47 protein-coding genes and 1 pseudogene are annotated in these 51,721 nt (G+C 45.0%); 36 read left to right on the top strand and 12 right to left on the bottom strand.

What is annotated here, in order from left to right; translation table 11 throughout:
* The 4 genes and pseudogenes from R8O70_RS22710 to R8O70_RS22695 form a co-directional block, all read left to right on the top strand.
* Positions 1-71, top strand: a pseudogene (locus tag R8O70_RS22710) (elongation factor Tu); the annotation flags it as partial.
* Between the two features lie 331 nt (positions 72-402).
* Positions 403-591 carry a (2Fe-2S)-binding protein gene (locus R8O70_RS22705; RefSeq protein WP_005381360.1) on the top strand — a complete coding sequence of 63 codons (189 nt, stop codon included), beginning with the start codon at positions 403-405 and terminating at the stop codon, positions 589-591.
* Between the two features lie 93 nt (positions 592-684).
* Positions 685-1,161: a bacterioferritin gene (bfr, locus tag R8O70_RS22700; protein ID WP_005381359.1), complete on the top strand. Its 477-nt coding sequence runs from the start codon at positions 685-687 to the stop codon at positions 1,159-1,161.
* Between the two features lie 206 nt (positions 1,162-1,367).
* Positions 1,368-2,645, top strand: coding sequence for a malic enzyme-like NAD(P)-binding protein (locus R8O70_RS22695; RefSeq protein WP_005381358.1), 1,278 nt, complete (start codon positions 1,368-1,370; stop codon positions 2,643-2,645).
* Positions 2,646-2,757: 112 nt separating this feature from the next.
* Here R8O70_RS22695 and metJ read toward each other — a convergent pair whose 3' ends face one another.
* Positions 2,758-3,078 carry a met regulon transcriptional regulator MetJ gene (gene metJ / locus R8O70_RS22690; protein ID WP_005381353.1) on the bottom strand — a complete coding sequence of 107 codons (321 nt, stop codon included), beginning with the start codon at positions 3,076-3,078 and terminating at the stop codon, positions 2,758-2,760.
* 225 nt (positions 3,079-3,303) lie between these two features.
* On the opposite strand from metJ, the gene R8O70_RS22685 reads away from it, so the two are divergent.
* The 3 genes from R8O70_RS22685 (at position 3,304) to metF (ending at position 8,053) form a co-directional block, all read left to right on the top strand.
* Positions 3,304-4,464, top strand: a complete 1,161-nt coding sequence (locus tag R8O70_RS22685) for an O-succinylhomoserine (thiol)-lyase (RefSeq protein WP_258624162.1) — start codon at positions 3,304-3,306, stop codon at positions 4,462-4,464.
* A 15-nt stretch (positions 4,465-4,479) separates the two neighbouring features.
* Positions 4,480-6,888 (top strand): bifunctional aspartate kinase/homoserine dehydrogenase II, encoded by a 2,409-nt coding sequence (locus R8O70_RS22680; protein ID WP_053304153.1) that lies wholly within the window; start codon positions 4,480-4,482, stop codon positions 6,886-6,888.
* A gap of 262 nt (positions 6,889-7,150) precedes the next feature.
* Positions 7,151-8,053, top strand: a complete 903-nt coding sequence (metF, locus tag R8O70_RS22675; protein ID WP_005381345.1) for a methylenetetrahydrofolate reductase — start codon at positions 7,151-7,153, stop codon at positions 8,051-8,053.
* Positions 8,054-8,123: 70 nt separating this feature from the next.
* Here metF and R8O70_RS22670 read toward each other — a convergent pair whose 3' ends face one another.
* The 3 genes from R8O70_RS22670 to argE all read right to left on the bottom strand — a co-directional run bounded on the left by R8O70_RS22670 (position 8,124) and on the right by argE (position 13,131).
* On the bottom strand, positions 8,124-8,663 hold the full coding sequence (locus R8O70_RS22670; protein ID WP_005382791.1) for a PadR family transcriptional regulator: 540 nt from the start codon (positions 8,661-8,663) through the stop codon (positions 8,124-8,126).
* A gap of 425 nt (positions 8,664-9,088) precedes the next feature.
* Positions 9,089-11,722 carry a phosphoenolpyruvate carboxylase gene (gene ppc / locus R8O70_RS22665; RefSeq protein WP_086047071.1) on the bottom strand — a complete coding sequence of 878 codons (2,634 nt, stop codon included), beginning with the start codon at positions 11,720-11,722 and terminating at the stop codon, positions 9,089-9,091.
* 272 nt (positions 11,723-11,994) lie between these two features.
* Complete coding sequence (argE, locus tag R8O70_RS22660; RefSeq protein WP_005381335.1) at positions 11,995-13,131, bottom strand: acetylornithine deacetylase; 1,137 nt, start codon at positions 13,129-13,131, stop codon at positions 11,995-11,997.
* A 144-nt stretch (positions 13,132-13,275) separates the two neighbouring features.
* Here argE and argC point away from each other — a divergent pair, with 144 nt between their 5' ends.
* From argC to argH, 4 genes are all read left to right on the top strand, one after another.
* Positions 13,276-14,280 (top strand): N-acetyl-gamma-glutamyl-phosphate reductase, encoded by a 1,005-nt coding sequence (gene argC, locus R8O70_RS22655; RefSeq protein WP_005381334.1) that lies wholly within the window; start codon positions 13,276-13,278, stop codon positions 14,278-14,280.
* A gap of 21 nt (positions 14,281-14,301) precedes the next feature.
* Positions 14,302-15,093, top strand: coding sequence for an acetylglutamate kinase (argB, locus tag R8O70_RS22650; protein ID WP_005381333.1), 792 nt, complete (start codon positions 14,302-14,304; stop codon positions 15,091-15,093).
* A gap of 84 nt (positions 15,094-15,177) precedes the next feature.
* Entirely contained in the window at positions 15,178-16,392 is a 1,215-nt protein-coding gene (locus R8O70_RS22645; protein ID WP_005381332.1) for an argininosuccinate synthase, read from the top strand.
* 242 nt (positions 16,393-16,634) lie between these two features.
* On the top strand, positions 16,635-18,509 hold the full coding sequence (gene argH / locus R8O70_RS22640) for an argininosuccinate lyase (protein WP_258645758.1): 1,875 nt from the start codon (positions 16,635-16,637) through the stop codon (positions 18,507-18,509).
* 194 nt (positions 18,510-18,703) lie between these two features.
* Here the strand turns inward: argH and R8O70_RS22635 are convergent, their stop codons facing one another.
* The 3 genes from R8O70_RS22635 to R8O70_RS22625 form a co-directional block, all read right to left on the bottom strand.
* A complete protein-coding gene (locus R8O70_RS22635; RefSeq protein WP_017633527.1) occupies positions 18,704-18,985 on the bottom strand; it encodes a DUF3624 domain-containing protein in 282 nt (93 codons plus the stop codon).
* A gap of 372 nt (positions 18,986-19,357) precedes the next feature.
* On the bottom strand, positions 19,358-20,830 hold the full coding sequence (locus R8O70_RS22630; protein ID WP_047104141.1) for a dihydrolipoyl dehydrogenase: 1,473 nt from the start codon (positions 20,828-20,830) through the stop codon (positions 19,358-19,360).
* Positions 20,831-21,020: 190 nt separating this feature from the next.
* Positions 21,021-21,749 carry a redoxin family protein gene (locus R8O70_RS22625; protein ID WP_005382781.1) on the bottom strand — a complete coding sequence of 243 codons (729 nt, stop codon included), beginning with the start codon at positions 21,747-21,749 and terminating at the stop codon, positions 21,021-21,023.
* A gap of 169 nt (positions 21,750-21,918) precedes the next feature.
* On the opposite strand from R8O70_RS22625, the gene oxyR reads away from it, so the two are divergent.
* Positions 21,919-22,830 (top strand): DNA-binding transcriptional regulator OxyR, encoded by a 912-nt coding sequence (oxyR, locus tag R8O70_RS22620; protein WP_005381326.1) that lies wholly within the window; start codon positions 21,919-21,921, stop codon positions 22,828-22,830.
* Between the two features lie 53 nt (positions 22,831-22,883).
* On the opposite strand, the gene R8O70_RS22615 is transcribed toward oxyR, so the two are convergent.
* Entirely contained in the window at positions 22,884-25,445 is a 2,562-nt protein-coding gene (locus R8O70_RS22615) for a penicillin-binding protein 1A (RefSeq protein WP_206225431.1), read from the bottom strand.
* A 144-nt stretch (positions 25,446-25,589) separates the two neighbouring features.
* On the opposite strand from R8O70_RS22615, the gene pilM reads away from it, so the two are divergent.
* The 14 genes from pilM to rplI all read left to right on the top strand — a co-directional run bounded on the left by pilM (position 25,590) and on the right by rplI (position 36,778).
* On the top strand, positions 25,590-26,606 hold the full coding sequence (pilM, locus tag R8O70_RS22610) for a type IV pilus biogenesis protein PilM (RefSeq protein ID WP_017821733.1): 1,017 nt from the start codon (positions 25,590-25,592) through the stop codon (positions 26,604-26,606).
* A complete protein-coding gene (locus R8O70_RS22605) occupies positions 26,590-27,165 on the top strand; it encodes a PilN domain-containing protein (RefSeq protein WP_017821732.1) in 576 nt (191 codons plus the stop codon). The genes pilM and R8O70_RS22605 overlap by 17 nt, the downstream gene beginning before the upstream one ends.
* Positions 27,158-27,751, top strand: a complete 594-nt coding sequence (locus R8O70_RS22600; RefSeq protein WP_017633532.1) for a type 4a pilus biogenesis protein PilO — start codon at positions 27,158-27,160, stop codon at positions 27,749-27,751. The genes R8O70_RS22605 and R8O70_RS22600 overlap by 8 nt, the downstream gene beginning before the upstream one ends.
* The gene (locus R8O70_RS22595; protein ID WP_005382766.1) at positions 27,741-28,256 is read left to right on the top strand and encodes a pilus assembly protein PilP; all 516 of its coding nucleotides are present in this window, start codon (positions 27,741-27,743) and stop codon (positions 28,254-28,256) included. Before R8O70_RS22600 ends, R8O70_RS22595 begins: the two co-directional genes overlap by 11 nt.
* A 25-nt stretch (positions 28,257-28,281) precedes the next feature.
* Positions 28,282-30,027: a type IV pilus secretin PilQ gene (locus tag R8O70_RS22590; protein ID WP_053307551.1), complete on the top strand. Its 1,746-nt coding sequence runs from the start codon at positions 28,282-28,284 to the stop codon at positions 30,025-30,027.
* A gap of 187 nt (positions 30,028-30,214) precedes the next feature.
* Complete coding sequence (aroK, locus tag R8O70_RS22585; RefSeq protein ID WP_005381319.1) at positions 30,215-30,733, top strand: shikimate kinase AroK; 519 nt, start codon at positions 30,215-30,217, stop codon at positions 30,731-30,733.
* A gap of 32 nt (positions 30,734-30,765) precedes the next feature.
* Positions 30,766-31,866 carry a 3-dehydroquinate synthase gene (gene aroB, locus R8O70_RS22580; protein ID WP_005381318.1) on the top strand — a complete coding sequence of 367 codons (1,101 nt, stop codon included), beginning with the start codon at positions 30,766-30,768 and terminating at the stop codon, positions 31,864-31,866.
* A gap of 52 nt (positions 31,867-31,918) precedes the next feature.
* The gene (locus R8O70_RS22575; protein ID WP_258624169.1) at positions 31,919-33,430 is read left to right on the top strand and encodes an SPOR domain-containing protein; all 1,512 of its coding nucleotides are present in this window, start codon (positions 31,919-31,921) and stop codon (positions 33,428-33,430) included.
* A 69-nt stretch (positions 33,431-33,499) separates the two neighbouring features.
* On the top strand, positions 33,500-34,339 hold the full coding sequence (locus R8O70_RS22570) for a Dam family site-specific DNA-(adenine-N6)-methyltransferase (RefSeq protein WP_005382762.1): 840 nt from the start codon (positions 33,500-33,502) through the stop codon (positions 34,337-34,339).
* Between the two features lie 92 nt (positions 34,340-34,431).
* On the top strand, positions 34,432-35,103 hold the full coding sequence (gene rpe, locus R8O70_RS22565; RefSeq protein ID WP_005381300.1) for a ribulose-phosphate 3-epimerase: 672 nt from the start codon (positions 34,432-34,434) through the stop codon (positions 35,101-35,103).
* A gap of 244 nt (positions 35,104-35,347) precedes the next feature.
* Positions 35,348-35,737 (top strand): 30S ribosomal protein S6, encoded by a 390-nt coding sequence (rpsF, locus tag R8O70_RS22560; RefSeq protein ID WP_005381299.1) that lies wholly within the window; start codon positions 35,348-35,350, stop codon positions 35,735-35,737.
* Between the two features lie 8 nt (positions 35,738-35,745).
* Positions 35,746-36,048, top strand: a complete 303-nt coding sequence (gene priB, locus R8O70_RS22555) for a primosomal replication protein N (RefSeq protein ID WP_005381298.1) — start codon at positions 35,746-35,748, stop codon at positions 36,046-36,048.
* A gap of 16 nt (positions 36,049-36,064) precedes the next feature.
* Positions 36,065-36,292, top strand: a complete 228-nt coding sequence (gene rpsR / locus R8O70_RS22550; protein WP_000090472.1) for a 30S ribosomal protein S18 — start codon at positions 36,065-36,067, stop codon at positions 36,290-36,292.
* Positions 36,293-36,325: 33 nt separating this feature from the next.
* A complete protein-coding gene (gene rplI, locus R8O70_RS22545) occupies positions 36,326-36,778 on the top strand; it encodes a 50S ribosomal protein L9 (protein WP_005382760.1) in 453 nt (150 codons plus the stop codon).
* Positions 36,779-36,855: 77 nt separating this feature from the next.
* Here rplI and R8O70_RS22540 read toward each other — a convergent pair whose 3' ends face one another.
* Positions 36,856-37,620 (bottom strand): DUF481 domain-containing protein, encoded by a 765-nt coding sequence (locus tag R8O70_RS22540; protein ID WP_005381276.1) that lies wholly within the window; start codon positions 37,618-37,620, stop codon positions 36,856-36,858.
* Between the two features lie 221 nt (positions 37,621-37,841).
* Here R8O70_RS22540 and R8O70_RS22535 point away from each other — a divergent pair, with 221 nt between their 5' ends.
* Complete coding sequence (locus R8O70_RS22535) at positions 37,842-39,242, top strand: replicative DNA helicase (RefSeq protein WP_005382759.1); 1,401 nt, start codon at positions 37,842-37,844, stop codon at positions 39,240-39,242.
* 13 nt (positions 39,243-39,255) lie between these two features.
* Positions 39,256-40,332: an alanine racemase gene (alr, locus tag R8O70_RS22530; protein WP_005381272.1), complete on the top strand. Its 1,077-nt coding sequence runs from the start codon at positions 39,256-39,258 to the stop codon at positions 40,330-40,332.
* 38 nt (positions 40,333-40,370) lie between these two features.
* On the opposite strand, the gene R8O70_RS22525 is transcribed toward alr, so the two are convergent.
* On the bottom strand, positions 40,371-40,790 hold the full coding sequence (locus tag R8O70_RS22525; protein WP_258624170.1) for a secondary thiamine-phosphate synthase enzyme YjbQ: 420 nt from the start codon (positions 40,788-40,790) through the stop codon (positions 40,371-40,373).
* A gap of 305 nt (positions 40,791-41,095) precedes the next feature.
* On the opposite strand from R8O70_RS22525, the gene pgi reads away from it, so the two are divergent.
* The gene (gene pgi / locus R8O70_RS22520; protein ID WP_005381270.1) at positions 41,096-42,748 is read left to right on the top strand and encodes a glucose-6-phosphate isomerase; all 1,653 of its coding nucleotides are present in this window, start codon (positions 41,096-41,098) and stop codon (positions 42,746-42,748) included.
* Between the two features lie 99 nt (positions 42,749-42,847).
* On the opposite strand, the gene R8O70_RS22515 is transcribed toward pgi, so the two are convergent.
* Both R8O70_RS22515 and zur read right to left on the bottom strand, forming a co-directional pair.
* Complete coding sequence (locus R8O70_RS22515; RefSeq protein ID WP_005381269.1) at positions 42,848-43,309, bottom strand: chemotaxis protein CheX; 462 nt, start codon at positions 43,307-43,309, stop codon at positions 42,848-42,850.
* Between the two features lie 9 nt (positions 43,310-43,318).
* Positions 43,319-43,783, bottom strand: coding sequence for a zinc uptake transcriptional repressor Zur (zur, locus tag R8O70_RS22510; protein WP_005381268.1), 465 nt, complete (start codon positions 43,781-43,783; stop codon positions 43,319-43,321).
* Positions 43,784-44,104: 321 nt separating this feature from the next.
* On the opposite strand from zur, the gene dusA reads away from it, so the two are divergent.
* The 7 genes from dusA (at position 44,105) to R8O70_RS22475 (ending at position 51,108) form a co-directional block, all read left to right on the top strand.
* Positions 44,105-45,085: a tRNA dihydrouridine(20/20a) synthase DusA gene (gene dusA, locus R8O70_RS22505; RefSeq protein ID WP_017821727.1), complete on the top strand. Its 981-nt coding sequence runs from the start codon at positions 44,105-44,107 to the stop codon at positions 45,083-45,085.
* 164 nt (positions 45,086-45,249) lie between these two features.
* On the top strand, positions 45,250-45,465 hold the full coding sequence (gene pspG / locus R8O70_RS22500) for an envelope stress response protein PspG (protein WP_005381266.1): 216 nt from the start codon (positions 45,250-45,252) through the stop codon (positions 45,463-45,465).
* Positions 45,466-45,563: 98 nt separating this feature from the next.
* Positions 45,564-46,223 (top strand): TIGR04219 family outer membrane beta-barrel protein, encoded by a 660-nt coding sequence (locus tag R8O70_RS22495; protein WP_258624174.1) that lies wholly within the window; start codon positions 45,564-45,566, stop codon positions 46,221-46,223.
* Between the two features lie 157 nt (positions 46,224-46,380).
* Positions 46,381-46,611, top strand: coding sequence for a hypothetical protein (locus tag R8O70_RS22490; protein ID WP_005381264.1), 231 nt, complete (start codon positions 46,381-46,383; stop codon positions 46,609-46,611).
* A gap of 117 nt (positions 46,612-46,728) precedes the next feature.
* Entirely contained in the window at positions 46,729-48,600 is a 1,872-nt protein-coding gene (locus R8O70_RS22485) for an assimilatory sulfite reductase (NADPH) flavoprotein subunit (RefSeq protein WP_017821725.1), read from the top strand.
* On the top strand, positions 48,600-50,336 hold the full coding sequence (gene cysI, locus R8O70_RS22480) for an assimilatory sulfite reductase (NADPH) hemoprotein subunit (RefSeq protein WP_033907310.1): 1,737 nt from the start codon (positions 48,600-48,602) through the stop codon (positions 50,334-50,336). The genes R8O70_RS22485 and cysI overlap by 1 nt, the downstream gene beginning before the upstream one ends.
* Positions 50,329-51,108, top strand: coding sequence for a phosphoadenylyl-sulfate reductase (locus R8O70_RS22475; protein WP_054729680.1), 780 nt, complete (start codon positions 50,329-50,331; stop codon positions 51,106-51,108). The genes cysI and R8O70_RS22475 overlap by 8 nt, the downstream gene beginning before the upstream one ends.
* Positions 51,109-51,721 lie beyond the last annotated feature (613 nt).

The raw sequence follows: 51,721 nt of genomic DNA, 5'->3' as shown, positions 1-51,721 counted from the left end.
GTCTACGTTTCGCGATCCGTGAAGGTGGCCGTACAGTAGGTGCTGGTGTTGTTGCTAAGATCTTCGACTAATTCATAACGAATTAAACGAAATCTTGCACTGTTCTTCTTTTTGAAGAAAGCGCATCGAAAAGGGAAGCTTAGGCTTCCCTTTTTCATTTCTAGATTACATTTAGTTATAAGTGTTGAAATAAAAGACGTCACTTTTTCGATTTAAAAACAGAGTTTTACCGGCTTTGTTTCTTAACGCTTTTACTCACCCCTCTTAACCCTTTGATCTTTTCCTGCAGCGGTAAAATCGTTATAACCAAATATTCTGAGCGGACACCATAATGCGACTGGTAACAAGAACTATTCTTGTTTATATTGTTTGTCACAGATTAGTTTTATAGGTTTTTTGAGTATGTACGTTTGTCTTTGCCATGGTGTCTCCGACAAAAAAATTAGGAAGTTGGCGATAGATGAAGGCGTAACAGATATTAAAGGAATCAAAAAGTGCACGGCATTGGGCAGCCAATGTGGTAAGTGCATCAGACAGGCCAAGGAAATTTTAGCGGAAACTAGTTACACGGAATTTAAACAAGCCAGCTAATTGCTGTAAGTATGCAGTAATTATTTGCCTTACATTTTGACACCTTCTCATTTGCTTCTACATTTAAATGAAGCCAAAGAGGAGGGTTTTGTCATGAAAGGCGATCCAATCATCATTCAACATCTCAATAAAGTGCTCGGTAACGAGCTCGTCGCTATTAATCAATATTTTCTTCACGCCCGAATGTATAAAGACTGGGGCTTAAAGCACCTAGCAGACAAGGAATATCACGAATCTATCGATGAGATGAAGCATGCCGATCATCTAATTGAGCGTATTTTGTTCCTTGAAGGCCTACCGAACCTACAAGATTTAGGTAAGTTGATGATTGGTGAAGATACCAAGGAAATGCTCGAGTGTGACTTAAAGCTTGAAATGGCGGCTATTCCAGATTTAAAAGATGCGATTGCCTACGCTGAAGACATTCGAGATTATGTGTCTCGAGATCTCTTCCAAGATATTCTTGAAGATGAAGAAGAACATGTTGATTGGCTAGAGACGCAACTTGGCTTGATTGAAATGTCTGGTATTGAGAATTATCTCCAAGCGCAATACGTGGACGAAGAGTAACGATACTTTCTAAGTTTGCATACTCCAATAATAGTAAGAAGAAAGAGCACCTGACTCGAAAATCGGGTGCTTAACCCCGTTATCTGGTCTAATCTCTTTTATTATCGGCTTTTTAAGGATATTGCTCGCAATCTTGCCTATGAAGTTTGATTTCTATCCGATAGAATTTATGCCCCCTTACCTAAAAATAAAAAAGAGAAACGTCCATGTCTGAAGACAACCACCAAGCAGCCACTCCAGAAGAAGAACATCGCCAAAAAGCATTGGATTACCATGCTTATCCAACTCCAGGAAAGATTGCTGTCGAACTGACAAAGCCTGCGGAAACGGCGGGTGATCTTGCCCTTGCATATAGCCCTGGTGTTGCAGAGCCAGTGCGTGAAATCGCACAAAACCCGGATAACGTGTACAAGTACACTGCAAAAGGGAACATGGTTGCTGTTATTTCTAACGGTACCGCTATTCTAGGTCTAGGTAACCTAGGTCCACTTGCATCTAAGCCAGTGATGGAAGGTAAAGCGTTACTGTTTAAGCGTTTTGCAGGTCTTGACTCTATTGATATTGAAGTTAAGCACCGCACGATCGATGAATTTGTTGATACTGTTGCGAGCATTGCAGACACTTTTGGCGGTATCAACCTTGAAGATATTAAAGCACCAGACTGTTTTGAGATTGAAAAGCGTCTGATTGAACGTTGTGATGTACCAGTATTCCACGATGATCAACATGGTACTGCTATTGTAACGGCAGCGGGTATGCTGAATGCAATCGAACTTCAAGGTAAGAAACTTGAAGATTCAACAATTGTTTGTCTTGGCGCTGGCGCTGCCGCTGTAGCGTGTATGGAGCTTCTGATCAAATGCGGCGCAATGCGCGAAAAAATCTACATGCTAGATCGCAAAGGTGTGATTCACACTCGTCGTGATGATCTTAATGAATATAAGCAGCTATTTGCGAACAATACAGATAAGCGCACACTAGAAGACGTGATTGAAGGTGCAGATCTGTTCCTAGGTGTATCTGGTCCAAACCTATTGCCAGCGGAAGCGTTGAAGTTGATGGCAGATAAGCCAATCGTATTCGCATGTTCTAACCCGGATCCTGAAATCAAGCCGGAACTTGCTCACGCAGTTCGTGATGACTTGATCATGGGTACTGGCCGTAGTGATTATCCTAACCAAGTTAACAACGTATTGTGTTTCCCATTCATTTTCCGCGGTGCTCTTGATGTGCGTGCAAGTGAAATCAATGATGAAATGAAACTTGCAGCCGTTGAGGCGATTCGTGAGCTAGCAAAAGAGCCTGTACCTGAAGCCGTATTGAAGGCTGCAGGTGTTGATAAGCTAGAGTTTGGTGCGGACTATATTATTCCAAAACCAATGGATTCACGTTTGCTACCACGTGTTGCAAAAGCGGTTGCTCAGGCGGCGGTTAATTCAGGTGTAGCTCGTATCGAGATGCCTGAAAACTACATGGCAGAGTAATATATCTTTCAGATGTGATACACAAAAATGGGACGCTATTGCGTCCCATTTTTTATGTCATTCATTTGGCTCGAGGCAAGAGTTATTACCTGAAACCTCTTATCAGGCTTTTTTATTCTTCGTCGAATGACTCAAATTCGATGCCCATTTCCGTCATCAGCGCTTTTACTTCTGTTGGAATATCATCAGGACGGTCTTTACGAAGGTCTTCATCTGTCGGAAGTGGCTGACCTGTGTACGCGTGCAAAAATGCCTCGCATAGCAATTCACTATTGGTTGCATGGCGTAAGTTATTGATCTGACGGCGAGTACGCTCATCAGTTAGCACCTTTAAAACTTTTAGCGGGATAGAGACGGTAATTTTTTTTACTTGTTCGCTTTTTTTGCCGTGCTCTGCATATGGGCTAATGTATTCGCCATTCCAGTCAGCCATTGCACACCTTCATTTATGTAATCGGTTAAAAATAATTTAGGTGCTGATTTTAGCTGCATTTACCGCCATAAGCAAAGACATATAGACGTCTAGAAGTGTTGACGTCTCATTTTTTGACGAGTAAAGTGAACATAACAGCAAAGGAAGCGTGTTGATCACTTTATGTTACTCACTAGATATAGCGCATTCCTATTTAGAAGTCATTACCCGTGAAAGGATACACCCATGAGCACTCGCAAACCTGCGACCATTGCAGTACGCACTGGTATTGAATCAGACAGCCAATATCATGCTGTCGTTCCACCTATTTATCTTTCCACTAACTATGGTTTTCCTGCTTTTGGTGAAGTGCCCAAGTATGATTACACACGATCTGGTAATCCAAACCGCGGACTGTTGGAAAGTGTGCTATCTGAACTTGAGTCTGGAAAAGGAGCGGTTGTTACTAACTGCGGTACGTCGGCATTAAATTTATGGGTTTCCGCTTTTCTCGGCCCAGATGATCTCATTATTGCTCCTCACGATTGTTATGGTGGTACCTATCGTCTTTTTAATACCCGAGCTAACAAAGGCGATTTTAAGGTTCAGTTTGTCGATCAATCAGACGAACAGGCTTTAGATGCTGCATTGGCACAAAAACCAAAACTCATTTTGCTAGAAACTCCGTCAAACCCTCTGGTTCGCGTAGTGGATATTGCAGCTACTTGTGAAAAAGCGAAACAAGTCGGCGCGTTAGTTGCGGTGGACAATACCTTTTTGACACCCGTGTACCAAAAACCTTTAGAGCTAGGTGCGGATTTTGTTATCCACTCCACAACAAAGTACATCAACGGTCATTCGGACGTAATTGGTGGGGTAATCATCACCAACACAGAAGCGCATGCAGAAGAGCTTGCATGGTGGGGCAATTGTATTGGTGCAACGGGCACACCTTTCGATAGTTATATGACGCTGCGAGGTATTCGTACGCTTGGTGCTCGTATGAAAGTACATGAAGAGAGCTCACAGCAGGTACTGGCTTACCTACAGAAACAAGCGTTAGTTAAAACTATCTATCATCCAAGCCTGCCGGAACATCCAGGTCATGACATCGCTAAAAAGCAGCAAACGGGCTTTGGCTCTATGTTGAGTTTTGAGTTTGCTGGTTCGTTTGAACAGTTAAAGGTGTTTGTGAAAGAGCTCCAACTGTTTTCATTAGCAGAGTCATTAGGTGGTGTAGAAAGTTTGATTTGCCACCCAGCATCCATGACGCACCGTGCAATGGGTGAGGAGGCGCTGGCGGAGGCTGGGGTCTCTCATCAACTATTGCGTTTGTCTGTCGGTTTGGAAGATGCACAAGACCTCATCACAGATTTAGAACAAGCGTTCGCTAAAGCTACCCAGTAATAGGAGACGATAACAATGACTGTACAACGTCAGCTGCATAAGTTTGGTGGCAGTAGCTTAGCAAACCCAGAATGCTACTTACGCGTTGTGGGTATTCTCAAGGAGTATTCGACAGAAAATGATCTGGTGGTCGTCTCTGCTGCAGGAAAAACCACTAACCGCTTGATTGAGTTTTTGGAAGGGTTAAATAAAGATGGCCGAATTGCGCATGAAGCGCTTCAAAGCTTAAGACAGTTTCAAACTGAGCTAATAGAAAGCTTGTTGGAGAGTGAAGCAAAAGAAGAGCTGTTAGCTTTATTACATGATGAGTTCAGTACTCTCTCGGAGCTGACTGCACCACTCACTAATGCGCAAAAATCTGCGGTACTGGGACACGGAGAAGTATGGTCTGCTCGCCTATTGGCCGCGTTATTATCTCAACGTTCTATCCCTGCGGTTGCACAAGATGCACGAGCGTTTTTACGTGCAGAAGCGGGAACTCAACCAGAGGTTGATCGCGCTCGTTCATACCCTTTAATTAAAGAGATCCTCGCGCAGCATAACCATAAACGTGTGGTAATTACTGGATTTATGGCTCAGAACGAGGCAGGAGAAACCATTCTACTTGGTCGTAACGGCTCTGACTATTCTGCAACGGTCATAGGCGCGCTTGCTGAAGTCAGTACTGTCACGATTTGGAGTGATGTTGCTGGTGTCTATAGTGCCGATCCACGTTTGGTGTCTGACGCTTGTTTATTACCGTTACTTCGATTGGATGAAGCCAGTGAACTTGCTCGCTTAGCTGCCCCAGTGCTACACAGTCGTACGCTTCAGCCTGTGGCGCAAAGTACCATGGACCTTAATCTCAAGTGTAGCTATCTGCCAGAGTCGGGTTCTACTCGTATTGAGCGTGTATTGGCATCTGGTCGTGGCGCTAAAATTATTACTTCACTGGATGATGTTTTATTGGTGCAATTGTCTTTCATGCATGGGCACGACTTCGAAAAAACACAGAGTGATGTATTACAAGCGTTGCAGCGCGCGCAATTAGAGCCACTGGCATTTGAAGCTCAATCCGATCAGCACACGCTACGCTTGGCTTACACCGCAGAAATCGCCGGTGGTGCATTGAAACACTTGCAAGAGCTTGCGGTAGAGGCAGAAATTAAGCTAAAAGAAGGTTACTCGCTCTTAGCTGCGGTAGGTGCAGGCGTTACGAAAAACGCCAATCATTGCTTTGGCTTTTATCAGAAGCTAAAGCACTCTCCGGTAGAATTTATCTCTGAAACAGACTCAGGACTGAGCCTAGTCGCTGTTTTGCGCCGTACTGATACCGAGACGTTGGTTCAAACGATTCATAGCCAGTTGTTCCAAGCGCAAAAACGCGTGGCAGTGGCTTTATGTGGCAAGGGTAATATTGGTTCTAGTTGGTTAAATTTATTTGCGACGCAAAAAAGTGAGCTCGAAAAACGTCATGGTATGAGCTTTGATCTTGTCGCGGTTGTGGATAGCCAAACCTATTGGTTCGATGAGCAAGGTATTGAGGCGGCGAGTGTTGCTGAACGATTTGATGATGAAAGCATAGCCAACAATGGGGATTGGCTGGCACGTTTGGGAGCGCTTAAAAGCTATGATGAAGCCGTCGTGCTTGATGTTACCGCGAGTAAAGAGTTAGCTCAGCGCTACGTAGAAATCGCACAGCAAGGCATTCATTTGATTTCCGCTAACAAAGTGGCCGGTTCCGCAGATAGTCAGTACTACCATCAGGTTCAAGATGCATTCGCTAAAATTGGTCGTCATTGGCTATACAACGCAACGGTTGGTGCTGGGTTACCGATAAACCATACCGTGCGAGATCTTCGTGAAAGTGGGGATGAAATCGTCGCTCTATCGGGTATTTTCTCGGGGACGCTATCATGGCTGTTCCAACAGTTTGATGGTTCTGTGCCATTTAATGATTTAGTCGATCTTGCTTGGCAGCAAGGTTTAACCGAACCTGATCCTCGTTCTGATTTAGATGGCTCCGATGTAATGCGCAAGTTAGTCATCTTGGCTCGAGAGTCGGGCCTAGATATAGAACCAGACAGCGTTAAAGTTGAGTCTTTGGTGCCAGAAGAATTAAGAGAACTGAGCTTAGATGATTTCTTCGATAATGGAGCGTTGTTGAGTGAAATACTTCAAGAGCGTCTGACAAAAGCACAGAGAAACGATCAAGTGCTTCGCTATGTGGCGCGTTTAGAAAAAAATGGTAAAGCAACGGTGGGAGTCGAAGCGTTATCTCGTGAGCACGCGCTCGCCAACTTATTGCCATGCGATAACATTTTTGCCATAGAGAGCAAGTGGTACAAAGATAACCCTCTGGTCATTCGAGGACCAGGCGCAGGCAGAGAAGTGACAGCCGGCGCTATTCAATCCGACCTCAACCGATTGGCTGGTTTATTTTAAAGTTGCGATTGACCTAAAAACCCTGGAATTAATCCAGGGTTTTTTATTCCCCTATCAGTGCCATACTGAAGTCATAACCCGTGCAAAATGGCGAGATGATGCTCAAGTAGAAACTTGAACTATCTTCATTATTAACTTGAGAAAAATTCATAATTACAAGGTTGACATTAAATCGTATTCAATACATTCTGTAGACATATAGACGTCTAAACGTCGATTTTAAGGATTTGTTTTCGTGGCGGAGTGCCGCAGGGAGAGTAAGATGGGATATACGCACGCAGGCCATATCGACGCCTTGAACCAGAATATTGCTGAGTTATCAGATAACATCAATGTATCGTTTGAGTTTTTTCCGCCAAGCAGCGCTAAGATGGAAGAAACACTTTGGAATTCAGTGCACCGTCTTAAAACGCTTCAACCTAAATTTGTTTCTGTGACTTACGGTGCGAACTCCGGCGAGCGTGACAGAACACACTCCATCATTAAAGAAATTAAAGCCACAACCGGATTGGTTGCCGCTCCCCATCTCACTTGTATTGATGCGACTCGTGAAGAGTTGATTAATATTGCCGATGATTATTGGAACAATGGTATTGAAAATATCGTCGCTCTGCGTGGTGATATTCCTCCAGGTGGCGGTGCGCCTGATATGTATGCCTCGGATTTGGTTGAGCTGCTGAAATCACGCCACGATTTCGATATCTCCGTTGCTGCATTCCCTGAGGTTCACCCTGAAGCTAAAAGCGCTCAGTCTGACTTATTGAACCTAAAACGTAAGGTAGATGCAGGTGCAAACCGTGCTATTACTCAGTTCTTTTTTGACGTTGAGTCTTACCTGCGATTCCGTGACCGTTGTGTCGCAGCAGGAATTGACGTAGAAATTGTGCCAGGAATTTTGCCTGTATCGAACTTTAAGCAAGCGTCTCGCTTTGCGGCACAGAACAATGTGAAAGTACCAGGATGGATGAGCAAACAATTCGATGGCTTGGATGATGATCCGGTGACTCGCCAGCTTGTAGGAGCTAGCCAAGCTATTGATATGGTGCGTGTACTGAGTCGTGAAGGGGTTAAGGACTTTCACTTCTACACACTAAACCGTGCAGAGATGACTTACGCGTTATGTCATACGTTGGGTGTTCGTCCTCGCGCAGTAGTCGGTGCGTAAATCTGGTTTCAAAAAGATAAAAGGCTTGCCAAGTGGCAAGCCTTTTTCGTTTTATCAAAGCAAAAGGAGTTTAACCAATCACTTCAAGTTCAGTTAGAACTTCTTCTGCCCAAGTGATCCAAGTTTCACGTAACAGTAGGTTACGGCGAAGCGTTAGACGTTCTAGGCGAGCTTGTTTATCTAAAGTTGACGGCGTTGCGTAGTAAGCCGCTTCAATTTCTTTGTAGTGAGAAACCAGTTTGCGAGACTCTTCAACTAGCTCGGCGAGTTGGTCACGGAATGGAGCCGCTGGTTGAACGGCACATGCCATCAATTTCGCTGAAAACTCATCACGAACTGTTGGGTGTGCAGTTGGTTGATCAAACCACTCTCCTAAAGCGCTGCGACCAGCGTCTGTAATGGAGTAAACCTTGCGGTCTGGTTTGCCTTCTTGGGGTTCTAATACGCAAGTAACCAGTTCTTTCTCAGCCATTTTGTTGAGTTCACGGTACACCTGTTGGTGGCTTGCTTTCCAGAAGTAACCGATGCTAGCAGAGAATTCTTTAGTGATATCGTAACCGGTTGCGTCGCGAGTGCTAAGAACAGTTAAGATTACGTGTGGTAATGACATGTCTTCAATCCAAATGGTCAATAAACTTGTAAACAAGCTACTTATACTTTCAGCTGCGCTCTTACTGGCACTTGAGTTTTTTAATGTATAAGTAGCACCAACAATGTTGGTCCTGTCACCTTAAAGCCGTTTATCACCTAGAGAGATGGGGAGTCCCATCAAGGCTGGAGCAGGTATGATTGGATTTATGAGCTCTCAGCAGGCAAGTAGTATATAAATAATAAGCATGAAGTGGAATAGTAGGACAAAATTACCCTAAAAAACTAACATAATAATCAATAGTGTTAACTTGTGGTTTTTTGTTCTTTTATTTTGGTATTTTTTGGGTCTATTATGGTTTATTTGACTGCTTTTGTTTTGGTGCGATTATCCTGTGATAAAAAAAAGCTGAGCATTTGCCCAGCTTTTTATTAAAAATGAAATGATTAGCCTGTGTTACGCATACCAGCAGCAATACCAGCAATCGTCACCATCAACGCTTCTTCCAAGTTTGCAGAGGCTTCTTCGGTTTGACGCGTGCGGTATAGTAGCTCTGCTTGTAGCATATTCAATGGCTCAACGTAGATATTGCGTAAGCGAATAGACTCGAGTCCCCAAGGGTCATGCTGCATCAAGTTTTCATTGTTCTCTACATTCAGTACCGCTTTGATGTCTTCTTGAAGCTGAGCACGAAGTTTTTCACCGAGTGGACGGAGCGACTCATCCACCAATCGCTCATCGTAGTAGCGAGAGATATCAATATTACACTTCGAGTACACCATTTCCAGCATGCCGAGACGAGTTGAGAAAAATGGCCATTCGCGGCACATCTCTTCGAGCAATGCTTGGTGGCCTTTATCGATCGAGTATTGAATCGCTTCACCTGCGCCTAGCCATGCAGGAAGTACCAAACGGTTTTGACTCCATGAGAAGATCCACGGGATTGCACGTAAGCTTTCTACTCCGCCCTTAGGGTTGCGTTTTGCAGGACGAGAACCAAGTGGCAACTTGCCGAGTTCGAGTTCTGGTGTTGCTTGGCGGAAGTAAGGCACGAAATCTGGCTCGCCACGAACCACATTTCGGTAAGACTCACAGCTTACTTCTGATAGCACTTCCATCAAGTCGCGCCATTCTTGTTTTGGCTCCGGTGGCGGTAACAAGTTGGCTTCCAGAATCGCACTTGCGTATAGGTTAAAGCTGTTTACTGCGACATCTGGGAGACCCAGTTTAAAGCGGATCATCTCGCCTTGCTCTGTTACACGTAAACCGCCTTTCAAGCTTTTTGGTGGTTGCGACAAAAGCGCAGCATGCGCAGGTGCGCCACCGCGACCGACTGTGCCCCCACGACCATGGAATAGAGTTAGCTCAACGCCTTCTTCTTCAGCCACTTTAACTAACGATTCCATCGCATGATACTGAGCCCAACCTGCAGACATAACACCTGCATCTTTCGCTGAGTCAGAGTAACCAATCATGACCATCTGGTGGTTTTGGATAAAACCACGGTAAAGGTCAATCCCCATAAGCTGCTTGATGACCGATTCCGCGTTGTTCAAATCGTCTAGCGTTTCGAACAGAGGACACACATCCATGCGGTAAGGGCAACCAGCTTCTTGTAGCAGTAGATGAACGGCTAGTACGTCAGAGGCGGTACGTGCCATTGAAATAACGTAAGCGCCAAACGCTTCACGCGGTTGTGCTGCAACAATCTTGCAGGTATCCAAAACCTCTTTGACGGGTTCAGACGGTTCCCAATCACGAGGGAGAAGCGGACGTTTAGATGCCAGCTCGTTAGTTAGAAAAGCAATCTTATCTTGCTCATTCCATTGTTCGTAATCACCAATACCTAAGTAGCGAGTTAGTTCAGACAAGACGTCCGAGTGACGCGTGCTCTCTTGGCGGATATCAAGACGTACAAGATGGATACCAAATGCTTTTACGCGGCGTAGTGTATCCAGTAATGAGCCGTTGGCTATTACACCCATGCCACATTCGTTTAGTGACTGGTAGCAGGCATACAACGGTTCCCAAAGTTGCTCGACTTTTTGCAGTGGTGCTTTAACGGCCAGTTTTTGACCGTGGATCTTAGCATCGAGAATATCTTTGGTTTCATTGAGCAGAGTGCGTAATTGCTTCAGGATCGCACGGTATGGTTCGTGCTGATCTTCGCCAGCAAGCTCACGGACTTGATCGTTTGAAACTGTCATAGACAGCTCGCTGATCAACTCGTTGATGTCATTGAGATAAAGATCGGCGGCTTTCCAACGAGACAATAGTAAGACTTCACGCGTAACGTTGTGAGTAACAAACGGGTTACCGTCACGGTCACCGCCCATCCAAGAGGAGAAGTGCACTGGGCGAGCATCAATGGGTAAACCTTCTCCAAGGTAAGATTTTAGACGGTCATTCATCTCACGTAGGAAGTCAGGTACTGCTTCCCATAGCGAGTTTTCAACGACCGCAAAGCCCCACTTTGCTTCATCCAACGGAGTAGGGCGTTGTTGTCGAATCACGTCTGAATGCCAGCCTTGGGCAATCAGTTGCTCTAGGCGGCGTTCGGTTTTTCTGCGCTCTTTAGAAGAAAGATCGCTTAGCTCCAACTTTGATAAGCACTCGTTTATCTTGACCAGTTTGTTGATCATCGTACGGCGCGTAATTTCTGTTGGGTGAGCCGTCAATACCAATTCAATATTTAGATCACGAACCGCTTGGGCAGTGTCCAGTTTGCTCACATCGTTTTGTACCAGTTTAGAAAACAGCGAGTTAATCGCGTCTGGCTCACAAATGTGCTCTTCACAATGGCGTGAAATCGTGTGGTATTGCTCAGCGATATTGGTGAGGTTTAGAAATTGGTTAAACGCGCGAGTAACGGGCGTTAGCTGCTCATCAGGTAGATGTTTGATTTCTTCGATCAAGCTGTCCCTGTCTGCTTGATTCCCTGCTTGAGCTGATTTGGATAATTTACGAATGGTTTCCACTTTCTCGAAGATTTCTTCGCCATGGGCATCGCGAATGGTGTTACCCAATAAGTGGCCTAACATGCGCACATTACTTTTGAGTGCGGCGTATTTCTCGTTCATTGTCGTCCTGCCTCGTAAAAAAACTACATCCATTGTCCTTGTTAAGACTCCAATCTAGCGAAAAGCACCAGTTATAGTCAAATAAAGCAGACTAAGTTTGCAATTATTCCGCTGTCTCCTGATTTAGAGCAAATTTACGGCAGCCATAGAGTAAGAAGTGAAAATTAATTACAAAATAACAAGTTAAATAAGTGTTAAGACTAGCGCTAAATTGTGAAGATAAAAAGATGCAGCTCAATCGAGCTGCACAGACTTTTGAGCTTAAACGCGTATTAACAGCAGTACTTGACCATCGCCTTTGAAAGCACATCAATTGTGGGGTCGATAAAGTCGAAGGATAGAAACTCATCCGGTTGGTGGGCTTGGTCGATTGACCCAGGGCCGAGCACCAAGGTTGGACACAACTGCTGTAGAAATGGTGCTTCAGTACAGTAGTTCACGGTTTCTGAACTGGTTTGGCAGATCTCTTCAACACCACCAATAAATGGGTGGTCATGTTGGCATTCGTAACCTGGAATAGGCTCATGCAATGGAATAATCTCCAGTCTCCCAGGCCATTTCGCTTCGACTTCTTTTAATGCTCCGCGCAACATGTTCTCTAAACCATCAAGACTAATGCCGGGAAGAGGACGCACGTCGTAATGCAGTTCGCAGCAACCACAAATACGGTTAGCGCTGTCACCACCATGAATGTGTCCAAGATTTAGGGTTGGGCTTGGAATGGCAAAACCCGGATGGTGATATTCTTTAATCAATTTGTCACGCAGTTGCATCATGGCGAACATGACTTCATGCATGATCTCAATAGCGTTAACGCCAAGCGCTGGGTCCGATGAGTGACCGGACTTGCCTGTTACGCGAATGGCATTTGCCACATGCCCTTTATGACCTCGAATTGGTACAAGGCTGGTGGGTTCACCAATGATGCAGTAATCCGGCTTAAATGGGGCGTTTGCTGTGAAATGTCGCGCGCCCAACATGGTGGTCTCTTCGTCACAAGTGGCTAATACGTAAAGTGGTTTGCTCTGCTTGCTCCAATCGACTTTCTTCACTGCTTCATAAATAAAGGCGAAAAAGCCTTTCATGTCTGCTGTGCCTAAACCGTAGAAGCGGTTGTCTTTTTCCGTCAGTTTATGCGGATCAAAATTCCATCGCCCTTGATCGAATGGCACGGTATCACTATGGCCAGCAAGTAAAAGGCCACCTTCTCCCTCTCCCATACGTGCGATCATATTGTGCTTGCCTGGCTCGACTTCGATCACTTCAACGCTAAAACCCAGATCTTTAAACCAAGATGCGAGTTTTTCGATGACTTTTGCATTGCCCTGATCCCAGCTCGGATCCGTGGAGCTGATAGAAGAGGTGCTGATGAGTCCTTCATAGACCTCTAGAAAAGTTGGTAATTGCATGGATTCTTCAAATCTCCTGTTGACAGACAGACCACAAAAATGTAAAACACATATTAAATCATATTTAATGAATAAAAAATCAAAATAAAGCAAAAATTAAATATGAATAGTCATTTGAGCCTTTAAGTATATGGATGTCACACAATGCTAAAAACCACGATTATTGGAGCCAGCGGTTACACCGGCGCAGAGTTAGCGTTAATGGTTAATAAACACCCACAACTCACGCTATCAGGTTTATACGTTTCCGCCAACAGTGTTGATGCGGGAAAGAGCATCGCGCAGCTGCACGGTAAGCTAGCGGGCATCATTGATATGCCAGTTTTACCACTAACGGATCCACTGCAAATCGCTCAAGAATCGGACGTGGTGTTTTTGGCAACGGCTCACGAAGTCAGCCATAATTTAGCCCCAACTTTCTTGGAGGCAGGCTGTCAGGTATTCGATTTATCGGGTGCATTCCGTGTGAAAAGTGAAGGCTTTTACGACACTTTTTATGGCTTCGCACATCAACATAACAACTGGCTAGATAAAGCAGCATACGGCTTAGCTGAGTGGAACCAAGAATCAATAAAAACCACTCCTTTGATTGCAGTAGCAGGTTGCTACCCAACCGCTTCACAGCTTGCAATCAAACCTTTATTAGAACATGCGTTGCTCGATACCAACCAATGGCCAGTGATCAACGCAACCAGTGGTGTATCAGGTGCAGGGCGTAAAGCCTCCATGGTTAACAGCTTCTGTGAAGTGAGCTTGCAACCCTATGGTGTATTTAACCATCGTCACCAGCCAGAGATTGCTCAGCACTTGGGTTGCGATGTGATTTTTACTCCGCACCTCGGCAACTTTAAACGCGGCATTCTTGCCACTATCACCATGAAGCTTGCGCAAGGTGTGACAGAAGCACAAGTGGCACAGGCGTTTGAACAAGCTTATCAAGGCAAGCCTGCGGTGCGTCTTAAAGGCGACGGTATTCCACGTATTCAGGATGTCGAAAATACCCCTTTCTGTGATATCGGCTGGAAGGTACAAGGCGAACACATCATTGTGATTTCAGCTATCGACAACCTACTTAAAGGTGCATCGAGTCAAGCGATGCAATGTCTCAATATTCATTACGGTTACCCAGAACTGACAGCGTTGCTGTAGTCGTTGAAAGAGGGAAATGCGATGACGCAAACCAATCAAGCTCCTTTAGTCATTAAGTTAGGTGGTGCAGCTCTATCATGCACTCAAACCTTAAGCCAACTTTTTGGTGCCATTGCGGCTTACCAAAAATCGGCACAGCGACAAATCGCCATCGTTCATGGCGGTGGCTACCTAGTTGATGAGTTGATGGCAAAGCTTCAGCTTGAAACCGTTAAGAAAAACGGTTTACGCGTAACGCCTTACGATCAAATTCCTGTGATTGCAGGCGCGCTTGCAGGCACTGCGAATAAGTTACTTCAAGGTCAAGCGATTGCGGACGGTCTTAACGCTGTGGGCCTTAGCCTTGCGGATGGTGGTTTGTGTCTTGTTGAAGAACTTGACCCAGAACTCGGCGCGGTAGGCAAAGCATCACCGGGTGACTCAGCACTATTACAAGCGGTGCTAAACACAGGTGCACTGCCGATCATCAGTTCAATTGGTTTAACCAAAGATGGCCAGATGATGAATGTGAATGCTGATCAAGCAGCAGTCGCGGTTGCGGGCGCATTAGATGCGGAGTTAGTCCTGTTATCAGACGTGAGTGGTGTATTAGATGGAAAAGGCCATTTGATCAAAACCCTGTCAGAGCAGCAAGCTAACTCGTTGATCGATGGACATGTGATCACCGATGGCATGATCGTCAAAGTTAAAGCTGCTTTGGAGGCCGCCAATGATCTTGGCCGTCCAATTGAAGTCGCGACCTGGCGTTACCCAGAAAAATTAGCACAGTTATTCGCTGGTGAAAGTATTGGTACTCAATTCTTGCCTCAATAAGCATCAGCAAAAGAATTCAATATTAGGAAGTCGTAGTTGGCACTGACCGCCGAGCGCAGCGCCAGTTAAGTTTGGAGAAAAAACATGAGCAAAGTGAACGTAAATAAAGTGGTAGTCGCATACTCAGGCGGTCTAGATACTTCAGTAATCATCCCGTGGCTAAAAGAGAACTACGACTGTGAAGTAGTGGCTTTCGTTGCCGATGTTGGTCAAGGTGCCGAAGAGCTAGAAGGCATTGAAGCGAAAGCAAAAGCCTCTGGTGCTTCTGAGTGTTACATCGCGGACTTGAAAGAAGAAATGGTCGCAGACTACATTTACCCGACACTAAAAACCGGCGCGTACTACGAAGGTAAGTACCTGCTAGGTACATCAATGGCGCGTCCAATCATTGCTAAAGCGCAGGTTGAAGTGGCACGTAAAGTGGGCGCGGACGCACTGTGTCATGGCTGTACAGGTAAAGGTAACGACCAAGTACGTTTTGAAGGCGCATTCGCAGCACTAGCACCGGACTTACAAGTGATTGCACCTTGGCGTGAGTGGGACCTAGTGAGCCGTGAAGAGTGTTTGGATTACCTAGCTGAGCGTAATATTCCTTGCTCTGCGTCTCTTACTAAGATCTATTCACGTGATGCAAACGCATGGCACATTTCGACGGAAGGCGGCGTTTTAGAAGATACGTGGAACGCACCAAACGAAGACTGCTGGGTGTGGACTGTCGACCCAGAGCAAGCGCCAAATGAAGCGGAATACGTCACGCTGAAAGTAGAAAAAGGTGAAGTGGTCGAAGTTGATGGTGAAGTGATGACACCATACAACGCACTGGTTTACCTAAACGAGAAGGGCGCTAAGCACGGTGTTGGCCGTATCGATATCGTGGAAAACCGTCTTGTTGGGATGAAGTCTCGTGGTTGTTATGAAACACCGGGAGGCACCATCATGATGGAAGCGCTGCGTGCTGTAGAGCAGCTTGTGCTAGACAAATCATCATTCGAATTCCGTGAGGAGCTAGGTCTAAAAGCGTCTCACCTTGTATACGATGGCCGTTGGTTTACGCCACTATGTAAATCGATCCTTGCCGCTTCAGAAGAGCTAGCGCAAGACGTTAACGGTGAAGTGGTTGTTAAGCTCTACAAAGGTCAAGCGACAGTGACGCAAAAACGTTCTGACAACAGCTTGTATTCAGAAGAGTTCGCGACTTTTGGTGAAGATGAAGTTTACGACCAAAGCCATGCAGGTGGGTTTATCCGTCTTTACTCGCTATCAAGCCGTATTCGTGCATTGAACAGCCAGAAGAAATAATCCCTTAACATCCATCTCGGATTGAATAAAGACCCGCCATTTATAGGCGGGTCTTTTGGTTTCTAAAAGCGGGTATCTAAAGTTAGTTTGAATATATATGTAAAAATATTGAATTTATACTTTATTTTTTATCGAAATTGCCGTAACGTTGACCCATAAGAAAAAGTGAGCAAATGACCATCAAATTGGTTACTACTCATTCGAGAACGTTAGAGTAAGCAATAGTCATCAGGAGAGACGCAATGGCATTATGGGGCGGAAGATTTACCCAAGCGGCAGACACCAGATTTAAAGAGTTCAATGATTCGTTGCGTTTTGACTACCGATTGGCTGAGCAAGACATCGTAGGTTCAATCGCATGGTCTAAAGCTCTGCTTTCTGTTGATGTGCTATCGGCAGAAGAACAGCAGAAACTGGAACTTGCTTTAAATGAGCTGAAGTTAGAAGTGATGGAAGACCCTCACCAAATTCTTCGCTCTGATGCAGAAGATATCCACTCTTGGGTTGAACAGCAGCTAATCAGTAAAGTGGGAGATTTAGGTAAAAAACTCCACACTGGGCGTTCTCGGAATGACCAAGTCGCCACAGACTTGAAACTTTGGTGTCGTCAGCAAGGTCAGCAATTATTGATTGCTTTAGATCGCCTACAAGCACAAATGGTCCATGTTGCTAAACAGCACCAAGGCACCGTATTGCCAGGCTATACTCATCTTCAGCGTGCTCAACCTGTAACCTTTGCTCACTGGTGCTTGGCTTATGTTGAAATGTTCGAGCGTGACTACTCTCGTCTGAATGATGCCTTACAGCGTCTCGACACTTGTCCACTTGGCTCGGGTGCGTTAGCGGGAACGGCTTATCCGATTGATCGCGAACAATTAGCACATAATCTCGGTTTCCACCGTGCTACGCGTAATTCACTCGATTCGGTTTCAGATCGTGATCATGTGATGGAACTGATGTCGGTGGCGTCGATTTCTATGCTTCACCTTTCTCGTCTTGCAGAAGATATGATCTTCTACAATTCAGGCGAGTCAAACTTCATTGAGTTAGCGGATACGGTGACATCTGGTTCGTCATTAATGCCACAGAAGAAAAACCCAGATGCACTTGAGTTGATCCGTGGTAAGACAGGGCGTGTCTATGGCGCATTATCGAGCATGATGATGACAGTTAAAGCCTTGCCATTGGCGTACAACAAAGACATGCAGGAAGATAAAGAAGGGTTGTTTGACGCTTTAGATACATGGAACGACTGCATGGAAATGGCAGCTCTGTGTTTTGACGGTATTAAAGTGAATGGCGAGCGCACACTAGAAGCGGCGAAACAAGGTTACGCAAACTCGACTGAGTTGGCTGATTACCTAGTGGCGAAAGGCATCCCATTCCGTGAAGCTCACCACATCGTCGGTGTCGCGGTCGTTGGTGCTATTGCTAAAGGCTGCGCGCTGGAAGAATTGTCTCTGCAAGAGCTAAAAGCCTTCTCTGAGGTGATTGAAGATGATGTGTATGACATTCTGACTATCGATTCGTGTTTGGAAAAGCGTTGTGCTTTGGGGGGTGTTTCGCCTCACCAGGTCGCTTACGCGGTAGAACAAGTGGATAAGCGCCTGAGCCAGCGTGACAGCTCGGCGGTGAAAGTGCGTCCTGCACGTTTGACGGACATTGAAACGTTGGAAGGTATGGTTGCTTACTGGGCGAACCTTGGTGAGAATCTTCCGCGCTCTCGTAATGAGCTCGTGAGAGATATTGGCTCTTTCGCGGTGGCTGAGCATCATGGTGAAGTGACGGGTTGCGCTTCTCTATATGTGTATGACTCAGGATTGGCTGAAATACGCTCTCTTGGTATCGAAGCGGGCTGGCAAGGCCAAGGGCAGGGCAGTGCGATTGTGAACTATTTGGTTGAGAAAGCGCGCCAGATGGCGATCAAGAAAGTCTTTGTTCTAACGCGAACGCCTGAGTTCTTTATGAAGCAAAGCTTTTTACCGACATCGAAGTCATTACTGCCGGAGAAAGTTCTGAAAGATTGCGATCAGTGCCCACGTCAACATGCATGTGATGAGGTAGCGCTTGAGATCAATTTAATGGAGCAAGTGATCCAAAAAACGCATGTGGCATGAACTGAAGTTGTGGAGTGATTTTATTAGCATTCAATGACATAGTCATTTTCCTGTTTACTTACATCAGTATTCGCTAAAAAAATCGAAAAAATTTGGAACCTTTGAGAGGAAGCCCGGTCTATTAAAGTACCACTGCTTTTTCTTAGAAGAATCTAAGAGAGCCCCAGAACTGACATTGGTTTTGGGGCTTTTTTCTATCTGTCACTTTTCTCTTTTTTATTCGCCTTTTTTTGTCCCCGTCGACGCTGCCAAGGCAAGATGACAAAACGCATCCATAAGTGTAAAAACAACAAAACGTTGAAAGCGAAGCCGGCAAAGATCAAAGCGATCGACTCGATGCTTTGTGGATCATCTTTGAGCGTAAACCACCATACAATCCAACACAGTACAGAAAGTACCGTCAATTGATCCAAGCATCGTTGGCAACGTCCAAGTTTTTTCCAAAACCAATGTTCTTCGCAGCGGCGACAAGTCATAGTGTTTTCCAAACCATTAGTGTTGCTTCAGATTATATATCTAACTAAATGGTGGAAAGCGTTTCTTACACGGGCTTAGATCGCCATGATACAACCAAAAATGGAAAGTTAGCTTTGTAAAAGCTTTGTGGCACGTAATTGATGTATGGTGCGCTGTCAGTCTTTAACAGGAAATATAATGATGTCGACAGAGTTGAAACTTGCGCTGAGTATCGCTGGTGGGTTCTTTATGATCGGTGTTGTCGCGATTTGTATGGTCAGCCGCTATGCAATGATGGCAGCGTAAGAGAGATTTCATTGCACCGAAGTAGTAAAGCAAAGCCTCGTTGATGACGAGGCTTTGCTTTATATTTAGATAGAAGCCTGAAAGCGTTAGCAGCCAGGGCCGCAGTCAAGACAATGTTTCACCATTTCTGGCCCTAAGTGTAGTTTTGCATTCAAATCACGTAGAGCGGTGCGGACGCCTTCTTCAATCACTGGGTGATAGAAGGGCATATCTAACATCTCAGAAATCGTCATCCTATTTTGGTGCGCCCATGCTAAAAGGTGAGCAAGATGCTCTGCATTCGGGCCCATCATTTCTGCACCTAAAAAACGTCCAGTGCCTTGCTCTCCGTAGACATGCAGAATGCCTTTATTACGAAGCATGACGCGCGAACGTCCTTGATTTTCAAACGAGACTTCACCGGTTGCGAAACATCCACATGTGCCTAGACGTGTTTCTAGTTGTTTATATGTTTCGCCAACCATAGCAATTTGAGGGTCGGAGAACACGGCTGAAATTGGTGAGCGACGCAGACCCGCACGAATATCTGGGAAACGGCCTGCGTTGTCTCCAGCAATACGGCCTTGGTCAGCGGCTTCGTGCAGCAGTGGAATTTGGTTACTTGCATCACCTGCGATGAAGATGCTCTCTACCGAAGTTTGCAATGTGTAGTGATCCGCCGTTGGTACGCCACGTTCATCGAGAGCCACATTGGTGTTCTCGATCGCCAGCTTATCGACGTTTGGACGACGACCCGTTGCGGCCAATACGTAATCGACAACGAAAGTTTCTAATTCACCATCATGGTTGATGAATTGGATTTCGACCTTGTCTTCGCCGTCATTGCCTGACGAAGCAATGCGTTTCATGCTTTCGACTTTTACATCTGCATCAAGGTAGAACTCTTCCTTAAAGGCTTTATCTGCATACGCCATCACCTCTGGGTCTGTCAGTGGGCCCACTTGTCCTCCAAGGCCAAAGAGCTTCACGTTTACTCCTAGGCGGTGTAAAGCCTGACCCAATTCAAGGCCGATGACTCCTGGGCCAAATACTGCCACTGACTCTGGTAAGTCATCCCAGTCAAATACATCATCGTTAATCACTAGGCGATCACCCAGTTCATTCCAAGCTGCCGGATATGCTGGACGAGATCCTGTCGCAATAACAATGCGCTGTGCGGTGACCTGAGTATGATCATCTATGATGAGAGTGTGGTCATCGGCAAACTTCGCGTAGCCCGATAGTTTGTCTTCAGCGGGAATATCATCGACACTTTCAAGCACAAAGCCAACAAAACGATCGCGTTCGCGCTTTACACGATCCATAACTTCTCGTCCGTTAATTCGTACTTCACCTTGCGGGTGTATCCCAAATCCAGGTGCTTTTTCGATTTGATGAACACTTTCTGCTGCCGCAATTAACAGCTTAGACGGCATGCATCCGACACGAGCACAGGTTGTTCCGTAGGGACCGCCCTCAATCATTACCACGCTGTTGGTATGAGCTTTTGCTGCTCGATAAGCACCAAGACCAGCCGTCCCGCCACCAATAATCGCTACGTCGACATTAACTTGTTTCATCGTGAACTCTCGCTTTTGTTCTAAGCCAAGCTAGCTACATTGAGCTTGGAGAGTGAATTGGATAGTTGAATCTGGATAAGTAGTCACCTTATTGGCAGATAACTACTTATCTAGACTAGTAGAAGAAGTGGTTTAGGGTTGGCCTCCGAGCCAAAGGCACCGGAGACCGAGGGTGTAGGCTATGGACAGCTTAGCCTAGATACGCTTCTAGCTCTTCGCTACCGCCGATGTGCTTGCCACCGATAAAGACTTGTGGAACAGTCGTGCGACCAGATATAGCTCGTAGACTAACTGTTGTTGCGTCTTTACCCAGAATCACTTCTTCATATTGAAGACCGTGGTCAATCAGATTTTGTTTCGCTTTCATACAGAAAGGGCAGCCTGGTTTAGTGAACACCGTGATGGATTCTTGCGTTTTGTAGTCAGGCGCTATGTAGTTCAGCATCGTATCTGCGTCTGACACCTTGAATGGGTCGCCTGGTTCGTTTGGCTCAATGAACATTTTTTCCACTACGCCATCTTTTACTAGCATGCTGTAACGCCATGAACGTTTGCCAAAGCCGATGTCGTTTTTATCCACTAACATACCCATGCCATCGGTGAATTCACCATTACCATCCGGGATGAAGGTAATGTTTTCTGCTTCTTGGTCTTGTTTCCATGCATTCATCACGAACGTATCATTGACCGAGACACAAATAATCTCATCAACTCCGTGCTCTTTAAATACAGGGAACAATTCGTTGTAACGAGGTAGATGGCTTGATGAACAGGTTGGAGTAAATGCACCCGGTAAGCTAAATACGATAACGGTCTTACCTTTAAATAGCTCATCGGTCGTTACATTCACCCAAGAGTCACCTTGACGAACTGGAAAAGTAACTTGAGGGACTTGTTGACCTTCTTTAGATACAAACATAATGATTTCCTTTAACTATTTTAAATTATGCGTATAGAGCTTAGCGTTTTTCGTCGCTCTGTTTCGTTTTGTTGAGCCCATTATTGTAAAAATCCTTTGATAGCTCTAATCGTTTGGTGTTATGGTTTTGATAGGTATTAGCTATTATTAAAGAAGCGAAGCGTGAATTATGAATATTCGAGATTTTGAGTACTTAGTTGCACTTGCGGAACATAAGCACTTTCGCAAAGCGGCAGAGGCATGTTTTGTTAGCCAGCCAACATTGAGTGGGCAAATTCGTAAACTAGAGGATGAACTCGGGACCACGCTTTTAGAGCGAAGCAGCCGACGTGTTTTGTTTACCGATTCAGGGTTACAGCTGGTGGAGCAGGCTAAACGCATCTTAAGTGAAGTGAAAACCTTCAGAGATATGGCAAGCGGTCAAAGCGGAGCCATGACTGGACCGATGCATATTGGTTTCATCCCGACGGTTGGGCCTTATCTACTACCCAAAATTCTGCCGCAGATAAAAGAAGCATTTCCTGAGCTGGAGCTATTTCTGCACGAAGCTCAAACACATCAATTAGTGCGTCAATTGGAAGAAGGCAAACTAGATTGCTTAGTTTTAGCTTCGGTTGATGAAACTGCGCCATTTAAAGAGATCGAAGTGTATCAAGAGCCATTAAGTGTCGCAGTGCCATGTGACCATGAGTGGGCCTCTCTCGACCATGTTGATATGTTGGAGCTGAATGGTAAAACCGTTTTAGCGTTGGGAGACGGCCACTGTCTGCGAGATCAAGCGTTAGGTTTTTGTTTTGCCGCTGGAGCAAAAGACGATGAGCGTTTTAAAGCCACCAGCTTGGAGACGTTACGCAACATGGTTGCTGCCGGTGCGGGGATTACGTTATTGCCTCAGCTTTCTATCCCTAATGAGAAGCAAAAAGATGGCGTATGCTACGTACCAGCTGTTAACCCAACCCCCTCGCGTAATATTGTTCTCGTATACCGTCCGGGCTCACCATTACGAGCTAGGTTTGAAGCTTTAGCAGCGAAGATTAAAGAGGTGTTGGCTTCTTATCCATCATTGAATGCTGCAGCATAAAAAGCAGAAATAAAAAAGGGAGAGCTTGATGCTCTCCCTTGTGCTTTTGTGATTTAGAACAGTTCTTCTGCGCCAGAACCTGAAGAATAAATACTATCTTCTAAACGGTCGCCAGCGTATTCGGTAGGCTCCGTGCCTTTTTCAAAGTATTCGAACATTGATGTGCTATCTACCTTGTGCGTTAGCATACCGCTGTTGCGATCAATACGAACTCGAATAATATCCTCTGGAATATTTTTACCTTGCTCCGGCGTCCCTTCTAGCGCAACACGCATGAAGTCAATCCAAGCAGGCTCTGCGGTTTTCGCACCCGACTCGGCACCAGAAACTTGGCCTTGCCCTAGGTTGCTGTTAACAGTGGTGCGGCCAAGTGCACGTGAGTGATCATCAAAGCCAACCCAAGCTATCGCAACGACACCAGGTCCATAGCCATTGTACCAAGCATCCTTGGAATCATTCGTTGTACCCGTTTTACCCCCGATATCACGACGACCAAGTTTTTGCGCGCGCCAGCCTGTACCATTCCAACCTGTGCCTTCACGCCAGTTACCGCCACCCCAAATGTTGCTGTACATCATCTCACGCATTAAGAATGCATTCTGTTCAGAGATAACTTGCGGTGCATATTGAGGTTCATCATTTTCAAGGGCATTGTCTGTTGCTAGGCCATCAATTGCGACGTCTTGTTCGCCAAATTCATCAGCGTAGCGATTTTCTGGCTGCTCGCTCATTTGCGGACAATCCTTATGACAAACGCTCTTTGGATTCGCTTTAAACAGCACTTCACCGAATGCATCTTCCACGCGTTCTACGTAGAACGGTTCGACGTAATAACCTCCGTTCGCAAATACAGAGTAGCCTTGTGCTACTTTCATTGGTGTTAAGCTACCAGCACCGAGCGCGATGGTCTCTGAACGTGGTACTTGGTTAATATCAAAACCGAAACGAGTAAGGTACTGACGTGTCTCCTCGAGGCCAACTTCACGGAGTGTACGCACTGCCATGACGTTTTTTGATTGAGCTAAGCCGAGGCGAAGACGCGTTGGACCACCATAAGTTGGTGGTGAGTTTTTTGGTCGCCAAGCTGAACCCGAACCTGCATCCCACTTGTTAATCGGCGCATCGTTAATCAAAGTGGCTAGAGTCAGCCCTTTGTCAATTGCTGCCGAGTAGATGAAAGGCTTGATACTTGAACCAACCTGACGTACTGACATGGTTGCACGGTTAAACTTGCTGTGAACAAAGTTGAAACCACCAACCAGCGACAATATCGCGCCATTTTCTGGGTTCATCGCAACAAACGCGGTGTTTGCTGTCGGCACTTGGCTCAGTTTCCAGCTCAGTGTTGTGTTGTCATCTTCATCGGTTTCACTTACTTCGCGAACCCAAACTTGTTGACCTGTCGCTAGCACATCATGCGCTGACTTTGGTGTTGAGCCTTGGCGGTTATCAGTAATGTACTTACGTGCCCAGTGCATTCCAGTCCAAGGGATGGTTTGCTCTTCATGGTTCTTAACCCATACTTGCGCCGTCTTATCATCGACTTTCGTCACAACCGCAGGGTAAAGGTCACCATAAGTTGGCTGTTTCTTCAGGTGCTTTTCTATTTGCTCATTGCCCCAGGCTGCTTCCCCTTCTTTCCAAAGCACACTTTCTGCACCACGGTAGCCATGACGTTCATCGTATGACAAGAGGTTATTTACCGCAGACGTATTTGCAGCATCTTGCAGTTTAGAATCCACAGTCATGTAGATATTCAAGCCAGAGGTGTAAGCTTCTTCTTCACCGTACTCTTTTACTGCCCATGCACGAGCCAACTCTGCTACGTAAGGCGCTGAAAGCTCAATTTCAGCGCTATGATAACGCGCCACAATAGGTTCATTGCGTGCTTCGTCATACTGCTCTTGTGTAATGTATTTCTCATCAAGCATTCGCATTAATACAACGTTACGGCGTTTTGTTGCGCGCTCAAGAGAGTAAATTGGGTTCATGGTTGATGGCGCTTTTGGCATACCAGCGAGTGTTGCAATCTCACTTAACGTCAATTCATCAAGGCTCTTGCCAAAATACACTTGAGCGGCAGCACCAAAGCCATATGAGCGGTAACCAAGGAAGATTTTATTGACATAAAGCTCCATGATTTCTTGCTTACTTAAAAGCTGCTCAATATGGATAGCAATAAAAATCTCTTTAATCTTACGCATGATCTTCTTCTCATTAGATAAGAAGAAGTTACGAGCTAGCTGTTGCGTAATCGTACTTGCACCCTGTTTAGCCGAGCCTGAAACCGCAACAACAACAGCTGCACGAGTGATGCCGATAGGGTCGATACCAGGATGCTCGTAGAAACGGCTATCTTCGGTTGCGATGAGCGCGTGAATTAAGTCTTGAGGAATTTCGTCATAAGTAACAGGAATACGACGCTTTTCACCGAACTGTGCGATCAGCTTCCCGTCTTGACTAAACACCTTCATAGGTGTTTGTAATTCAACGTCTTTTAGAGTTGCAACATCTGGCAATTCAGGCTTCACATACTGATAGAAGCCAAATATTGTGGTGACTCCAAGAATTATGCAAATCAATGTTAAAAATAATAAACGCTTTATGAACTTCACCGGAGAATCCCTGATTGGTTGAGGCTGTGTAACGGCAAACCCTTGTACTCTTAGGTCAAAAATTTAGCACATAAGAGATATTAACTCTTATTTGGATGCTAATAACAACCTTTGCACGAAGAAATTTCGGAGCGAGAGTAAGAGATGGATAAGCTAATCGTTACCGGCATCGATATAGGCCATAACAGCCTCAAAGCCGTAGTACTTAAACCCACAGGCAACAATTACGCTCTGTTGGGTTACAAAGAAATATTACTAAAGGAAGGTATTGTCGCTGAAAATAACACCATAAATCATCAAGAAATTGTAAAGACCCTCAAGCAGATAAAAAAAGAACTGCCTTTTGGCGCTAAAAAAGTTGCGATCTCAGTTCCTGATAACTCGGTAATTAGCAAGAAACTGCAAATAGAACAAAATCTTGAAGAGAGTGAAGTTGAGTTTGCAGTGATACAAGCCTTTTCTCATCAATCGCCATTCCCTGTCGAAGAGCTGAGTTTAGACTTCGTTCGTCTTCGCGCTGAGGGCGGGCAGAGTGGCAGTGATAGCTATCAAGTGTTTGCGACAAGAAAAGATGTGGTAGAAGGCCGAGTCGATGCATTACAAAAGTCCGGACTAAAACCTGTTTTAGTGGACGTGCATTCGCAAAGCCTTGGTCATATCTGGAAGCTCACCGCCGATCGCTTTCCTGACAAAAACAAATACTGCTTACTCGATATTGGCACCTTATCGAGCTCCTTCACCATGTTTACCGAACAAGGTGAACTGTTTCACAAAGAGTTTGCTTACGGCACACGCGGAGCAAACAGCGCTTCTCCAGTCGATTTTCTGTCCGATGATGCTCAGGAGAAAACAGAGCTGTTTAACCGTCAAATCATAGAGCGAGTAAAGCGCCAGATGCAGCTCTATACCTCAATCAATGGCTCACAAAACATCAAGGGTATCTGGTTATCAGGGGAGGGGGCCTCCACTCCCATGCTCGCAGAGGAGTTGTCTCAACAATTGTCGTTAGAGTGTGAATTGCTAAATCCGCTAGGGCTATTTGAGATGAAGGTGTCTAAGCGTAAGCGTCGTGCTGTGGATTGGCAGCATTTCTCAACAGCAGCCGGACTGGCCGTTCGTGGCATTCATTGGCTAGGAGGCGCCCGTGCTTTATCGCATTAATTTACTTCCTTGGCGAGAGAGTCAAAGAGAAGAGCACCGACGTCGTTTCATCAGTTTGGTCGCATTAGGCATGTTGGTCGCTGTTGGCATCCAGTGGGGTATTGGAAAGTTTTTTGAGTACCAACAAGATCAACAACAGGAGCGGCTCGATTACCTCACTCACTACATTGCCGAACTCGACCAGCGTATTGAAGCAATGAAAATTGCAGAGCAAGAGCACAGCAAAATCCTCGAACGTCTAAAGGTCGTTGAAGGTTTACAAAACGGACGAAACAAAACGACCGAGTTCATGAACTTAATGCCTGCCGTTATCCCTGAAGGTGTATATGTCGACAAGATCAAAATGAATGATCTGGAAATTGAGATCTCTGGGATCTCTGATAGCACTCCAAAACTTGCCACGATGCTGGACAACATGGAGCGCTCGGCCAAGTTGAACGACGTAGAAATGCATTCCATCGTTCACGGCAAAGCCCGTTTTGGGAAAGAGTTTCAAACATTCAAAGTGTCTTTCATGTTCAAAGTAACGGAGAAGAAATTGGAGGCTCAACGTGGTTGATTGGCAGGATCTCGAAATAGATGAAATGGCCGAGTGGCCATTGTTGCCCCAGATTGTAGTAATCGCACTTCTGATCATGGCGATTCAAGGCTTAGGTTATTGGTTTTACCTTAAACCGAAAGACGAACAGTTGAATCACTTGATTCAGCAGGAGCAGACACTCAAGGTGGCATTGAAGATCAAAGCGAACAAAGTGGCAGCGTTGCCTCAGCTTCAATCTCAATTGGATGAACTTACCACTCGTTACGAGTTATTACTGCAACAACTGCCTGCGCAAAAAGAGCTGGCTACAATGCTCGCTTCAGTGAATGAGCTTGGCATCGACAATAAGCTGACTTTCACCCGAATCGACTGGGGCGAAAAACAATCAGAGCACTTCCTTTATCGTCTCCCTTTAAACATAGAGTTAACGGGCGACTTTCATGACATCGGCCATTTTTCTCAGGCAATAGCGACGCTACCTCGAATCATCACGTTTAAAGATGTGACTTGGCAACGTGTCAGCCAAGAGAGCGAAACCCTGCACTTTCGGGTGCGTGCTAATACCTATCAGTTTAAGCCGGAGGAGACGAAAAATGACAAGTAAGTCTTTGTTGCTGGTACTGATGGGTTCTCTATTGATGGGCTGCCAGGCGAATGATGAATCATTGACGGATTTTATTCGAGGAGTGGAAACACAGGCGCGTCGAGAGGTCGAGAAGCTTAAGCCCGCAGACAAGTATGTTGCAGTCACGTACGCACCGGAAGTACAGCGTGCACCCTTTGAATTACCCAAAGAAGCCACCATCGCGACTCAGCCAGTTGCAAGAAAAGATTGTTGGCAACCGCCCTCAAGAAGGCGAACTGGCAAATTAGAAAAATTCCCATTAAGCCAATTACGTTTGAAAGGTGTCATGGGCATGGATAACACGGTTTCTGGCCTCGTTCAGGCTCCCAATGGCACCGTCTATAAAGTTAAGCCGGGTCAATACCTCGGACGCAATAATGGCAAAGTGACCCATGTCAGCCACTCCTATTTGTTGATTAATGAAACGTTGCCCGACGGCTTAGGATGTTGGCAAAAACGTAAAGTTAAGTTGGCTTTGAGATAGCCCCATTTATTTTTGATATTGAGTAATGAAAATGAGACAAGGATTAACACGTACACCAAGGATACTTACTGGGCTCTTCTCCTTATGGTTGTTTGTATTTTTAGCCCCTTTAGCGGCAGCTGAAGAAGTTTCGTCCAATGCCCTAAAAAGTATCGACTTTCGAACTAATAAAGATAAAGACGCGGTGATTGTCGTCGAATTGGCGTCACCGGCCGCGATTGTAGATATCAAGCGTGTACAGGAAGGGTTAAGTATCGATTTGCTTAACACTTCAGTAAAAGACGAGCAATTGTATCTCCTAGACGTGAAAGACTTTTCGACTGTGGTTGAGAGCGTAGAAGTGTTTCGCGACACCTCGACGACGCGCTTGGTTGCGCACATCAATGAAGAATACAAGCATGATTACCGTTTAACGGGGCGTTTTTTGGAAATCAAAGTAGCGAAGATCAAACCTAATGAGAAAGCCCCAGATAAAAGCATTTTAGAAAGAGAAGGTAAGCTTATTTCGATTAACTTCCAAGATATTCCTGTGCGAAACGTCTTGCAGCTTATTGCTGATTACAACCAATTCAATTTGGTTGTCTCCGACTCTGTGGAAGGCAACCTCACGCTTCGTCTTGATGGTGTCCCTTGGCAGCAAGTGCTGGATATTATATTGCAAGTTAAGGGGTTAGATAAGCGTGTTGATGGCAACGTGATTTTAGTTGCTCCGACTGATGAGCTGGACTTGCGTGAGAAGCAGCAGTTAGAAAAACAAAAACTGACGGAAGAAATGGGAGAGCTTTCATCTGAAATCATCAAAGTTAATTTTGCTAAAGCATCAGACATTGCGGAGATGATCAATGGTGAAGGAAATATCAGCATGCTGTCAGAGCGCGGCAGTATGACCATTGATGAGCGAACTAACTCGTTATTGATTAGAGAGTTACCTGAAAACATCGAGGTGATTCGAGAAATTATTGAGTCTTTGGATATTCCAGTTAAACAGGTTCAAATTGAGGCGCGTATTGTGACCATCAATGAAGGTAACATGGATGAGTTAGGGATTCGTTGGGGTTTTACGTCTATTAATGGCAGTAATACAGTGGGCGGTTCTATTGAGAACAACCTTGCCACGATCGGTCTCTATAATGGAGAAGGGGGCGACGACGGTGGTGACGGTGATGGAGTGGGGATCGATGACTTCCTAAATGTAAACTTAGCTGCAACCAGTCCGAATGCGACCAGCATTGCTTTTCAGGTCGCAAAGTTAGGTTCAGACACCTTGTTGGATCTTGAGCTTTCTGCTCTGCAACAAGAGTCTAAAGCTGAGATTATCTCGAGCCCACGTTTGATCACTACCAATAAGAAACCTGCCTATATCGAACAAGGTACAGAGATTCCTTACCTAGAGTCATCATCAAGTGGTGCAACGACGGTGACGTTCAAAAAGGCGGTATTAAGTTTGAAGGTAACCCCGCAAATCACACCGGATAACCGCTTAGTATTGGATTTAAGTGTCACGCAAGATAGACCTGGACAAGTAGTGAAGACCGGCACTGGTGAAGCTGTTGCGATTGATACTCAACGTATCGGGACGCAAGTGTTAGTGAATAACGGTGAAACGGTCGTTCTTGGTGGTATTTTTCAGCACAGCATTACTAACTCGGTGGACAAAGTGCCTTTGTTGGGCGACCTGCCGCTATTAGGTGCTCTTTTTCGTCGAAGTTATGAGAATGTTGGCAAAAGTGAGCTGTTAATTTTCGTCACGCCTAAGGTGGTGATTCAGTAGTTCTGTCTCGGGAAAAACTGATTAAATCAAAAATAAAGTTGCAATAGTGGCACCATGCTTGGATAATTTCGGGTCTTATCACGAATTATCTGTGAGGAACTGGTGCCACAAGCCTTGTAGAACAGCAGTTTAGCTGTGTTTTCTTGTGGCGATCTTATTGAATCAATGTTGTAAATTACTGCTAAACATGGCTGAGAAACGTAATATTTTCCTTGTTGGCCCAATGGGCGCCGGCAAAAGTACAATTGGTAGACATCTAGCACAGCAACTGCATATGGAGTTTGTTGACTCCGATACAGTGATCGAAGAACGCACTGGTGCAGACATCTCTTGGGTTTTTGATGTAGAAGGTGAAGAAGGCTTCCGCAAGCGTGAAGAAGCGGTACTTGAAGACCTAACACAAGAGCAAGGCATCGTGCTTGCGACTGGCGGTGGCTCTGTTAAGAGCAAAGAAAACCGCAATCGTCTTTCGGCACGTGGTGTTGTTGTTTACTTAGAAACGACGATTGAAAAGCAACTTGCGCGTACAAACCGCGACAAGAAGCGTCCTTTACTTCAAACGGATAACCCTCGCGAAGTATTGGAGCAATTAGCTGAAGAACGTAATCCTTTATATGAAGAAGTAGCGGATTACACTGTTCGCACTGACGATCAAAGTGCAAAAGTGGTAGCCAACCAGATCGTAAAAATGCTAGAAGAGAGATAAGTCTTTATCTTTTTTTTAATTGGAGCAAACCGATGGAACGGATTACGGTCAACCTAGCTGAGCGTAGCTACCCAATCTCTATTGGCGCCGGGTTATTTGAGGACCCGGCGTACCTCTCTCAAGTTCTCTCAAACAAAAATGCAAAACAAAAAGTTGTTGTGATCAGTAATGTCACAGTGGCGCCTTTGTATGCAGACAAAATTTTAAAGCAACTCGAGCAGCTCGGTTGTAGTGCATCCTTGTTAGAATTGCCTGACGGTGAACAGTACAAAAACTTGGATGTATTTAATCAAGTAATGAACTTCTTACTGGAAGGGAGTTATGCTCGTGATGTTGTGATCATCGCGTTAGGTGGTGGTGTTATTGGCGACCTTGTGGGTTTTGCGTCTGCCTGTTACCAGCGTGGGGTCGACTTTATTCAAATACCGACCACATTACTATCCCAAGTGGACTCTTCGGTTGGTGGAAAAACCGCGGTTAACCATCCGTTGGGTAAGAACATGATAGGTGCGTTTTACCAACCTAAAGCAGTGATCATTGATACCAACTGCCTGTCGACGTTGCCTGAACGTGAGTTCGCTGCGGGTATCGCCGAAGTCATTAAGTACGGCATTATTTACGATGCAGATTTTTTTGTATGGTTAGAAGACAATCTTGAGCGCTTGTATGCGTTGGATGAAGAAGCACTAACTTATGCGATCGCACGTTGCTGTGAAATAAAAGCGGAAGTGGTGGCTCAGGATGAGAAAGAGTCGGGCATCCGTGCTTTGCTTAACTTAGGTCACACCTTTGGTCATGCGATTGAAGCGGAACTTGGCTATGGCAATTGGCTGCATGGTGAAGCGGTATCTTCCGGCACTGTTATGGCGGCCAAAACGTCGCATCTACGTGGTCTGATCTCGGAAGAGCAATTTGAGCGTATTGTTGCGATTTTGCGTCGTGCAAAACTGCCTGTGCATACTCCAGACAGTATGAATTTCGATGACTTCATCAAGCACATGATGCGAGATAAGAAAGTCCTCTCTGGTCAATTACGATTGGTTTTGCCTACAGGCATTGGCACTGCCGAGGTAATTGCTGATACGACACAAGACGTACTCAAACAGGCAATAGACTTCGGTCGCGATATTTAACCTTGTAATGGCGCCTTTGGGCGTCATTCTTGTAGTGTATTAAGGTTATTAGATGAGTGTTGCTCACGTACTGGAATTAGATTCTCAAATCGAGTTGCTTGATAGATTAGGTCTACTGACTAACTTTGGTTCCAATCTCATTGCGATTAATGGTCATGATGGGTACGGGAAATCTTGGTTAGCGCAGCGATACCTTGAAGTGGGTGCCAGTAACAAGAATCAATGTTTGTTACTTTGTCATTCTAATCAAGACGATGTGCAGCATCGCGTCCTTATTTTGAATCAACTGGTTTCAGACGCATTGTTTAATCAGCAAGAGCCTTTACTTGATAGCCTTGAAAGGCTTTTAGGTGATGAGCCGTGTGACATTGCAATTGTTGTAGATGATGCGCATTTATTGAGTGAGACACTTATCTCTGAGCTTTGGATGCTGGTCTTAGAGGCGCACCATAAGCCAAATTGGACCATCAATGTCTTACTGTTTACACAGTCTGGACGTTTAGACGGTTTGCTAGCACGTCTCAGTTATGGACAAGAGATAAAGCCTGTTGAGCTTGATATTGATATGTTGTCCGAAGTGGAAGCTCGTCGTTTCTTTGAGTCACTTGTTGCGCGCTACGTCGATGATGAGTCTGAGAAACGGGTTAGAGATGCATTTAAAAAAGTCGACCCAGTACCGGGTGACATCATGGCGTTAGGAGAGATGAAAGTGGAAAAAAGGATCATTATCCGCTCGATTGTCGGTTCACCCCTGAATATTGCGTTGGTGGTATTAGTATTACTGTTGCTTGCTGCGGGTGGCTATTGGTGGATGCTTAGTCAACCAAGTCCTGATGATAAAGCGCAGCAAATTGCTGGCGGTTTAGAGCAAACGGCTATTCCAACTTTTGAAGAGTCAGTAATCAGTGCAGCGCAATCTTCACTGCAACCTGTAACCGATGGCTCTAGCAGTCTTGATAACTCTGGTGCGGTTGATGATTCTGATTCATTACCGCCAGCAGTGACAGAAGAAGTAGCGAGCGTAGGCAGTGATGACAATCAACAAAGAGTGGTGATTGAGTCGAATGTGGTCGATGCATTGCTTGAAGGTAAAACTGATTCAGCAGACACAAAAGCGATTGATGACGTCGTAGGTACTGAGAAAACAGAAACCGCCGATGAAACTAGCTCTCCTTTGATTAAAGTCGTAAAACCGAATCAAGATATGGCGCAAGCACCTGCTCAGTCAGAAGAGGGTGACGTAAACCAACCTGTTGTGAAGTTTTCATTTGCCCGTGAAGAACTAAAAGCGCTATCGCCAAGAGCTTATACTTTACAACTCGCAGCTATGACCTCAATGGAAGATGTACAATCCTTTCTCAATGAGCATCAACTGAATAATCAAGTGCGAATTTATCCTACCGTTCGTAATGACACCGAGTGGTATATCATCACATATCAAGATTATCCGACAATTCAAATGGCTCGTGATGCCGTCGCAAGCTTGCCAGATTCGGTTAAGTCGGTGAGTCCTTGGGCAAAATCACTCCGTCAGGTTCACCGTGAAATTGAACGAGTGAAATAAACCTGAGCTTCCCTGAAAAATATGTTACATTCCGCAGCCTTAATTTTTGGTCGATAGATAGAGCAGTAGATGAAAAAGCAACGAGCCTTTCTTAAATGGGCAGGAGGAAAATACGGACTGGTTGAAGACATCCAACGTCATTTGCCGCCGGCTCGAAAGCTAGTTGAACCTTTTGTTGGTGCGGGCTCAGTGTTTCTGAATACCGATTATGACCATTATCTACTTGCAGATATCAATCCAGATTTGATCAATCTGTACAACCTGCTGAAAGAACGCCCTGAAGAGTATATCTCTGAAGCGAAGCGTTGGTTTGTCGCTGAGAACAACCGCAAAGAAGCCTACCTACACATTCGCGCTGAATTTAATAAAACCGATGACGTGATGTACCGCTCTTTAGCGTTTTTGTATATGAACCGCTTTGGTTTTAATGGCCTATGCCGTTACAACAAAAAAGGTGGCTTCAATGTACCGTTTGGCTCTTACAAAAAGCCGTATTTCCCTGAGGCGGAACTGGAGTTTTTTGCAGAAAAAGCCAAAAAAGCTACGTTCGTTTGTGAAGGTTATCCTGAAACATTTCGTCGTGCGCGCAAAGGGAGCGTCGTGTATTGCGATCCACCTTATGCGCCGCTTTCAAATACGGCAAATTTCACCTCATACGCAGGTAATGGTTTCACGTTGGACGACCAAGCTGCATTAGCCGACATTGCTGAAAGAACAGCGACTGAACGTGGCATTCCTGTGTTGATTTCTAACCACGACACTACCTTGACACGTCGGTTGTATCACGGTGCGGATCTTAATGTGGTAAAAGTAAAGCGTACCATTAGCCGTAATGGTAACGGTCGTAATAAAGTTGATGAGCTACTTGCGCTTTTTCATGCCCCAGACATGGATAAATCAAGCTCTTAATTCTCACACTATTATATCTAAATAGTGGATCTCCCCACTGGCTTCGGTAGAATTGCGCGCAGATTGTTTGCTCATTACTACTGAGGTCAGGTATGAAAGATTTTCTTATTGCTCCATCCATTTTATCGGCAGATTTTGCTCGTCTCGGTGAAGATGTAGAAAAAGTACTCGCAGCGGGTGCGGATGTGGTGCATTTCGACGTTATGGATAACCACTATGTACCAAACCTGACTTTTGGTGCGCCTGTGTGTAAAGCACTACGCGATTATGGCATCACAGCGCCAATCGATGTTCACCTAATGGTGAAACCCGTTGACCGTATTATTCCTGATTTCGCAAAAGCGGGTGCGTCGATGATTACGTTCCATGTAGAAGCTTCTGATCATGTAGACCGTACACTGCAGTTAATTAAAGAGCACGGCTGTCAGGCTGGTGTGGTACTAAACCCAGCAACGCCACTTGCAAGTCTTGAGTTTATTATGGATAAAGTCGACATGATTCTACTGATGTCGGTAAACCCTGGTTTTGGTGGTCAATCATTCATTCCTCATACACTAGATAAACTGCGTGCCGTTCGTAAGATGATTGACGAGTCTGGCCGTGATATCCGCTTAGAAATCGATGGCGGTGTGAAGGTTGACAACATTCGTGAAATTGCAGAAGCGGGCGCAGACATGTTTGTTGCAGGCTCGGCGATTTTCGGTGAGCCAGATTACAAACAAGTGATCGATCAAATGCGCGCTGAACTGGCTGAAGTTAAATAAGCACCGATAAGCCAGCGCAATAACACGCTGATTTTAAAGGCTGCCAGCTTGTTGGCAGCCTTTGTGTTTTCTAGTATTAGAAGAAATTAAATATCCACTGCGCTGAGCAAATAATCACTTGCCTATTTTACGCCCTTTCTGTACTATTCGTGCTCCTTAAACTCAGTCAATTATCTTTAGTTCCTTGCTTCCTCTGGACGACTGAGCCATTTGTGGAAGCTGAATAATCCGTAAGGAGCAACCAATGCGTCATTACGAAATCGTATTCATGGTGCACCCAGATCAAAGCGAGCAAGTTGCTGGCATGATCGAGCGTTACACTGGTTCAATCACTGAAGCTGGCGGTAAAATCCACCGTCTAGAAGACTGGGGCCGTCGTCAACTGGCTTACCCAATCAACAAGCTTCACAAAGCTCACTACGTTCTTATGAACGTTGAAGCTGACCAAGCTGTAATTGATGAGCTAGAAACTGCTTTCCGTTTCAACGATGCAGTTCTACGTAACATGATCATGCGTACTAAAGCAGCGATCACTGAGCAATCTATCATGCTTAAGCAAAAAGAAGAGCGTGCTCCACGTCGTGAAGAGCGTTCTGAAGCTAAGCCTGAAGCTAAGTCAGAAGCTGCTGAGTAAGTTTTCTTATGGCCAATCGAATGGAGCTGAGCGGCACCATTGCCAAACCGCCCATTCGTAGTAAAAGCCCTGGTGGCATTGAACACTGTCGGTTTTGGCTGGAGCATCGCTCTACTATTATCGAAGCTGACTTACCTCGACAAGTTTATTGTCGTATGCCGGTAGTCGTCAGCGGGCTTGGGTCACAAGCACTAACTCAGAATTTAGTTCAAGGCAGTAACATTAAGGTAAGTGGTTTTGTCACTTATCAAACCGGCCGAAATGGCGTGGGAAAATTAGTGTTACACGCCGACAACATTACTCAAATTTAAGATCAGGAGATAGCCCATGGCTCGTTTCTTCCGTCGTCGTAAATTCTGCCGTTTCACTGCAGAAGGCGTACAAGAGATTGATTACAAAGACGTAGCAACTCTTAAAAACTACATCACTGAAGCTGGTAAAATCGTACCTAGCCGTATCACTGGTACAAGCGCTAAGTACCAGCGTCAACTAGCACGTGCTATCAAGCGTTCACGCTACCTAGCTCTACTACCGTACACTGACAAGCATCAGTAATCGGTTCATTTTATTAAGAAAGAGGATTAAGCAATGCAAGTTATTCTACTTGATAAAATTGGTAACCTAGGTGGTCTTGGCGATACTGCAAACGTTAAATCTGGCTACGCTCGTAACTTCCTTATCCCACAAGGTAAAGCAGTTATGGCAACTAAAGCTAACGTTGAAATGTTTGAAGCTCGTCGTGCTGAACTAGAAGCTAAAGTTGCTGAGCAACTAGCTGCTGCAGAAGCTCGCGCAGAGAAAGTTAACGCTCTAGAAGCGGTAGTTATCGCTTCTAAAGCTGGTGACGAAGGCAAACTATTCGGTTCTATCGGTACTCGTGACATCGCTGACGCTATCACAGCTGCAGGCGTTGAAGTTGCTAAGAGCGAAGTTCGCCTTCCTGAAGGTGCTCTACGTAACACTGGTGAGTTCGAGATCAGCGTTCAACTTCACTCTGAAGTTTTCGCGACAGTTAACCTACAAGTTGTTGCTGCTGAGTAATTCAGTATCAAGACGAAATACTAAAAAGCACCTCCTCGGAGGTGCTTTTTTTATTTCTAAAACTGAGAGAAAAAGGGTTAAAAAGCGAAAAGTAAATTAACGGAAAATACGCTGTCTGCTTTGCTTAAGCCTTCAGGCACTTTATCGTGATACTGACGAGAGTGCGCCAGTTTCAGTGCGATATCTTCAGTAATATCATTGGTTACACTGAGTTCACTATCAGTACGTGTGTTACTTCTACCTGTTACTAACGTAATATCAGCTGCGAAACTTAAATTATCCAACGCATGCCAAGTTGTGTTGATATTTCCTCGAAAAATGCCTTCTCTAACGATATCGGGAAAGACAATATCGTCATCATCTATTTCGTCTAAGTTTGGCTCTTGATAGCGAAAACCAGGGCCTACTTCTACCTCTAAAATGAAGTTCTCAGTGTAGGAGAACTGGTAACCCAAACCACCTGACAACGTATAGTCTTTAAAATAAGCACTGTAGCGAGAATCCACCCCTTTAAAGCTGCCATACAAATATGTCTTAGGGCCTAACTTGTAGTCACTCTGTAGGGAATAGGTGGATGAGCGTTTGTCTTCTTCACCGTCTTTGTACAAGTTGTAGTACTTCCATTCACCATTAGAACGGTGTCGACCTGACGTATATTCAGCACTCAAACGAGCATTCAGGGAACGAGAGTCCGTGTTACCTGTGTGAGCTTGATAGCCGAACTCCACCTCGGTTTTTAGTGGGTCGGGTACATCAATATTTTGCTCTGGCTGTACTGATTCGTCAGCATACGATGCACTAGCGCACAGTAGGCTAAAGCTAAGTAACCAGTATCGGGACACATCAACCTCGAACGTAATCAAAAAGGAGGGGCATGATACTGATACAGATATTTGGTTGGGTCAATGGTAGGTTAATTTTTATTAGAGCTAGACGGAAGAACCAGGCTATTACCCGGGTGGTTCACATGATGATTTCTTAACAAGTAATTGTCGCTTCGGGGAAGCATCTCAGTTAGGTTAAGGTTATAATCGTGGGTCAATAGTAGTTATCGAGCAAAGTCATGGCGGAAAACAGAAATCGCAAACCTTCAGACAGTCAGGTCGACGCAATCAAAGTGCCACCTCACTCACTAGAAGCCGAGCAATCAGTAATTGGTGGTCTTTTACTGGATAATGAACGTTGGGACACCGTTGCCGAACGTGTTGTGAGCAGTGATTTCTATAGTCGTCCACACCGCCTGATTTTTGAAGGTGTAAAAACCATTCTTGAAGCGGGTAAACCTCTCGATCTTATTACTTTATCGGAATATCTAGAGCGTCACGAGTTGTTAGAAGATGTAGGCGGTTTTGCTTACCTCGCTGACTTGGCGAAGAATACGCCAAGTGCAGCTAACATCAATGCGTATGCTGATATTGTCGCTGAGCGTGCGATTGTTCGTGGCCTTATTGGTGTCGCGAATGAAATTGCGGACGCGGGCTATGACCCTCAAGGTCGCAGTTCTGAAGATTTAATAGACATGGCGGAGAGTAAAGTTTTTGCTATCGCCGAGTCTCGAACTAGTGAAAACGAAGGACCACAAAACGTCGACAACATCCTCGAAAAGACGTTAGAACGTATCGAGTTGTTGTATAAAACGCCACAAGATGGTGTTACCGGGGTCGATACCGGTTTCACCGATCTCAATAAGAAAACCGCAGGTTTGCAAGGCTCTGATTTGGTGATTGTCGCAGCGCGTCCATCGATGGGTAAAACGACCTTTGCGATGAACTTGTGTGAAAATGCGGCCATGCAACAAGAAAAGCCCGTACTTATTTTCTCGTTAGAGATGCCAGCTGAACAGTTGATGATGCGTATGTTGGCCTCTTTGTCTCGTGTTGACCAAACCAAGATCCGTACGGGTCAGCTAGATGACGAAGATTGGGCGCGTATTTCTTCTACTATGGGTATCCTGATGCAGAAGAAGAATATGTACATTGATGATAGCTCTGGTCTAACTCCGACCGAAGTGCGTTCGCGCGCTCGCCGTATCGCTCGTGAACATGGCGGTCTATCGATGATCATGGTCGACTACCTTCAGTTGATGCGCGTGCCTTCGTTAACCGATAACCGTACTCTTGAGATTGCTGAGATCTCTCGCTCTCTTAAGGCGCTGGCAAAAGAGCTAAATGTGCCTGTTGTGGCACTGTCGCAGCTAAACCGTTCCCTAGAGCAACGTGCGGATAAACGACCAGTAAACTCGGACTTGCGTGAATCCGGTTCCATCGAGCAGGATGCCGACTTGATCATGTTCATCTACCGTGATGAGGTTTATCACCCAGATAGTCCGTACAAAGGTACGGCCGAAATCATTATTGGTAAACAGCGTAATGGTCCTATCGGCTCTGTTCGCCTCACTTTCCAAGGTCAACATTCGCGTTTCGACAACTACGCGGGTCCTGCATTCGATATTGATGATGAGTAATCCCATGAGCTATATGAAAGCGGCCAAGGCGTGCATTGATTTGTCTGCGTTGCAGCACAACTTACAGCGCGTAAAAGCTCAAGCGCCACAAAGTAAAGTGATGGCTGTCGTCAAGGCCAATGGTTATGGTCACGGATTACGTCATGTCGCAAAACATGCTAACCATGCGGATGCGTTTGGCGTGGCTCGCATTGAAGAAGCATTGCAACTGCGCGCTTGTGGAGTAGTAAAGCCGATTCTATTGCTAGAAGGTTTTTACTCTCCTGGTGATTTACCTGTTCTTGTGACGAACAACATCCAAACCGTGGTGCACTGTGAAGAGCAGCTTATCGCCTTGGAGCAAGCAGACCTTGAAACTCCGGTTGTCGTGTGGCTGAAGATTGACAGTGGCATGCACCGCCTTGGGGTTCGTCCTGAACAATATGACGACTTTGTAACGCGGCTGAAGGAGTGTCCAAATGTAGCGAAACCGTTGCGTTACATGAGCCACTTTGGCTGTGCAGATGAGCTGGATAGCGATATTACCCCACAACAGATTGAGCTGTTTAAATCGTTGACTTCTGGTTGCCAAGGGGAACGTTCACTGGCGGCATCTGCGGGGTTATTGGCATGGCCTCAAAGCCATTTAGATTGGGTTCGTCCGGGTATTATCATGTATGGTGTGTCGCCATTCGATGACAAAACGGCGCAAGATCTTGGGTATCAGCCTGTCATGACACTTAAATCCCACCTTATTGCGGTACGTGAAGTGAAGAAGGGCGAAAGTGTTGGCTATGGTGGTATTTGGACCAGTGAGCGAGATACAAAAGTTGGGGTCATCGCTGTAGGGTATGGCGACGGTTACCCAAGAAGTGCTCCAAACGGTACGCCGGTGTGGGTTAATGGCCGTAAAGTACCTATTGCAGGTCGAGTTTCCATGGATATGCTGACGGTCGATTTGGGACCAGACGCAACGGATAAAGTCAGCGACGAAGCGATTCTTTGGGGGAAAGAGCTCCCAGTAGAAGAAGTGGCGGGTCACATTGGTACGATTGCGTATGAACTCGTGACTAAGCTAACGCCTCGCGTCGAGATGGAATACTCCAAATAAACAACGAAAGGCTAACCCAAGGTTAGCCTTTGTTTTATCTACTCACCGTTAATCGTAGCAATAACGCGGCGGCCGCCACCAAAGTCTCGATGCTCACCCAAGTAAATACCTTGCCATGTTCCTAAAGCTAATCGACCATTTTGGATTGGTACCGTCACACTACTGCCAAGCAGTGATGTTTTAATATGTGCCGGCATGTCGTCGTCACCTTCATAGGTGTGCTGATAATAAGGAGCACGCTCTGGCACAAACTTATTGAAGTGCGCTTCCATGTCCATACGCACGGTTGGATCAGCATTCTCATTTAAGGTCAAACTGGCGGAGGTGTGCTGAATAAATAAGTGTAATAAACCTACTGAAAGTTCGTTTATTTGTGGTAATTGTTGTTCAATTTCATCAGTTATCAGGTGAAAACCGCGGCTTCTCGCTTTTAATTGCAGTGTTTTTTGTGCCCACATACGTGTTCCTTTGGAAATTTATAAATTGGCGTCTATCCTATTCCAATTAGAGCCTGTCATTAGTAAATGATATGATTCTTGTCATCGTAAATGAATGTTCAATTTCAGGGCAGGGAACGTGACCTAACTCAATGTGAGTGTAAAAGCTCTCGGTCATAATTGGCGCCTGAAAAAAAATTACAAAGACTTGTTTTGTGGCGATTTGCCCAAACATCTAATTTATATTCTATTTGCTAAATCGGGGATTCCACAGTTTTCGCTAGACTGTAAGGAATGGAACCTACTGTAACATCGGGATAAAGACCATGTTGAAAAATATCAATCCAACGCAAACACAAGCTTGGAAAGCGCTAACGGCGCATTTCGAATCTGCACAAGATATGGATCTTAAAGAGCTGTTTGCTCAAGACGCAGCGCGTTTCGACAAATACTCTGCACGTTTCGGCTCAGACATCCTAGTCGATTACTCAAAGAACCTCATCAATGAGGAAACTCTGAAGCACCTGTTTGCTCTTGCGAAAGAGACCGAGCTGAAATCTGCAATTGAAGCGATGTTCAGTGGTGAAGCGATCAACCAAACAGAAGGTCGCGCTGTTCTTCACACTGCACTACGTAACCGCGCTAATACTCCAGTTATGGTAGACGGCGAAGACGTAATGCCAGCAGTGAACGCGGTTCTAGAAAAAATGAAATCATTCACTGAGCGCGTTATCGGTGGTGAATGGAAAGGTTACACAGGCAAAGCAATTACTGATATTGTGAACATCGGTATCGGCGGTTCTGACCTTGGCCCTTACATGGTGACGGAAGCTCTAGCGCCATACAAAAATCATCTAAACCTTCACTTCGTATCTAACGTTGATGGTACACACATCGTTGAAACGTTGAAGAAAGTTAACCCAGAAACGACGTTATTCTTGATCGCGTCTAAGACGTTTACAACGCAAGAAACCATGACTAACGCGCACACTGCTCGTGATTGGTTCCTAGAATCTGCGGGTGATCAGGCTCATGTGGCTAAACACTTTGCTGCGCTTTCAACAAACGCGACAGCCGTGTCTGAATTTGGTATCGATACAGCGAACATGTTTGAATTCTGGGACTGGGTTGGTGGCCGTTACTCACTATGGTCTGCGATCGGTCTATCAATTGCACTAGCAGTAGGTTTCGACAACTTTGTTGAGTTGCTTGATGGTGCTCACGAGATGGACAAGCACTTCGTATCAACAGATCTAGAAAGCAATATTCCAGTGATTCTTGCTTTGATTGGTATTTGGTACAACAACTTCCACGGTGCGGAGTCAGAAGCTATCCTACCTTACGATCAATACATGCACCGTTTCGCGGCGTACTTCCAGCAAGGCAACATGGAATCAAACGGTAAATACGTTGACCGTGACGGCAATGCTGTAACTTACCAAACTGGCCCAATCATTTGGGGTGAACCAGGTACCAACGGTCAGCACGCGTTCTACCAGCTAATTCACCAAGGTACTAAGCTTATCCCATGTGACTTCATTGCACCTGCAATTAGCCACAACCCAGCTAGCGATCATCACCAAAAACTGATGTCTAACTTCTTCGCGCAAACTGAAGCTCTAGCGTTTGGTAAAAATGAAGAAACCGTGAAAGAAGAGTTGGTGAAAGTAGGTAAGAATGCTGAAGAAGTGGCAGCGATTGCGCCATTCAAAGTGTTTGAAGGTAACCGTCCAACAAACTCTATTCTAGTGAAGCAAATCACGCCTCGTACGCTAGGTAACTTGATCGCAATGTACGAACACAAAATTTTCGTACAAGGTGTTATCTGGAATATCTTCAGCTTTGACCAGTGGGGCGTGGAGCTAGGTAAACAACTGGCTAACCAAATCCTACCTGAGCTTGCAGATGAGTCTCAAATCAGCTCGCATGACAGCTCAACAAACGGTCTAATCAACGCATTTAAAGCGTTCAAAGCTTAATGTTTGAATAGATAAAGAAAAGGTCAGCAAATGCTGACCTTTTTATTGCCTGAGGCAAAAACAAAATAGGTTGGCCAGTGCCAACCTATTTTTTCTCTTTTATTCGAAGCAAATTTCGATAAAGGCATTTCCCCATTGGGAAGAGAAAGGCATGATAATAATTGAGCCTTCACACTTGTGGCGAATCGTATGACCTCGGCCCGAAACCACAACCGGTGTTGCCATATCAAAGTCAAAACCACTTTCCGCCAGAATGCGTTTCGCACCACCAGTAACCATGTTGGTGATCTCACCCACCATATCGGTCACTTCTTCATTGAGCCCATTTGGACGTTCACCAAGCATGTTCTGCATGATTTCTAGGGCGAGTGCTTCATCAAAGGTGATCGACATTGAACCACGAGTTTGTGGGCCTACCATACCAATCAGACCAGAAACGTCACCTCGTGCGATCTCATCTTTTTTGATTCGCGGTTTTTGTGGCTTCAGCTCAAGAGAAGCCATAGTTTTTAGCACGTTCATTAAAGAAGCTAAAAACGGGTTTACAAATTCAGCGCGCATAACGTTCTTCTATACTTTTTCTTTCGTCTCGGAGGAACAGGCCTGGCATTCACCATGAGTTTCAATAACTTGGTTGGTCAGTTTGAATCCATGCTTCTCGGCGTTTTCGGCTAACAAGGATATCAGCGTCTCATCTTCGAGTTCAACGACATCACCACATTTATCGCAAATTAGTAATTGGAAAAAGTGCTGCTGAGTATTGAAAGAACAACAAGTAATAAAGCTATTTGTCGATTCCACTCGGTGGATGAAGCCTTGCTCTAGGAGAAAATCTAATGCTCGATAAACAGTGGGCGGCTTAGCCTGAGGCTCACTCTCTTTTAGTTGCTCCAATAGCTCATACGCACTTGAGGCGCGGCGATTAGAACAAATGAGTTCAAATACGCGTCGGCGTTGCGGAGTCAGTCGTACTCCACGCTCTGCGCAGATACTTTCAATTTGTTCAATGATTGTTGGGTTCAAACCTTTCACCATAACTATCGGACGTGCTCTATGATAAATCATTTCTATACGAAGTTCGTTTAGAAATGCTTCATTTTACCCACTATCAGAACGAAAATCATGAATTAAAGCAAGTCGGTGGTGGTGTGAAGGCGGAATAATCATCACAGAATGAATCAACGAATGACAGATTCGTATTACTTCTGCGTATTCCTAAGCACTTGGCTAGTCAGCTAACCAAATCATTCTCGCTGAAACTAGCACCCAGAGGTGCTTGGGTATACAATACCCGACTTATTTTTTGAGCGTACTGCTGCGCTCGACCTTGGCAACATAAAAACGGGTGTTTATATCATGACTCATTCTTGCAGGCTCTCCGTAGCACCAATGTTAGATTGGACTGATCGTCATTGTCGCTACTTCCATCGCTTAATGACCAAAGAAACCCTGCTGTACACTGAAATGGTGACGACAGGTGCGATCATTCATGGAAAAGGAGATTTCCTGGCTTATAACGAAGAAGAGCATCCGTTAGCCCTTCAACTTGGTGGTTCAAACCCAGCAGATTTGGCTACGTGTGCCAAGCTAGCGCAAGAGCGTGGCTACGATGAGATTAACCTAAATGTGGGATGTCCATCTGACCGCGTACAAAACGGTCGATTTGGTGCTTGCCTAATGGCTGAACCGCAGTTAGTTGCGGATTGTGTCGCAGCAATGAAAGACGTGGTCGATATCCCTGTAACAGTCAAGACTCGCATTGGTATTGATGATCAAGATTCTTACGAGTTCTTAACGGATTTCGTTTCTATTGTTTCAGAAAAGGGTGGCTGTGAGCAGTTCACTATCCATGCTCGTAAAGCTTGGTTAAGTGGTTTAAGCCCAAAAGAAAACCGTGAGATCCCACCATTGGATTACCCACGCGCTTACCAATTGAAGCAAGACTTCTCACACCTAACGATTGCGATTAACGGTGGCGTGAAGTCATTAGAAGAAGCAAAAGCACATCTTCAGCATCTTGACGGTGTGATGATTGGTCGTGAAGCATACCAAAGCCCATATCTACTGGCATCGGTAGACCAAGAGTTGTTTGGCTCTAACGCTCCAGTGAAGAAACGCAGCGAAATTGTTGAAGAGATGTACCCATACATTGAAGCGCAATTAGCGAAAGGTGCGTACCTTGGTCACATTACCCGTCACATGTTAGGTTTGTTCCAAAGCATGCCCGGTGCTCGTCAATGGCGTCGTCATATCAGTGAAAATGCGCACAAACCAGGTTCTGGTCTAGAAGTATTGCAAGACGCGCTAGCTAAGATTCCAAAAGAATTGAATGTGTAAAATTCGCCAGTGAATGGCTAAAATTACCAACTAAAGAATGATAAAGCCAGAGTGCAGAAATGCCTCTGGTTTTGTTTTTTTATTAAAAATCATAATCTTAAATTCTTCTCTATAAGTTGGTATGGAAACTGCTCTGTTTATTGAAAACAAATGGAGAAGTGATTATGTTGGAGCTAATCTTTATTTTAGTCTTTGCGGCGACCTTGTTGGTTACGGGTATCACAATGATGACCGTATTCGCAGCAACTGGTATTGCGTTAGTTGTGATGTTTTTACTGGGAATGGTTGGAGCGGTACTCAAACTATTACCATGGTTAATCGTGATTGCATTGGGTATTTGGTTCTTCAAGAATTACGTCGCTCAGCCCCGCTATAAATAATGAGTAACATCATTTAGTTGATGGAGAGGCGTGAGAATATGGTATATTTCCTCCCACGTCCTCTACGTGAATATCAGCTATCTCGGAGTAAATACTACATGACAAATAAAGCGAACATCGCTTTAACGGCATTATCGTTGGCAGTATCTTTTCCTGTTTTTGCAGAGTACTCTGTATCGACAAAAGTCGGCGCAGAGGTATGGGCTGCCGACACTAAAGTTAATGAAGTGAGACGAGATAGCAGTACCGCGGGCACTTTTTACGCGGCGATTGAACATGATGTTAAATACGTCCCTAATGCGCGCCTTCGTTACTCAAGTGTTGATGCGGATTACATGGGGTTCGATAAGCTCGATTTAACCTTGTATTACCACGTTCTAGAGCATGATTTATTGCACTTTGATGCGGGTCTCACGTTAAGTAATTTAAGTGACACTAAATACATTGATGCTGGCTCAAGCAGGCGTGTAGAAGAATTTGATGAGCTGATTTGGGCTTGGTATGGTTACGCAGAAATTCAAGTTCCGGATACAAACTTTGATGTGATTGGTGAGATAAACTTTGGTGACAACAAAGGTATCAAAAGCACCGATTTCATGGCAGGTGTACAATACAGTGTACCGCTCGAAAAAGCTCGACTGGCTTTTCGTGGAGGTTACCGTGTGATTGATTTAGAGTCCGATAAATTCATGTCGGATCTAGGGAAAGAGTTTATTTTTGCTAACGGCTTCTTTGTGAGTGCGGAATACGCGTTCTAAATTCAGCCATGTTAGATACTCGATTTACTTAAAACGTCGCTTTATAAGCGGCGTTTTTTTATATCACTTCATTATATCTAATCGAAATTTCTCCCTATTTGGCTGACTTAGACCATGCTTACCTAGGAGCAATGTGAAAGTTAAAGCAGGGATAGCGATGACAATAAATGAACTAAGACATCTATTCCGTGAAAATCAGCTTATCGAAGCGATTATTGAGCCTGCAATCCAAGAGGGTGGTTGGGTTGTAGAGTTCAGACATGCGCGCGGTGGTTTTGTTTTTCTAACGGACAGTCACGGCGAAGAATGTCTTTATGAAGATTTGGATACTGCGTCAAAATCGGCAATGGCAGTAGGCTTTCAACAAGTCCGCATTGAAGATCGATGAGCAAAAAGTAAGCCGTTCTTACTTCCAAAAAGTTATAAAACATTCACTTCTATTCTTTCTTGTTATTAAGGAGAGTGGGTACTCTATCGTCACGCAATGAATAGGGATGTCGTGATAATGTCTTTTCAAAAGAATGAGTATTCTCACAAGAATGTGTCTGAAGATAATAATGGGCAAGGAGGAAATCCTCCAATCGCAAGCCCTCTGAATGACCAACAAATTAGCTCACTCCAACAAACTGTCTCTGAGTTGTCTTCACAGCAACTTGCTTGGGTCAGTGGGTATTTTTGGGGATTAGCTCAAAATCAACCAAACACAGCGGTAACGCCAATTGCACAAGCAACGGCAGCCGTATCAGCGAAGCCAGCAGGTAAGTTGAGTATTATTTTTGCTTCCCAAACGGGCAATGCTAAAGGTGTTGCTGAAGCTCTGGAACAGGAAGCAAAAGCAGAAGGAATTGCAGTCGAACTTTTTGATGCAAGCGATTACAAAGGTAAAAACTTAGCCAAAGAAACGCATGTCATTATTGTGGCATCGACTAACGGCGAAGGCGAAGCGCCAGACAATGCCATTGAGCTACATGAGTTTTTGCAATCGAAGAAGGCTCCTAAGCTGCCAAACCTGCAATATGGTGTTATTGCATTGGGAGATTCTAGCTACGAGTTCTTCTGTCAGACCGGTAAAGACTTCGACACTTACCTATCAAAGCTAGGCGCGACTCCATTTATCGAGCGTCTTGATTGCGATGTGGATTATGAAGCCCCTGCAACTGAATGGCGTAAGAATGCGTTAGACAAGGTAAAAGATACACTGTCTTCTGGCTCTGAAGCGGATGTGGTTCAACTTCCTGTGGGTCAAGCTGCGACTGCGCACTCTCCTTACAATAAACAAAATCCGTACACTGCGACGTTACTGACCAGTCAAAAAATCACGGGCCGTGACTCTGGAAAAGACGTTCGTCATATAGAAATCGACTTAGAAGGCTCGGGCTTAACGTATCAGCCAGGTGATGCACTAGGTGTGTGGTTTGAAAATAGCTCGGAACTTGCAAATGCCATTCTTGGTAAGGTCGGTTTGTCTGGGGTTGAGACTGTTGACGTTGATGGTGAAAGCTTGTCAATCCACAGTGCTCTTGTGAGTAAATATGAAATCACAACATCTAACCCGCAGCTCATCACAAAGTTTGCCGAGTTATCCGGTAGCAAGAAGCTACAAAAGTTAGTTGAAGATAAAGATAAGCTTCGCGAGTACTCTGCAAATACTCAAATCGTTGATGTACTGGCAGAAAAGAAAACCAAGTTAACCGCAGATGAATTGATTGGTTTGCTTCGTCGCCTTACTCCACGCCTTTACTCTATTGCATCAAGCCAAGAAGAGGTCGATGAAGAAGTACACCTAACGGTTGCTTTGGTTGAGTACGAACAAAACGACGAAAAACGATATGGTGGTGCGTCTAGTTTCTTAGCACAGCGTCTCGAAGAGGGGGGTGAAGTTAAAGTATTTGTTGAGCATAACAACAACTTCAAACTGCCGGAAGATGATAGCACTCCAATTATCATGGTTGGTCCTGGCACAGGGATCGCACCATTCCGTAGCTTTATTCAGGAGCGTGAAAACCGCGATGCTGAAGGCAAAAACTGGTTGTTCTTTGGTGATCGCACGTTCACTCAAGACTTCTTGTACCAAGTGGAATGGCAAAAGTATCTCAAGTCAGGAGTACTAAGCCGATTGGATGTTGCCTTTAGTCGTGACCAAGTAGAAAAGGTTTACGTACAACATCGCATCTTAGAAAACGCAGCTCAAGTGTGGCAGTGGATCCAAGAAGGCGCTTATATCTATGTCTGCGGTGATGCAACGCGTATGGCAAAAGATGTGCACGACGCATTGGTTATCGTTGCTGAACAAGAAGGCAAGATGCCGCGTGACGATGCAGAACAATTTATTAATGACCTACGTAAAGCGAAACGTTATCAGAGGGATGTGTACTAATGACTTTTTCTACGGACAATAATAAGCAGGTTGTATTAGGTGAAGAGTTAGGGCCGCTATCTGATAACGAGCGCCTGAAGCGAGAAAGCAACTTATTACGTGGCACCATTGAGCAAGATTTACAGGACCGTATTACTGGTGGCTTTACTGCCGACAACTTCCAGTTAATTCGTTTCCACGGTATGTATCAACAAGACGATCGTGATATCCGTAATGAACGCACAAAGCAAAAACTGGAACCATTACATAATGTGATGCTTCGTGCTCGTATGCCTGGAGGCATCATCACGCCAACGCAATGGTTAGCGATCGACAAGTTCGCAACGGAGCACTCTTTATATGGAAGTATTCGTCTGACGACTCGCCAAACGTTCCAGTTTCATGGGGTATTAAAACCGAATATTAAGTTGATGCATCAAACGCTCAACAGTATTGGTATTGATTCGATTGCAACCGCGGGTGATGTAAACCGTAACGTGTTGTGTACCACTAATCCAGTGGAGTCAGAGTTACACCAAGAAGCTTACGAATGGGCGAAGAGAATCAGTGAACACCTGCTTCCGAAAACACGCGCTTATGCAGAGATTTGGCTAGACGGTGAAAAAGTAGAAAGTACGGAAGAAGACGAACCGATTCTAGGCAAGAACTACTTACCACGTAAGTTTAAAACCACAGTGGTTATCCCACCGCAAAATGACGTAGATGTACACGCTAACGATCTCAACTTCGTAGCGATTGCAGATAACGGCAAGCTGGTTGGTTTTAACGTCCTGGTCGGCGGCGGCTTAGCGATGACGCATGGCGATACATCAACTTATCCGCGCCGCGCTGACGACTTTGGCTTTATTCCGCTGGACAAGACACTTGATGTTGCCGAAGCTGTAGTAACAACTCAGCGCGACTGGGGTAACCGTTCAAACCGTAAGAACGCAAAAACCAAATACACATTGGATCGTGTAGGTAGCGATGTCTTTAAAGCGGAAGTCGAGAAACGTGCTGGTGTTAAGTTTGAGCAAAGCCGTCCATATGAATTCACAGAACGTGGTGACCGTATTGGCTGGGTAGAAGGAATTGATGGTAAATATCATTTAGCGCTTTTCATCGAAAACGGTCGCTTATTAGACTTTCCAGGTAAACCACTTAAGACGGGTGTTGCTGAAATTGCCAAAATCCACAAAGGCGATTTCCGCATGACAGCGAACCAAAACCTAATTGTTGCGGGTGTACCTAAAAACGAAAAAGCGAAAATTGAAAAGATCGCTCGTGAACATGGCTTAATGGACGACGGCGTAAGTGAACAGCGTAAGAACTCAATGGCGTGTGTTGCTTTTCCAACTTGTCCGCTAGCGATGGCAGAAGCTGAACGTTTCCTTCCTCAGTTTGTTACTGATGTGGAGGGGATTCTGGAGAAGCACAACCTACCAGAAAATGACAACATCATTTTGCGTGTAACTGGGTGTCCAAATGGTTGTGGTCGCGCAATGTTGGCTGAAATTGGTCTAGTTGGCAAAGCGCCGGGTCGTTACAACTTGCACCTAGGTGGTAACCGTGCTGGTACTCGAGTACCTAAAATGTATAAAGAGAACATCACGGATAAGCAAATCTTAGAAGAGATTGATCTGCTGGTGGCTCGATGGTCGAAAGAGCGTGAAGAAGGCGAAGCCTTTGGCGATTTCACTATTCGTGCTGGCATTATCCAAGAAGTGCTCGTATCAAAGAGGGACTTTCATGCTTGATTCTGTAGCATCCAAGCTGGAGCTCACAGAGTTACTGACATTAACAAAGACGGAGCAAATCCTCCGTCTTGCTCAAATTAATGTCGAGCTCGAAAAGCTTTCAGCACAAGAGAGAGTAGCGTGGGCTTTAGATAATCTAGAAGGCGAGTTCGCGGTTTCTTCTAGTTTTGGTATTCAAGCCGCGGTTATGCTTCATTTAGTTACTCGCGCCAAAACGGACATCCCCGTCATTCTAACCGATACTGGTTACCTGTTTGCTGAGACGTACCGATTTATCGATGAGCTGACAGATGCTCTCAACCTAAATTTAAAAGTTTATCGAGCCAAAGAAAGTGCGAATTGGCAAGAAGCTCGATATGGAAAATTATGGGAACAGGGCGTAGAGGGAATTGAAAAATACAACAAGCTCAATAAAGTTGAGCCGATGCGTCGAGCGTTAAAAGAGCTTAATGTTGGAACGTGGTTCTCTGGACTGCGTCGAGAGCAAAGTAAATCTCGTGCAGGTTTACCGATTCTATCAATTCAGAACGGTGTGTTTAAATTTCTACCAGTAATTGATTGGACTAATAAAGACGTTCATTACTACTTAGAACAACACGGCCTTAAATACCACCCATTGTGGGATGAAGGTTACCTTTCAGTTGGTGATACACATACTACTCGTAAATGGGAGCCGGGAATGTCAGAGGAAGAAACTCGATTCTTTGGCTTAAAGCGAGAATGTGGCCTACACGAAGATGATGGTTCAGAACAAGATGGGTCCGGCATATAACCATAGTGACCTTTAAATCGAGTTTAGAGTAAATAAAGAAAGCTGCAATAAAGCAGCTTTCTTTATTTATAGCACCTGAAAAACACGTCTCAAAGAACAATTCTGTGGATAAGTTGTGTGAGAGTTTGGGGTAAAGTTGAATAAATAAAGGTTTGATCGAAAACTCATCGTTTAACCATTATTTTTGCAATTTTTGAAAAATAACACTTGCCAATGTGAGCGCGATCTCTATAATGCCTCCTCGTCGACAGGGCAAGGGCTCAGAAGGGTTTAAGCGAAGTTGATAAGGCTGAAAAGAAAAACGAAATAATTTGAAGAAAGTGTTTGACACGATAAATTATCTCGCTAGAATGGCCGCCTCTTCCGAAGTGATGTCAATCACAAAGAAGAGTTGCTCTTTAACAATATAGACCTATCAATCTGTGTGGGCACTCGTTGATGATAATCCAATTCGATACTTCGGTATCAAATTAGGTTTCAATGAAACGAAGTGACCATTGAATCGAAAGATTCAGCACAGTCAATTCAAACATTACTTATGTAATGTTCAGTATTCATTGAGCCGAACAAAATCTTAAATTGAAGAGTTTGATCATGGCTCAGATTGAACGCT

The organism is Vibrio sp. 779(2023), from assembly GCF_033344285.1.
Lineage (GTDB): Bacteria > Pseudomonadota > Gammaproteobacteria > Enterobacterales > Vibrionaceae > Vibrio > Vibrio alginolyticus.
Note: the sequence above shows the minus strand (reverse complement) of the source record. Positions and strands in the feature narration are given on the sequence as shown.

Coding starts and splice junctions, on each gene's coding strand:
- R8O70_RS22495 (WP_258624174.1), top strand. CDS start 45,564: ATGACAAATAAAGCGAACATCGCTTTAACGGCATTATCGTTGGCAGTA.
- aroB (WP_005381318.1), top strand. CDS start 30,766: ATGGAACGGATTACGGTCAACCTAGCTGAGCGTAGCTACCCAATCTCT.
- aroK (WP_005381319.1), top strand. CDS start 30,215: ATGGCTGAGAAACGTAATATTTTCCTTGTTGGCCCAATGGGCGCCGGC.
- R8O70_RS22645 (WP_005381332.1), top strand. CDS start 15,178: ATGAGCAAAGTGAACGTAAATAAAGTGGTAGTCGCATACTCAGGCGGT.
- bfr (WP_005381359.1), top strand. CDS start 685: ATGAAAGGCGATCCAATCATCATTCAACATCTCAATAAAGTGCTCGGT.
- cysI (WP_033907310.1), top strand. CDS start 48,600: ATGACTTTTTCTACGGACAATAATAAGCAGGTTGTATTAGGTGAAGAG.
- argC (WP_005381334.1), top strand. CDS start 13,276: ATGCTAAAAACCACGATTATTGGAGCCAGCGGTTACACCGGCGCAGAG.
- rpe (WP_005381300.1), top strand. CDS start 34,432: ATGAAAGATTTTCTTATTGCTCCATCCATTTTATCGGCAGATTTTGCT.
- R8O70_RS22590 (WP_053307551.1), top strand. CDS start 28,282: ATGAAAATGAGACAAGGATTAACACGTACACCAAGGATACTTACTGGG.
- zur (WP_005381268.1), bottom strand. CDS start 43,783: ATGGTGAAAGGTTTGAACCCAACAATCATTGAACAAATTGAAAGTATC.
- pgi (WP_005381270.1), top strand. CDS start 41,096: ATGTTGAAAAATATCAATCCAACGCAAACACAAGCTTGGAAAGCGCTA.
- R8O70_RS22695 (WP_005381358.1), top strand. CDS start 1,368: ATGTCTGAAGACAACCACCAAGCAGCCACTCCAGAAGAAGAACATCGC.
- rpsF (WP_005381299.1), top strand. CDS start 35,348: ATGCGTCATTACGAAATCGTATTCATGGTGCACCCAGATCAAAGCGAG.
- R8O70_RS22515 (WP_005381269.1), bottom strand. CDS start 43,309: ATGCGCGCTGAATTTGTAAACCCGTTTTTAGCTTCTTTAATGAACGTG.
- metJ (WP_005381353.1), bottom strand. CDS start 3,078: ATGGCTGACTGGAATGGCGAATACATTAGCCCATATGCAGAGCACGGC.
- priB (WP_005381298.1), top strand. CDS start 35,746: ATGGCCAATCGAATGGAGCTGAGCGGCACCATTGCCAAACCGCCCATT.
- R8O70_RS22575 (WP_258624169.1), top strand. CDS start 31,919: ATGAGTGTTGCTCACGTACTGGAATTAGATTCTCAAATCGAGTTGCTT.
- rpsR (WP_000090472.1), top strand. CDS start 36,065: ATGGCTCGTTTCTTCCGTCGTCGTAAATTCTGCCGTTTCACTGCAGAA.
- rplI (WP_005382760.1), top strand. CDS start 36,326: ATGCAAGTTATTCTACTTGATAAAATTGGTAACCTAGGTGGTCTTGGC.
- metF (WP_005381345.1), top strand. CDS start 7,151: ATGGGATATACGCACGCAGGCCATATCGACGCCTTGAACCAGAATATT.
- oxyR (WP_005381326.1), top strand. CDS start 21,919: ATGAATATTCGAGATTTTGAGTACTTAGTTGCACTTGCGGAACATAAG.
- argH (WP_258645758.1), top strand. CDS start 16,635: ATGGCATTATGGGGCGGAAGATTTACCCAAGCGGCAGACACCAGATTT.
- R8O70_RS22535 (WP_005382759.1), top strand. CDS start 37,842: ATGGCGGAAAACAGAAATCGCAAACCTTCAGACAGTCAGGTCGACGCA.
- R8O70_RS22595 (WP_005382766.1), top strand. CDS start 27,741: ATGACAAGTAAGTCTTTGTTGCTGGTACTGATGGGTTCTCTATTGATG.
- R8O70_RS22485 (WP_017821725.1), top strand. CDS start 46,729: ATGTCTTTTCAAAAGAATGAGTATTCTCACAAGAATGTGTCTGAAGAT.
- R8O70_RS22630 (WP_047104141.1), bottom strand. CDS start 20,830: ATGAAACAAGTTAATGTCGACGTAGCGATTATTGGTGGCGGGACGGCT.
- pilM (WP_017821733.1), top strand. CDS start 25,590: ATGGATAAGCTAATCGTTACCGGCATCGATATAGGCCATAACAGCCTC.
- R8O70_RS22475 (WP_054729680.1), top strand. CDS start 50,329: ATGCTTGATTCTGTAGCATCCAAGCTGGAGCTCACAGAGTTACTGACA.
- argE (WP_005381335.1), bottom strand. CDS start 13,131: ATGCAATTACCAACTTTTCTAGAGGTCTATGAAGGACTCATCAGCACC.
- argB (WP_005381333.1), top strand. CDS start 14,302: ATGACGCAAACCAATCAAGCTCCTTTAGTCATTAAGTTAGGTGGTGCA.
- R8O70_RS22570 (WP_005382762.1), top strand. CDS start 33,500: ATGAAAAAGCAACGAGCCTTTCTTAAATGGGCAGGAGGAAAATACGGA.
- R8O70_RS22635 (WP_017633527.1), bottom strand. CDS start 18,985: ATGACTTGTCGCCGCTGCGAAGAACATTGGTTTTGGAAAAAACTTGGA.
- R8O70_RS22680 (WP_053304153.1), top strand. CDS start 4,480: ATGACTGTACAACGTCAGCTGCATAAGTTTGGTGGCAGTAGCTTAGCA.
- R8O70_RS22670 (WP_005382791.1), bottom strand. CDS start 8,663: ATGTCATTACCACACGTAATCTTAACTGTTCTTAGCACTCGCGACGCA.
- R8O70_RS22625 (WP_005382781.1), bottom strand. CDS start 21,749: ATGTTTGTATCTAAAGAAGGTCAACAAGTCCCTCAAGTTACTTTTCCA.
- dusA (WP_017821727.1), top strand. CDS start 44,105: ATGACTCATTCTTGCAGGCTCTCCGTAGCACCAATGTTAGATTGGACT.
- R8O70_RS22705 (WP_005381360.1), top strand. CDS start 403: ATGTACGTTTGTCTTTGCCATGGTGTCTCCGACAAAAAAATTAGGAAG.
- R8O70_RS22525 (WP_258624170.1), bottom strand. CDS start 40,790: ATGTGGGCACAAAAAACACTGCAATTAAAAGCGAGAAGCCGCGGTTTT.
- ppc (WP_086047071.1), bottom strand. CDS start 11,722: ATGAACGAGAAATACGCCGCACTCAAAAGTAATGTGCGCATGTTAGGC.
- R8O70_RS22490 (WP_005381264.1), top strand. CDS start 46,381: ATGACAATAAATGAACTAAGACATCTATTCCGTGAAAATCAGCTTATC.
- pspG (WP_005381266.1), top strand. CDS start 45,250: ATGTTGGAGCTAATCTTTATTTTAGTCTTTGCGGCGACCTTGTTGGTT.
- R8O70_RS22685 (WP_258624162.1), top strand. CDS start 3,304: ATGAGCACTCGCAAACCTGCGACCATTGCAGTACGCACTGGTATTGAA.
- alr (WP_005381272.1), top strand. CDS start 39,256: ATGAAAGCGGCCAAGGCGTGCATTGATTTGTCTGCGTTGCAGCACAAC.